This is a genomic window from Pseudomonas sp. Pme6b, from assembly GCF_058129925.1.
This window is the reverse complement of record NZ_CM176704.1, coordinates 1,660,539-1,717,300: the sequence shown is the minus strand read 5'-3', so window position 1 is coordinate 1,717,300 and position 56,762 is coordinate 1,660,539. Positions and strand designations below refer to the sequence as shown.

General features: G+C 58.4%; 54 protein-coding genes (2 of these 54 cut by a window edge). 32 read left to right on the top strand and 22 right to left on the bottom strand.

The features are described from left to right. Positions 1-946, top strand: the 3' portion of a protein-coding gene (locus AC4ANE_RS07800; protein ID WP_002554809.1) for an NAD(P)/FAD-dependent oxidoreductase. Its footprint begins 668 nt before the window's first position; only the last 946 of its 1,614 coding nucleotides appear in the window; its start codon lies off the left edge, out of view; the stop codon is at positions 944-946. Positions 947-1,131: 185 nt separating this feature from the next. On the opposite strand, the gene AC4ANE_RS07795 is transcribed toward AC4ANE_RS07800, so the two are convergent. From AC4ANE_RS07795 to dinG, 5 genes are all read right to left on the bottom strand, one after another. Beyond that, the gene (locus tag AC4ANE_RS07795; protein ID WP_002554810.1) at positions 1,132-1,596 is read right to left on the bottom strand and encodes an outer membrane lipoprotein; all 465 of its coding nucleotides are present in this window, start codon (positions 1,594-1,596) and stop codon (positions 1,132-1,134) included. Between the two features lie 147 nt (positions 1,597-1,743). Next, positions 1,744-2,391, bottom strand: coding sequence for a pyridoxamine 5'-phosphate oxidase (pdxH, locus tag AC4ANE_RS07790; protein ID WP_031595827.1), 648 nt, complete (start codon positions 2,389-2,391; stop codon positions 1,744-1,746). A gap of 296 nt (positions 2,392-2,687) precedes the next feature. After that, complete coding sequence (locus AC4ANE_RS07785; RefSeq protein WP_002554811.1) at positions 2,688-3,818, bottom strand: OmpA family protein; 1,131 nt, start codon at positions 3,816-3,818, stop codon at positions 2,688-2,690. Positions 3,819-3,971: 153 nt separating this feature from the next. Then, positions 3,972-5,120 carry a serine hydrolase domain-containing protein gene (locus tag AC4ANE_RS07780; protein WP_460408780.1) on the bottom strand — a complete coding sequence of 383 codons (1,149 nt, stop codon included), beginning with the start codon at positions 5,118-5,120 and terminating at the stop codon, positions 3,972-3,974. Between the two features lie 111 nt (positions 5,121-5,231). Continuing rightward, positions 5,232-7,376 (bottom strand): ATP-dependent DNA helicase DinG, encoded by a 2,145-nt coding sequence (dinG, locus tag AC4ANE_RS07775; RefSeq protein ID WP_002554813.1) that lies wholly within the window; start codon positions 7,374-7,376, stop codon positions 5,232-5,234. A gap of 107 nt (positions 7,377-7,483) precedes the next feature. Between dinG and AC4ANE_RS07770 the strand changes: the two genes are divergently transcribed. From AC4ANE_RS07770 to AC4ANE_RS07760, 3 genes are all read left to right on the top strand, one after another. Next, positions 7,484-7,948: a CopD family protein gene (locus AC4ANE_RS07770; protein ID WP_002554814.1), complete on the top strand. Its 465-nt coding sequence runs from the start codon at positions 7,484-7,486 to the stop codon at positions 7,946-7,948. 228 nt (positions 7,949-8,176) lie between these two features. Beyond that, on the top strand, positions 8,177-9,085 hold the full coding sequence (locus AC4ANE_RS07765; RefSeq protein WP_369812041.1) for a nucleoside-specific channel-forming protein Tsx: 909 nt from the start codon (positions 8,177-8,179) through the stop codon (positions 9,083-9,085). A 26-nt stretch (positions 9,086-9,111) separates the two neighbouring features. Continuing rightward, positions 9,112-10,143, top strand: a complete 1,032-nt coding sequence (locus AC4ANE_RS07760; RefSeq protein WP_005732255.1) for a purine-nucleoside phosphorylase — start codon at positions 9,112-9,114, stop codon at positions 10,141-10,143. An 82-nt stretch (positions 10,144-10,225) separates the two neighbouring features. On the opposite strand, the gene AC4ANE_RS07755 is transcribed toward AC4ANE_RS07760, so the two are convergent. Next, positions 10,226-10,984, bottom strand: coding sequence for a hypothetical protein (locus AC4ANE_RS07755; RefSeq protein ID WP_002554817.1), 759 nt, complete (start codon positions 10,982-10,984; stop codon positions 10,226-10,228). Beyond that, the gene (locus tag AC4ANE_RS07750; RefSeq protein WP_002554818.1) at positions 10,977-11,252 is read right to left on the bottom strand and encodes a DUF1145 domain-containing protein; all 276 of its coding nucleotides are present in this window, start codon (positions 11,250-11,252) and stop codon (positions 10,977-10,979) included. Before AC4ANE_RS07750 ends, AC4ANE_RS07755 begins: the two co-directional genes overlap by 8 nt. Before the next feature lie 217 nt (positions 11,253-11,469). Between AC4ANE_RS07750 and AC4ANE_RS07745 the strand changes: the two genes are divergently transcribed. Both AC4ANE_RS07745 and AC4ANE_RS07740 read left to right on the top strand, forming a co-directional pair. Further along, positions 11,470-11,967 (top strand): DUF6231 family protein, encoded by a 498-nt coding sequence (locus tag AC4ANE_RS07745; protein WP_460408779.1) that lies wholly within the window; start codon positions 11,470-11,472, stop codon positions 11,965-11,967. A 3-nt stretch (positions 11,968-11,970) separates the two neighbouring features. Continuing rightward, positions 11,971-12,444, top strand: a complete 474-nt coding sequence (locus tag AC4ANE_RS07740; protein ID WP_004664098.1) for a YchJ family protein — start codon at positions 11,971-11,973, stop codon at positions 12,442-12,444. 512 nt (positions 12,445-12,956) lie between these two features. Here AC4ANE_RS07740 and AC4ANE_RS07735 read toward each other — a convergent pair. Next, complete coding sequence (locus AC4ANE_RS07735; protein ID WP_460408777.1) at positions 12,957-15,392, bottom strand: TonB-dependent siderophore receptor; 2,436 nt, start codon at positions 15,390-15,392, stop codon at positions 12,957-12,959. A gap of 111 nt (positions 15,393-15,503) precedes the next feature. After that, positions 15,504-16,067, bottom strand: a complete 564-nt coding sequence (locus tag AC4ANE_RS07730) for a hypothetical protein (protein ID WP_002554821.1) — start codon at positions 16,065-16,067, stop codon at positions 15,504-15,506. Positions 16,068-16,181: 114 nt separating this feature from the next. Here AC4ANE_RS07730 and AC4ANE_RS07725 point away from each other — a divergent pair, with 114 nt between their 5' ends. Then, positions 16,182-16,673, top strand: a complete 492-nt coding sequence (locus AC4ANE_RS07725) for an LEA/WHy family protein (RefSeq protein ID WP_002554822.1) — start codon at positions 16,182-16,184, stop codon at positions 16,671-16,673. Positions 16,674-16,682: 9 nt separating this feature from the next. Here AC4ANE_RS07725 and AC4ANE_RS07720 read toward each other — a convergent pair whose 3' ends face one another. The 3 genes from AC4ANE_RS07720 to AC4ANE_RS07710 form a co-directional block, all read right to left on the bottom strand. Further along, a complete protein-coding gene (locus AC4ANE_RS07720; RefSeq protein ID WP_002554823.1) occupies positions 16,683-17,012 on the bottom strand; it encodes a hypothetical protein in 330 nt (109 codons plus the stop codon). 263 nt (positions 17,013-17,275) lie between these two features. Further along, on the bottom strand, positions 17,276-17,524 hold the full coding sequence (locus tag AC4ANE_RS07715) for a DUF1654 domain-containing protein (RefSeq protein WP_002554824.1): 249 nt from the start codon (positions 17,522-17,524) through the stop codon (positions 17,276-17,278). A 128-nt stretch (positions 17,525-17,652) separates the two neighbouring features. After that, positions 17,653-18,309 carry a LexA family protein gene (locus tag AC4ANE_RS07710; RefSeq protein ID WP_002554825.1) on the bottom strand — a complete coding sequence of 219 codons (657 nt, stop codon included), beginning with the start codon at positions 18,307-18,309 and terminating at the stop codon, positions 17,653-17,655. 160 nt (positions 18,310-18,469) lie between these two features. Between AC4ANE_RS07710 and AC4ANE_RS07705 the strand changes: the two genes are divergently transcribed. The 12 genes from AC4ANE_RS07705 (at position 18,470) to pdeM (ending at position 34,643) form a co-directional block, all read left to right on the top strand. Further along, positions 18,470-18,676, top strand: a complete 207-nt coding sequence (locus AC4ANE_RS07705) for an SEC-C metal-binding domain-containing protein (RefSeq protein WP_002554826.1) — start codon at positions 18,470-18,472, stop codon at positions 18,674-18,676. Between the two features lie 195 nt (positions 18,677-18,871). Further along, positions 18,872-21,346 carry a penicillin acylase family protein gene (locus AC4ANE_RS07700; RefSeq protein ID WP_031597564.1) on the top strand — a complete coding sequence of 825 codons (2,475 nt, stop codon included), beginning with the start codon at positions 18,872-18,874 and terminating at the stop codon, positions 21,344-21,346. A gap of 601 nt (positions 21,347-21,947) precedes the next feature. Continuing rightward, positions 21,948-22,994, top strand: coding sequence for a ligase-associated DNA damage response exonuclease (locus tag AC4ANE_RS07695; RefSeq protein ID WP_002554827.1), 1,047 nt, complete (start codon positions 21,948-21,950; stop codon positions 22,992-22,994). Continuing rightward, positions 22,991-24,694, top strand: a complete 1,704-nt coding sequence (locus AC4ANE_RS07690; protein WP_002554828.1) for an ATP-dependent DNA ligase — start codon at positions 22,991-22,993, stop codon at positions 24,692-24,694. The genes AC4ANE_RS07695 and AC4ANE_RS07690 overlap by 4 nt, the downstream gene beginning before the upstream one ends. Before the next feature lie 343 nt (positions 24,695-25,037). Further along, positions 25,038-25,820, top strand: a complete 783-nt coding sequence (locus AC4ANE_RS07685; RefSeq protein ID WP_002554829.1) for a transporter substrate-binding domain-containing protein — start codon at positions 25,038-25,040, stop codon at positions 25,818-25,820. Between the two features lie 80 nt (positions 25,821-25,900). Continuing rightward, positions 25,901-26,629, top strand: a complete 729-nt coding sequence (locus AC4ANE_RS07680) for an ABC transporter permease (RefSeq protein WP_002554830.1) — start codon at positions 25,901-25,903, stop codon at positions 26,627-26,629. Next, positions 26,626-27,336 carry an ABC transporter permease gene (locus tag AC4ANE_RS07675; protein WP_002554831.1) on the top strand — a complete coding sequence of 237 codons (711 nt, stop codon included), beginning with the start codon at positions 26,626-26,628 and terminating at the stop codon, positions 27,334-27,336. The genes AC4ANE_RS07680 and AC4ANE_RS07675 overlap by 4 nt, the downstream gene beginning before the upstream one ends. 12 nt (positions 27,337-27,348) lie before the next feature. After that, a complete protein-coding gene (locus tag AC4ANE_RS07670) occupies positions 27,349-28,467 on the top strand; it encodes a succinylglutamate desuccinylase/aspartoacylase family protein (protein WP_002554832.1) in 1,119 nt (372 codons plus the stop codon). 9 nt (positions 28,468-28,476) lie between these two features. Beyond that, on the top strand, positions 28,477-29,241 hold the full coding sequence (locus tag AC4ANE_RS07665; protein WP_002554833.1) for an ABC transporter ATP-binding protein: 765 nt from the start codon (positions 28,477-28,479) through the stop codon (positions 29,239-29,241). Positions 29,242-29,591: 350 nt separating this feature from the next. Continuing rightward, a protein-coding gene (locus tag AC4ANE_RS07660; protein WP_095077641.1) for an IS3 family transposase occupies positions 29,592-30,943 on the top strand; the annotation gives its coding sequence in 2 pieces (ribosomal slippage) (positions 29,592-30,051 and positions 30,051-30,943; 1,353 coding nt in all). Between the two features lie 554 nt (positions 30,944-31,497). After that, positions 31,498-33,990 carry a ligase-associated DNA damage response DEXH box helicase gene (locus AC4ANE_RS07655; protein ID WP_031596979.1) on the top strand — a complete coding sequence of 831 codons (2,493 nt, stop codon included), beginning with the start codon at positions 31,498-31,500 and terminating at the stop codon, positions 33,988-33,990. Next, on the top strand, positions 33,987-34,643 hold the full coding sequence (gene pdeM / locus AC4ANE_RS07650) for a ligase-associated DNA damage response endonuclease PdeM (protein WP_031596981.1): 657 nt from the start codon (positions 33,987-33,989) through the stop codon (positions 34,641-34,643). Before AC4ANE_RS07655 ends, pdeM begins: the two co-directional genes overlap by 4 nt. 60 nt (positions 34,644-34,703) lie before the next feature. Here pdeM and AC4ANE_RS07645 read toward each other — a convergent pair whose 3' ends face one another. Then, positions 34,704-34,925 (bottom strand): hypothetical protein, encoded by a 222-nt coding sequence (locus AC4ANE_RS07645; protein ID WP_002554835.1) that lies wholly within the window; start codon positions 34,923-34,925, stop codon positions 34,704-34,706. A 112-nt stretch (positions 34,926-35,037) separates the two neighbouring features. Then, positions 35,038-35,604, bottom strand: coding sequence for a dCTP deaminase (dcd, locus tag AC4ANE_RS07640; protein WP_002554836.1), 567 nt, complete (start codon positions 35,602-35,604; stop codon positions 35,038-35,040). A 319-nt stretch (positions 35,605-35,923) separates the two neighbouring features. Here dcd and AC4ANE_RS07635 point away from each other — a divergent pair, with 319 nt between their 5' ends. Beyond that, positions 35,924-36,133 carry a cold-shock protein gene (locus AC4ANE_RS07635; protein WP_002554837.1) on the top strand — a complete coding sequence of 70 codons (210 nt, stop codon included), beginning with the start codon at positions 35,924-35,926 and terminating at the stop codon, positions 36,131-36,133. A gap of 150 nt (positions 36,134-36,283) precedes the next feature. Here the strand turns inward: AC4ANE_RS07635 and apbC are convergent, their stop codons facing one another. Beyond that, positions 36,284-37,378, bottom strand: coding sequence for an iron-sulfur cluster carrier protein ApbC (apbC, locus tag AC4ANE_RS07630; RefSeq protein ID WP_002554838.1), 1,095 nt, complete (start codon positions 37,376-37,378; stop codon positions 36,284-36,286). 185 nt (positions 37,379-37,563) lie between these two features. On the opposite strand from apbC, the gene metG reads away from it, so the two are divergent. From metG to AC4ANE_RS07610, 4 genes are all read left to right on the top strand, one after another. Continuing rightward, positions 37,564-39,612, top strand: coding sequence for a methionine--tRNA ligase (gene metG, locus AC4ANE_RS07625; RefSeq protein WP_460408774.1), 2,049 nt, complete (start codon positions 37,564-37,566; stop codon positions 39,610-39,612). A gap of 129 nt (positions 39,613-39,741) precedes the next feature. Continuing rightward, positions 39,742-40,614 carry an electron transport complex subunit RsxB gene (gene rsxB, locus AC4ANE_RS07620; RefSeq protein ID WP_002554840.1) on the top strand — a complete coding sequence of 291 codons (873 nt, stop codon included), beginning with the start codon at positions 39,742-39,744 and terminating at the stop codon, positions 40,612-40,614. Then, entirely contained in the window at positions 40,611-41,249 is a 639-nt protein-coding gene (gene nth / locus AC4ANE_RS07615; RefSeq protein WP_002554841.1) for an endonuclease III, read from the top strand. Before rsxB ends, nth begins: the two co-directional genes overlap by 4 nt. A 106-nt stretch (positions 41,250-41,355) precedes the next feature. Continuing rightward, a complete protein-coding gene (locus AC4ANE_RS07610; RefSeq protein WP_002554842.1) occupies positions 41,356-41,538 on the top strand; it encodes a PA3496 family putative envelope integrity protein in 183 nt (60 codons plus the stop codon). Positions 41,539-41,697: 159 nt separating this feature from the next. Here AC4ANE_RS07610 and AC4ANE_RS07605 read toward each other — a convergent pair whose 3' ends face one another. Then, positions 41,698-42,324, bottom strand: coding sequence for a response regulator transcription factor (locus tag AC4ANE_RS07605; protein WP_002554843.1), 627 nt, complete (start codon positions 42,322-42,324; stop codon positions 41,698-41,700). 1,295 nt (positions 42,325-43,619) lie between these two features. Here AC4ANE_RS07605 and AC4ANE_RS07600 point away from each other — a divergent pair. Further along, entirely contained in the window at positions 43,620-44,147 is a 528-nt protein-coding gene (locus AC4ANE_RS07600; protein WP_002554845.1) for a hypothetical protein, read from the top strand. Between the two features lie 417 nt (positions 44,148-44,564). Here AC4ANE_RS07600 and AC4ANE_RS07595 read toward each other — a convergent pair whose 3' ends face one another. Next, entirely contained in the window at positions 44,565-45,782 is a 1,218-nt protein-coding gene (locus AC4ANE_RS07595; protein WP_002554846.1) for an argininosuccinate synthase, read from the bottom strand. 120 nt (positions 45,783-45,902) lie between these two features. Beyond that, positions 45,903-46,808, bottom strand: a complete 906-nt coding sequence (locus AC4ANE_RS07590) for a flagellar protein MotY (protein WP_002554847.1) — start codon at positions 46,806-46,808, stop codon at positions 45,903-45,905. A gap of 149 nt (positions 46,809-46,957) precedes the next feature. Here AC4ANE_RS07590 and pyrC point away from each other — a divergent pair, with 149 nt between their 5' ends. From pyrC to bfr, 4 genes are all read left to right on the top strand, one after another. Then, the gene (gene pyrC / locus AC4ANE_RS07585) at positions 46,958-48,001 is read left to right on the top strand and encodes a dihydroorotase (RefSeq protein WP_002554848.1); all 1,044 of its coding nucleotides are present in this window, start codon (positions 46,958-46,960) and stop codon (positions 47,999-48,001) included. Beyond that, positions 47,998-48,675, top strand: a complete 678-nt coding sequence (gene rnt, locus AC4ANE_RS07580) for a ribonuclease T (protein ID WP_002554849.1) — start codon at positions 47,998-48,000, stop codon at positions 48,673-48,675. The genes pyrC and rnt overlap by 4 nt, the downstream gene beginning before the upstream one ends. A gap of 198 nt (positions 48,676-48,873) precedes the next feature. Beyond that, positions 48,874-49,092, top strand: a complete 219-nt coding sequence (locus tag AC4ANE_RS07575) for a bacterioferritin-associated ferredoxin (RefSeq protein WP_002554850.1) — start codon at positions 48,874-48,876, stop codon at positions 49,090-49,092. A gap of 201 nt (positions 49,093-49,293) precedes the next feature. Then, a complete protein-coding gene (gene bfr / locus AC4ANE_RS07570) occupies positions 49,294-49,764 on the top strand; it encodes a bacterioferritin (RefSeq protein ID WP_002554851.1) in 471 nt (156 codons plus the stop codon). 129 nt (positions 49,765-49,893) lie between these two features. Here bfr and grxD read toward each other — a convergent pair whose 3' ends face one another. The 3 genes from grxD to AC4ANE_RS07555 form a co-directional block, all read right to left on the bottom strand. After that, positions 49,894-50,220 (bottom strand): Grx4 family monothiol glutaredoxin, encoded by a 327-nt coding sequence (gene grxD / locus AC4ANE_RS07565; protein ID WP_002554852.1) that lies wholly within the window; start codon positions 50,218-50,220, stop codon positions 49,894-49,896. A gap of 88 nt (positions 50,221-50,308) precedes the next feature. Continuing rightward, positions 50,309-52,417, bottom strand: a complete 2,109-nt coding sequence (locus AC4ANE_RS07560) for a molybdopterin oxidoreductase family protein (protein WP_002554853.1) — start codon at positions 52,415-52,417, stop codon at positions 50,309-50,311. A 132-nt stretch (positions 52,418-52,549) separates the two neighbouring features. Continuing rightward, positions 52,550-52,843: a hypothetical protein gene (locus AC4ANE_RS07555; protein ID WP_002554854.1), complete on the bottom strand. Its 294-nt coding sequence runs from the start codon at positions 52,841-52,843 to the stop codon at positions 52,550-52,552. A 450-nt stretch (positions 52,844-53,293) separates the two neighbouring features. Between AC4ANE_RS07555 and argF the strand changes: the two genes are divergently transcribed. Both argF and AC4ANE_RS07545 read left to right on the top strand, forming a co-directional pair. Then, the gene (gene argF / locus AC4ANE_RS07550) at positions 53,294-54,214 is read left to right on the top strand and encodes an ornithine carbamoyltransferase (protein WP_002554855.1); all 921 of its coding nucleotides are present in this window, start codon (positions 53,294-53,296) and stop codon (positions 54,212-54,214) included. After that, positions 54,211-55,284: an ABC transporter ATP-binding protein gene (locus AC4ANE_RS07545; protein WP_002554856.1), complete on the top strand. Its 1,074-nt coding sequence runs from the start codon at positions 54,211-54,213 to the stop codon at positions 55,282-55,284. The genes argF and AC4ANE_RS07545 overlap by 4 nt, the downstream gene beginning before the upstream one ends. Before the next feature lie 8 nt (positions 55,285-55,292). Here AC4ANE_RS07545 and ybaK read toward each other — a convergent pair whose 3' ends face one another. After that, positions 55,293-55,763 (bottom strand): Cys-tRNA(Pro) deacylase, encoded by a 471-nt coding sequence (gene ybaK / locus AC4ANE_RS07540; protein ID WP_002554857.1) that lies wholly within the window; start codon positions 55,761-55,763, stop codon positions 55,293-55,295. Positions 55,764-56,103: 340 nt separating this feature from the next. On the opposite strand from ybaK, the gene AC4ANE_RS07535 reads away from it, so the two are divergent. Next, a protein-coding gene (locus tag AC4ANE_RS07535) for an MIP/aquaporin family protein (RefSeq protein ID WP_002554858.1) crosses the window boundary here: on the top strand, positions 56,104-56,762 show its 5' portion. The gene runs 199 nt beyond the window's last position; only the first 659 of its 858 coding nucleotides appear in the window; the start codon lies at positions 56,104-56,106; the stop codon falls past the right edge of the window.

Genomic DNA, 56,762 nt, shown 5'->3' with positions numbered 1-56,762 from the left:
GGGCGGCGAAGTGCGCTTTCAGCAGCGCGTGACCGACCTGATGATCGAGGACGGCCAATTGCTGGGCGTCCAGCTCGACAGTGGCGAGCAGATCGAATCCCGGCACGTCATTCTGGCGCTGGGCCACAGTGCCCGCGACACCTTCCGCATGCTGCATGGCCGTGGCGTGTTCATGGAAGCCAAGCCGTTTTCGGTGGGTTTCCGTATCGAGCACCCGCAGTCGCTGATCGACCGCGCGCGGCTGGGCAAATACGCCGGGCACCCGAAGCTGGGCGCAGCTGACTACAAACTGGTGCACCACGCCAGCAACGGTCGCTCGGTCTACAGTTTCTGCATGTGCCCTGGTGGCACTGTCGTAGCCGCCACTTCAGAGCCGGGGCGCGTGGTCACCAATGGCATGAGCCAGTATTCGCGCAACGAGCGTAATGCCAACTCGGGCATTGTGGTCGGTATTTCTCCGGAACAGGATTTCCCCGGCAGCCCGCTGGCCGGTATCGAGTTGCAGGAACGCCTGGAGTCTCATGCGTATCTGCTCGGCGGCAGCAGTTATGAAGCGCCGGCGCAGTTGGTCGGCGACTTTATCGCTGGCAGGGCCTCGACAGCACTGGGCAGCGTTGAGCCCTCATACAAGCCGGGCGTGAAACTGGTGGACCTGGCCGACGCCCTGCCCGCCTTTGCCATTGAAGCCATTCGTGAAGCATTGCCTGCGTTCGACAAGCAGATCAAAGGCTTCTCGCTGCACGATGCGGTGCTGACCGGCATCGAAACCCGTACCTCGGCCCCGCTGCGCATTACCCGCGGACCGACCCTGCAAAGCCTGAACACCAAAGGCCTTTACCCGGCCGGTGAAGGCGCTGGCTATGCGGGCGGGATTCTCTCGGCTGGCGTAGACGGCATTCGGGTTGCCGAAGCATTGGTGCGGGACATGCTGGGGATTGAGGGCTGACCTCAGAATGACCATCGTTATACATAAGTCTTGTGGGAGCGAGCTTGCTCGCGAAGAGGCCGCGACCCCCCCAAGAAATAGGGCGTTCGATACATCGTCTTCGTGAGCATTGGCACGATATTCACGCCTGGCAATAAAAAACCCCGAGCATTGCGGCTCGGGGTTTTGCTGTGCGGTGCTGCAAATCAGTGAGTGACGCGGCTCGTGCCGTTGATACTCATGATGCGTACGCGCTCGCCGACACGGAAAATCTCGTTTTCCTGAACCTGCTGCACATAGGCACGCATGCTGCCGTCATCTTCACGCACGGTGATTTCAACACCCTGCGTACGGGTCAGGCCTTCTTCGGTCGCTGAACCCAGCAGACCACCGGCCACCGCGCCGATTACCGCAGCCACGATGCTGCCGCGACCGCCACCGATAGCGCTGCCACCTACGCCGCCGACGACCGCACCCGCAGCCCCGCCAATCGGAGTCTTGGTGCCTTCGATTTTAACCGGACGCAAGGATTCGATAGTGCCCATACGGACGGTCTGTACGGTCCTGGCCTCATCGCGGGAATAGGAATCACCGGTCAGGTTTGAGGCACAGCCGCCCAGCATCAATGCCATGGCAGTGAACGAAGCAACCAGAAGAGCGGACTTGCGCATAAGGGAATCTCCAGAGGAATCAGTGGCCATTAGACTACCTGACAAAGGTGCTGTCACGGCCCCGATCCTGCAATTTAAGTTCATTCAGGCGGCATACAGCGGCCCACCTGCATAACGCTCAGACGATGGCCCGGACGAATAATTCAATCAGGGCGCAAGGCGCTCGCGCGTCCACCTGCCGTCTACCGAACGATAGTTCAAACGGTCGTGAAGTCGACTGGAGCGACCCTGCCAAAACTCGATTCGCTCAGGCAAAAGGCGGTAGCCCCCCCAGTGCTCGGGGCAGTGTGGCTGGGTGTCTGCGAAGCGTTGTTCCGTCTGTCTGATCAGACCTTCCAGCTCTTCACGATCTGCGATCACGCGACTTTGGGGTGAGGCCCAAGCCCCCAAACGGCTGCCCAGAGGACGCACCTGGTAATAAGCATCGGACTCCTGCGCGCTGACTTTCTCGACCGGGCCTTCGATACGCACCTGACGCTCCAGCGTTGGCCAGAAGAACGTCATGGCCGCGAATGGACGTGCAGCCAGTTGCTGGCCCTTGGCGCTTTCGTAGTTAGTGAAGAACGTGAAACCCTGCGTGTCCAGCCCCTTGAGCAGCAAGACACGGCAATGCGGACGTCCTTGCTCATCAACCGTTGCCAGGGTCATGGCATTGGCCTCGACAGGTGGTTGTTCGGTCTTTACAGCGTCGGCAAACCAGGTATGGAAGAGCGCGAAGGGCTCGTCCGGTGATTGCGCTTCGGTCAACCCGTCGCGGGTGTAATCACGGCGCATGTCGGCCAGGGTCTGAGTCATGGTTTCATTCCTGCGCAGATATCATGAACGTTAGCTAACTCTCGTTACGAGGCTCGGCGCTCGCCGTTATCACACATTCGTTTTTGATTCTGGCCGAAGGCCGTGGGAGCGAACTTGTTCGCGAAGACGGTGATTCAGACGATACGTTTCGGAGACTGTACCGGCCTTTTCGCGAACAAGTTCGCTCCCACGCCCTCCGGGCAGAAGCCTGAAAGCCTTGTTTTTCAGGCTATTCAGGACTTGTGCACAACGCAAAGCGCGGAGCGTGGAGACGAAAGTCGTGAGGTAACCAGGCCTCAGTTACTGGCCTGGCTGTCATCTTTCTTGGCGGGCGCCTTGGCCGGGGCCTTGGTCGCTGCCGGTTTTTTAGCTGCTGCGGTGGTCTTGGCAGGCGCGGCCTTTTTGGCAGTGCTGGCCTTGGCCGTGTCTTTCTTCGCCACGGCGGCTTTCTTGGCAGGCGCGGCAGCAGGTGCTGGCGCTACTGGCTTGACGTCCTGGGTGGCAACCATGACTGGAGCAACCGGCGGCAACGCATAACGGGCCATCAGCGCGCGCATGGTGTCCTGCGGCGTCATGAGGATTTCAACACGACGGTTGAGTGCACGGCCTTGCAGGCTGTCGTTGGCGGCACGTGGCATCACGGCACCCATCCCACGCTGGCTCAGACGATTACGCTCCAGGCCACTGAGACGGAAAATCGCGGCAACAGACTGCGCGCGTTCCTGGCTGATCTTCTGGTTGGCTTCGGTAGGCCCCGATGTGTCGGCATGACCGAGAATCAGCACGGCAGTTTTCTGATCGCCTTCGACCACCTTGGCCAGTCGCGTGATCGGGCCCAGCGTGTTGGGCAGCAGCATCGCAGGACGGTCAGGGTTGAACGAGCTGTCGACCGGTGCAGTGATTGCCAGCAGGTCTTCGCGACGCTCCAGCTGGAACGGGCTGTCCTTGATTGCAGCGCGCAGACGCGGCTCGTACTCGTCCAGCCAGGCCTGGGTCACTTTCGGATCAGGCATCGGCAGCGCTTTAGGCTCGTCCTTCTTGCCCTCGCTACCGAACGGCCACCACCACTTGCTATCGGTTTCCGACTTGGCTACCAGCGCAGGCGCAGCTGGCTTGTCGGCAGGCTTGTCGGCCACGGCATCAGGTTTGGCCTGCGCGTTATCTTTCGAGCCGAACGGCCAGTACCAAGGCGCGCTGTTTTCAGCGCCAGCGGCAGGTGCTGCTGGTGCCGCAGCGGCCTTGGCGACCGGAGCAGGTGCCGGGCTCGGTGCCGGAGCCTTTGCAGCAGCGCCTGCATCAGCAGACTCGCTGCCTGAACCGAACTGCCACCAATGGCCTCCGGTTGCAGCAGAGTCGGATTGAGGGGTTTGAGCACAGCCGGTCACAGCGATGCACAGGGCGAGAACGAGGCTTTTATTAGACGACATGGATAACCCGCAACGGTTTTGATCAGACAGAAGGACGTGACTACGCCGGTATAACATGCATAAAGATGCAGTTGGAAAAAGAAACCGTCGTACGGTTCCTGTTACAGCCATTTAACTGACAGTCGGTATGAAACAAGCACTTATGGCCGATACTTACTGCAAACAATCACGCAGGATCCCGACCATTTTCTGCGCACGCGGGTCCATCAGAATGTACGGCCCCAGGGTGTTGGTAACGAAGCCAAAAGCGACCTCGTAATCAGGATCGGCGAACCCGACCGAACCGCCTGCCCCGGGATGGCCAAACGCCTTGGGGCCAAGACCATAGGTCGCGTTGGCAACGGTCGGTTGGTCAAGCATGCAGCCTAGGCCCAGACGGGTCGAGGTCAGCAGAGTCCTGTCCTGACCGAGGCTGTGCTCACGGGTCAGCTCGTTGAGCATGTCTGCTTCAAGCAGGCTGCCATCCAGCAAACCGTTATAGAAACCGGCAAGACTGCGCGCATTGCCGTGGCCGTTGGCCGCTGGCTGCTGCATGCGGCGCCATTCGGGTTTATTGGTGCTGGTCATGATCGACGGCGGGTTGGTGAACGCCTTGTCAGTGATGGAGGCGGGCTCACGCATCGTCGCCTGCAACACGCGCTGGGCAGCGTCGTCACCGGCATTGCCTTTGCCGCGCGCGATATGGGCGACACGATGAAACTGGTCATCCGCCAGGCCCACATGAAAATCCAGCCCCAGCGGGCGAGAAATACGCGCGGCAATGGATTCCCCCGGGCCTCGACTATCGGCACGACGCAGCACCTCGCCTACCAGCCAGCCATAGGTGATTGCCGCGTAACCGTGACCCTGCCCCGGCGTCCACCAAGGTTCTTCGGCCGCCAGCGCCGCCGTCATGGTGTCCCACTGGTAAAGCGCTTCGGCAGGCAATTGCTCGCGCAGCGCAGGCAAACCGGCCTGATGGCAGAGCAGCTGACGCAAAGTGATCGATGCCTTGCCCGCCGCGGCGAATTCGGGCCAGAGCCTGGCGACGGGTTCGTCCAGCTTCAACTTGCCTTCTTCAACCAGCTGCAATACCGCCACGCTGGTAAAGGTCTTGGTGCAGGAGAACAGGTTGAGAATGGTGTCGGTGTGCCACGCCTCGGCACCGTCCTTGTCGGCCGTGCCCGCCCACAGATCGATGACGGTCTGGCCGCCGACCTGAATGCACAAGGCAGCGCCGCGCTCCTGAGGGTCGTCAAAGAGCGCCGCAAAGGCTTCACGTACTGCTTCGAATTGAAGTTCGTAATGACCCTGGATCTGCAACGGCTGACTCCTGACTGACGGTACTGGGCCTGATGACAGGCCGAATGGGCGCATATTGTTCCAGCGATCGGGCGCTTTGGGAACAGACCCGAGTCAACCGACAGCTGTTATTCAGGAAATCTCGCGGCGAAACGGCGGCAATGCGTTGAGAATCGCCTTGCCGTAACGCTGGGTGACGACACGTCGGTCCAGCAACGTGATAGTGCCGCGGTCCTCTTCGGTACGCAGCAAGCGGCCACAGGCCTGTACCAGACGCAAAGAGGCATCCGGCACGGCGATCTCCATGAACGGGTTGCCACCACGCGCTTCGATCCACTCGGCCAGAGCGGCCTCGACCGGGTCATCCGGCACCGCGAACGGAATCTTGGCGATGACCACGTGCTCGCAGTACGCACCGGGCAAGTCCACACCCTCGGCGAAGCTGGCCAGTCCGAACAGTACGCTGGACTCGCCGCTGTCGACGCGGGCCTTGTGCTTGTTGAGGGTTTCCTGTTTGGACAGGTTGCCCTGGATGAACACCTGCTTGCGCCAGTCACGGTCCAGGCCGTCGAAAACGTCCTGCATCTGCTTGCGCGACGAATACAGCACCAGCGTGCCTCGCGAACCTTCCACCAGCCCGGGCAGGTCACGAATGATCGCTGCGGTATGGGCCACCGAGTCACGCGGGTCGGCCTTGAGGTCCGGCACGCGCAGCACACCGGCATCGGCGTGATGGAACGGGCTTGGCACCACGGCGGTCACCGCCCCTTTGGGCAGGCCGGCACGCATGCGGTAACGATCAAACTTGCCCAGCGCGGTCAGGGTCGCTGAAGTCACCAGCGCCCCGTAGGCAATGTTCCACAGGTTGCGACGCAGCATTTCCGCCGCCAGGATCGGGCTGGCATTGACCTCGATATCGAACATTGCACCGCTGTCGGCCAGGGTCAGCCAGCGCGCCATGGGCGGGCTGTCTTCCGGGTCTTCGGCGGTAAAGGCGGTCCACAGTTCCCAGTTACCGTGGGCGCGGGCCAGCAGGCTGCCGAACAGCGGGTACCACTCTTCAGCCTGATGGCTGGCGATACCGATGTTGACTTCGCCATCCATGCCTTCCTTGAGCAGCTCGGTCAGGCGCGTGAACAGGTCGTCCAGGCGCGCAAAGCCCTTCTTGAGCTCGATGCCCATCTCGCGGATGTGCTCGGGGATCACGCCGCCGACAAAGCGGTGACGGGGCCGCTCGCGACCCTGCATGTCTTCGCCGGCGCGGAAATCTGCCAGTTGCTCGCAGGCACCGAACATGAACTGCTGATGCCCCTTGATCTCGCGGGCCAGTTCCGGCACCTGCTCGATCAGCTTGCCCAGATCGCCGGGCAGTGGGTGTTGGGCCAGCAGCTTGGCGAGGTTCTTGGCTGTCTGTTCAAGCCAGTCAGCGGTGGATTTCAGTCGGGTGTAATGAGCGAAGTGGCCGATGGCCTTGTCGGGCAGGTGATGGCCTTCGTCGAACACGTACAGCGTGTCACGCGGGTCGGGCAGCACGGCGCCGCCGCCCAGCGCGAGGTCAGCCAGCACCATGTCATGGTTGGTGACAATCACGTCAACCTTACCCATGCCTTCGCGCGCCTTATAGAAAGCGCACTGCTGAAAGTTCGGGCAATGCCGGTTGGTGCACTGGCTGTGATCGGTGGTCAGCCGCGCCCAGTCCTGATCGGCGAGTTCCTGAGGCCAGCTGTCGCGATCACCGTCCCACTTATTGCCCGCCAGCTTCTGCAGCATGCTGGTGAACAGCTTCTGACTGGCTTCATCGACCTCGATCTTGAAGCCTTCTTCCTCGAAAAGCTGCGCAGTCGCGTTGGTCGCGTCGCTCTCCTGCAGCAACGCGTCGAGTTTCGACAGGCACATGTAACGGCCGCGGCCCTTGGCAAGCGCGAAGGTAAAATTCAGACCGCTGTTGCGCATCAGGTCCGGCAGGTCCTTGTAGACGATCTGCTCCTGCAAGGCGACGGTCGCGGTGGCGATTACCAGCCGCTTGCCTGCCGCCTTGGCGGTGGGGATCGACGCGATGGCATACGCCACGGTCTTGCCGGTGCCCGTCCCGGCCTCGACGGCCACTACCGCAGGATCGCCCGAACGACGGCCCTCTTCATCGGTGTCAATGTCCCCCAGCACCTTGGCAACTTCAGCGATCATCAATCGCTGGCCATAGCGTGGCTTGAGGCTCTTGGCTTCGAGGAAACGCGAGTAAGCGCCCTGGATCTGGGTTTTGAGTTCGGTACTGATCATTGGCTTCGGTTCGGGGGCACGGCTAAAAAGGCTGGATAAATTTTCAGTAGTTCTGAGTGGGCGCTATCATAGCGCGCTAAATCCATCCGCGCAGAACGGAGTGTCCGATGACCGCTTTTTCTACTGTTTATACGCTGCATCTGCTGGTTGCCCTAGTGTGGGTTGGCGGGATGTTTTTCGCCTGGATGGTCTTGCGTCCAGCAGTCATTGCAGCACTTGAAGGCCCTTCTCGCTTGAAAGTGTGGGTCCAGGTGTTTCCACGCTTCTTCGTCTGGGTCTGGGCAGCCGTGGTGCTGCTGCCGATTACCGGCATCGGCATGATCCAGCTGAACTTCACCGGCTTTGGAACTGCGCCGCGCTATGTGCAGATCATGATGGGCCTGTACGTGGTGATGGTTGCGCTGTTCCTGCGTATCCATTCATTGCAGTTGCCGGAGTTGCGTCGCGCCGTGGACGCCGAACAATGGGCCGAAGGCGCAGCAGCACTCGGTCACATTCGCCGGCTGGTCGGAATCAACCTGATTATCGGCCTGGCAGTGGTGATATTGGCAGCCGCCCGTCCGGGCCTTTGAGGCAAAACGGAACATCGCGGGGCACTGGCGGTGACACCGCGCACAGCTTGCGGGCAGTTTCCTGCCCGATCGGTCATCTTCTGTGCCCGATATCCAAGCCATTCAACATCTTGAAACACTTTGGCATGGGCTGTGCAAACGTTTGCGATCAGCAGTACGCGCCCACGAAAAGGAGCTTCAATGCCACAGCCGCCATTCACTCGATCCGCAACGCCCTCAAGATTCCTCATGCCTCTGTTGTTCGCCGCCGCTGCGGCGCTGCCATGCACCAGCGTCCTGGCACAGCCCGCCGCCGAAGACTCGGCTCAAGGCGAAGCACTCAGCCCGCCCGCCTCGCCCAAGGAAGGCAAAGGCGCGTACTTTTCAGACTGGTTCAACCAGGACCTGACGCTGATCGGCAGCAAGGACATCAGCTTCGGCCCCAAGCCCAACGATGACATTTATCTGGAGTATGAGTACTTCGGCCGCAAGGGGCCGTTTGAGCTCTATGGCTATGTCGACGTACCGAAGATTCTCGGCATCGGCAATGATAATGACAAAGGCGTCTGGGACCATGGCTCGCCATTGTTCATGGAGCATGAGCCACGTATCTCCATCGACTACCTCGCCGGGCGCAGTCTGGCCGTCGGGCCGTTCAAGGAATGGTACGTCGCCTTTGACTGGATCTACGACCACGGCAGCAACTCGGCCAACCGTGCCAACACCCTGTACAGCGGCCTGGGCACTGACATCGACACCCACTCGCGGGTCAATCTGTCGGCCAACTTCTATGGCCGCTACCAGTGGGAGAACTACGGTGCCAGCAACGAATATTCTTGGGATGGCTATCGCGCCCAGCTCAAATACATCGTACCGATCAGCAAATTCGACAACGGCGCTTCGCTGACGTACATCGGCTTCACCAACTTCGATTTCGGTTCGGACCTCAAGAACGATCCGGCACGCACTGGCAACTCCACAGTAGCCACCAACGTGCTGCTTTACGCCTTCACGCACCTGCGCTTCACCCTGGTGGGTCGTTACTTCCACAACGGCGGCAACTGGCAGGACGGCAGCGAGCTGAACTTCGGCGAAGGCAACTTCCGTGCGCGCTCCGACGGCTGGGGATATTACGCAGGCGTGGGTTACCAGTTCTGAAACTGATTATGACGACAGGAGTTTTCATGAAACACATCACCCGCAACACACTTGGCGCCACACTGGCCCTGCTTAGCCCTGCCCTCTGGGCAGCCACCGCGCCGGTTACGCCAGTCACGCCCAAGGTCATGCTGGTCGCCATGTTTGCGCCCGAAGCGCAGAACTGGATCGACCGGCTGCATCTGACCAAGGAGATCCAGGTGCCCGGCCTTGCCGCCGAGTATCCTGCCATCCGCTGCAACGCTCAGGACGTCTGCCTGATGGTCACCGGCATGGGTCAGACCAATGCCGCAGCATCGACTCTGGCCCTGGCCCTGTCGCCGCAATTCGATCTGCGCAAGACCTACTTCATCGTTGCTGGCATTGCCGGCATCAACCCGCACCACGGCACGCTCGGCACCACTGCGTGGGCGCATTATCTGGTGGAGTTCGGCACGCAGTGGGAAATCGATTCGCGCGACGTGCCCAAGGACTGGCCGACCGGTTACCTGGGTATCAACACCAAAGGTCCGAACGAAAAGCCGCCGCTGGACTACAAGACTGAAGTCTTCGAGCTGAACCCCAAACTTCAGGCCAAGGCCTTCGCCCTGTCGCAAAAAGTGACGCTCAGCGAGAGCAAGGAATCTGCCGCCTGGCGTGTCAAATACCCTTACGCCCCGGCCAATCAGCCGCCGCAGGTGACGCAGTGCGATACGCTGGCGGGCAACACGTGGTTTTCCGGAACGCGTCTGAGTGAGCGGGCGGAAGTCTGGACCAAGCTGCTGACCGACGGCAAAGGCGTGTATTGCACCACCCAGCAGGAGGACAACTCGACGTACGAAGCCCTGTTACGCGCCAGCAAGGCAGGCAAGGTAGACGTCAATCGACTGGCCGTGGTGCGCGCAGGTTCCGATTTCGACCGTCCGTATCCGGGTTACAGCGAGGTGGACAACCTGCTCAAGTACGCCGATCAGGGCGCCTTCGTACCAGCACTGGAAAACCTGTACCGTACTGGTAACCCGCTGGTGCAGGCCATTGTCGGTGACTGGAAGAACTGGGAAAAAGGCGTGCCGCAGTAAGCGCGCTGCCATAATGACTGCCCGGATCATGGCCTTGCGCCTGATCCCGGGCAGTCTCTAGAAGGACGACAGCTGGTGAAGGTTACAGGCGCTGCAGAATCAAACTGCCTGCTGGCCCTGCAACGCCTGGCAGGCCAGGTTCGCCCGGTCTGCCAGGCTTGCCGCCATCCGCGCGGTAGACGATGCAGCCCTTCGAAGCGCCGCCCTTGCCTGCCTTGCCGCCTTCACCGCCCTTGCCTGCCGCGCCACCCGCAACATTCACCTTGATACGCTCGGCCGGAAAGCTTTGTGGCAGCTCGAGACGAACCTGCGCACCTGCTGCGCCGTCGTGGCCGTTGCCGCCACTATCGCCGTTGTAACCACGCCCAGCCTGGCCCCAGGTACAGCCCGGCTCTTCGCCCGTGCCGCCATCGAGCCCGGCGTAGCCTGGGCTGCCCGCGCCGCCGCGTGCATCGATCGACAGTTGTTCGGCATTCAGGCTCTGTAGACGCAGGGTCAGGTTGCGCCCCGGCAGTGCCGGCTTCTCGAAGGTACCCGGAGCGCCTCGCGCAGTGATCTGGCTGCCGGTGCCGAATTCACCATGCACCACGACGAGGTTGAACGCCTGTACACCGGGGACGATGGCAATCCGCGCTTCGTGCCCTAGCACCAGTTCGCCGATCTTCACGTCATCGATACCGGCCGGTATCAGCAGGGTGCCGTAGTCGGCCACTTCAAGGCGCTCGACCTGCAGAACGCTGCTGTTGCCAGGCAGACGCATGAGCGAGTGTGGCGCAACGATAATCGCCTGAGCCATGGCCAGAGGGCTGAACAGTGCTGCCAACAGAACGAGCTTACGCATGAGAGTGCCCTGTAGTCGAACGGCCGATGGATTGAACGTGAAAGATGCCGAACAGAATGATTTTGCCCCGGTCGCGCCAGGGATGCCTGCGACCGCGCAGGCTGCCGTTGAACAGGATCAGTTCGAGCAAGTGAGTCAAAAACAGTACGGCACCCGCCATGTCGATCATCACGCCAAACGGGCTGGGCGCTTCAATGACCGCATTGGCCAGGACTACCAGCCAGAAGCCCAGCATCAAGATTTTTCCCAGCCCCCAAAACACCTTCATCGCCTGCCCCCTTGTCATGATCCGTTACGAAAGCGCAGTCTGCGCGCGCTTTTCGTCGCCGCACAGTAGACGTGCTGTACGCCGAATATGCCAGCAGTGTATTGAAAAAGATCAAGCATAGATCGTTGTCGTCAGTCTGTGGGCGTTCGCCTGATACTGACGGCTGTTCAGAGCGGGTCCGGCAGGCTAGTCTTGTCAGTCAACCAGAGGACTTTCGATGACCGTCGGCTACTCCACCCGCACGCCGCAGCAAGCGCTGGCTGCCCTGCTCGACCGTTACGCACCCCAGCGTCTGCTGTTGATCGGCGCTCAGGCGTTCCCTGCGTTGCAAGCCTTTCAGGAAGCACACCCGCAGACCGAGGTGGCGATGGCCGAACCCGGCCCCCTGCCCGCAAATCTGGCGGCGCAACGTTTCGACCTGGCGCTGGTGGTCGATTGCCTGGAGCACATCCCCAAGCGCACCGGTCTGGAGCTGCTGGGCGGTATCCGCAACCTTAACGCCAGCCGCATTGCGGTGCTGGCCGACTTGCAGGCCTGCGGCTGGCAGGAGACCGACTTTTTCTCGCTGGCCCTGCAATCCAGCGAACGCTTCACCCGCGACGAGCAGGTCCTCAACCTGTTCACCTACGACCTGCGCGAATACAAACAGGTGCCCGACTGGCTGAACGCGAAGTATTGGGCCAACCCGGAGAATTTTGGAAAGTATTGGTGGTGACCTATGAGTAGTGCTATTTGCCCGTGCGGCAGCGGCGATCTGTTGCTGGCCTGCTGCGGTCGCTATCACGCAGGTCAGCCTGCGCCTTGCGCGGAAAAGCTGATGCGCTCGCGGTACAGCGCCTACGTGCTGGGGCTGACTGATTATCTGGTCCAGACGACGCTGCCTGTTCAGCAAAGCGGGTTGAACCGTGAGGCCATTGCCCAGTGGAGCGCGCAGAGCACCTGGCTGGGGCTGGAGGTAGAAAGTTCGGAGGTATTTGGCGGCAAGCCCGAGCATGCTTTTGTGACCTTCACTGCCCGCTGGCACGACGGTAACGGTGAACACAGTCACAAGGAACGCTCGTCGTTCGTGCAGAATCAGGGCCGCTGGTACTTTATCGATTCCACCGTCCCGCTCAAGGCCGGCCGCAATGACGCCTGTCCGTGCGGCAGCGAACAGAAATTCAAGAAATGCTGCTCGCCTTACGTGGTTTGAGATAGTCGAGATGATCGTTCCGCACGCTCCAGCGTGGGAGTGTCGTGCGTGAGCCCTGCGCCGCACCATCAAGAGCGTTCAGAACGTCGCACGATGGTGAATATCGTTCCCACGCTCCGCGTGGTAATGCCTTTCGTGACGCTCTGCGTCACACAGTTCTGCGATTCAGTGAGATTCAGGCTCGACTTGAGTCACCTTTTCGCCCCTCGGCGACCTACTTTGATGGGGCCAAAGTAGGCAAATCCCCTCGCTCCTGTTTCCGGCCCGACTTCGTCGGGTTCCTTCGCCCTGACACTGATCCGGGGGTCGCCGCACCGGGCCATCCTTGGCCCGGTGCGGCTTGCTCGGCGTCCTGCCTCGCATCCCCCGGATCAGCGCCAGGACTCAGCCGTCACTAACGTCGCACTCTGCGTCGTCAGTACCATCGTGATCGAAAAGCACTTCCTGTGGCAGTGGCCAGCCCACGCTCTACATCACACAGCGGTCTGCCGTATCAGGTGGATCGGGTTGACTCAGAACTCCAGCTGCGCCGAGAACGCTACAGTGCGCGGGTCGCCCAGGTAGCTGCTGTTGAGCCAGTATTCCTTGTTGGTCAGGTTGCTGACATTGACCCGCAGGGTCAGGTCGTTTTCCGAGACGCGCATGCGGTAGCGGGCACCGGCGTCGAAGGTGGTAAAGGACGGCAGGTCGTTTTCGTTGCTTTGGTCGGTGTATTGCTTGCCGGTATAAAACGCTCCACCGGTTACTGCCAGCCCAGGCACAGGGTTGATGTCGTACTCGGCATAGACCTTGGCCAGTTGCTTGGCGACGTTGGTCGGTGCGTTGCCTTCATCCGCGGCGATGCCGGTTTTCTTGATCTTCGGGTCCAGCAAGGTAAAGCCGCCGACCAGTGTCAGCTCCGGAACGACTTTGCCGGTCACGCTGAACTCCAGGCCATTGTTTTCCTGACGTCCGTCCACCACGTAAATATTCGAGGCTGTGGTGTAGCCGTTGGGCTTCTCGATGTTGAACAGCGCCAGGGTAAACAGGGTTTCACCCAACGTCGCCTTGGCACCGATCTCGTATTGCTCGCTGACTTCCGGTGCGAATGCCTGGCCGGCATTGGCTGCGCCGCTCGGGGCGACACCTCCGGATTGCAGACCTTCTATATAGGTGGCGTAAGTGGTCAGCCACGGCAGTGGCTTGTAGACCAGCGAGATATTCGGCGAGGTCTTGCTTTCGTTGTATTTGGTCTCGGTCTCTGCGGAGCCGAAAGCCTTGGCGTAAACGAACTCGTTGGCGTAAGTCTTGATCTGCGTGTTGGTCACGCCAAGAATCGCCGACCATTGCTCGTTGAAGGTGATGATGTCGCCAATCAGGAAGTTGTTGCTCTCCGAGCTATTGGCTAGACGCTGGTTGCCGTGGCCAATCGAGTACGACGGTTTGCCGACCTGAGGTGTCTGGTCGAGCGGTATCGTGCCGACTGGCGAGGTGTATTGCGGACCAGGCTGACCAGGCGTGTATGGGATGTGGTCTTCGTACTGCTTATGGCGAGATGTATTGCCCTGGTACCCCATCGTGACTTTGTGGCCGAGAAAGCCGGTATCGAATGCTGCATCCAGAAACAGCGAGCCGGTCTTTTCTTCGGTTTCGATCGGTGCGAAGGCGTATAACGGCTGCGAATACAGACCCGCGCTGTAAACCGTCGGCCCGGTGTAGGTGTTTTCCGAAGTGTACTGCTGGGCTGCAAAGGCCGCGCGCAAGGTGAATGTATCGTTCAAGCGCCATTTGGCGCGTACGCCCGCCTTGTCGGATTCATAATCGGAAAACGACCACTTCTGGCTGTAGAGTTTGTCGTTGTCCAGCGAGGCTGCGCTTGGGCGTAACGACTGATCACCAAAGTACCAATAGCTGGTCAGGCCGCGAATTTCGGTCTTTTTGTGTGAAGCGTCGAACTGCACCAGCAGGTCGTCGGAGACGTTCCAGTCCAGCGCCAGGGAAATCATTTCGCGACGACGCTTGTTCATGTCGACAGCGGTTTCGCCATCCTGAGTCAACACGTTCAGGCGATAGGCAAACTTGCCCTCACTGTCGATCGGCCCGCCGAAATCGCCATGCAGGTAGTAGTTCTCGCCACCGGCATTGCCCAGCGTGACGCTGTTATAGCGTTCGTAAGTGGGGCGCTTGATGACGTAGTTGACCAGCCCGCCTGGCGAGGCCGGGCCATACAGGAAACCGGTCAGGCCGGTGATGACTTCCAGCTGTTCCATCTCTTCAATGTAGTTGCTGCCATCAGCACCATTGGTAAAGCGCAAGCCGTCATTGGCGATGTTCAGGCTGCCCGCGCTGCTGAAACCACGAATGTTGACGGCGCTGGCATAACCGGCGCTGGTCGGCGAGTACATCTGGGTGAATGGGTTGTGCTTGATGACATCGTCCAGCGAGGTGGCCTGAATGTTTTTCAGTAGAGCCTGAGGCGTCACGCTGATGGAATAAGGCGCGTCCTGCAGTTTCATGCCGCCCAGTGCACCGACGCTGCTGATGTTCTCACTGCGATAACCGGCTGCTTCCGAACCTTCGGCGGGCGCGCTGTTGGCATTGATGTTCACATCCGACAGGTTCAAGGCGTTTTGTTCCATGACCATCAGCGTGTAGGTCCCGGCGCTGCTCTGCACCAGTTGCAGGCCGCTGCCACGCAACGCCTCACGCAAGGCTGTCGCAGCGTCGAAATTCCCCTTTACCGCCGCGCTTGTTTTGCCAGCAACCAGCGCAGGATCGAGGCTCAATGCCAGACCACCCTGGCTGGAAATCTGGTTCAGCATGGTCGCCAGAGGGCCTGCAGGCAGGTCATAGGCAACCACGCTGGCCTGCTGCGCGGCCATCAGCAGCGGGCTGACCAGAGGCGTGCACAGTGCAATCGCCACGGCCAACAGACTGGGACGCAGAAGGGTGTCTAACGAACGGGACATCGGGCAACTCCTGATGGAATATTTCTCAATGCCTGTTAGCCGAGCGAAAGTTCGAAAGTAACAGAGCTGATTGAAAATAATTCCGTTTCAGGATTCAGTTGGCCTGCGGCATTACTCCGGAATGACCTTCAGGTGAGAAGTATCGGGAGCAGCTTGTGACTCGGGCCTTTCGACATGGCCCATGTCGCTGCCCACCGGTGCCAGGCTAAATCGGGAAAGATCCAGCAGCGGCGCAGCGGGCTGAGGTTTGGCAGGCAACAGGTCGACCCCCGCTTCGGCCACCGAATAATCCGGCGCATCGACACTTTCGAAAGCAGCCATATACGCGTCACGCGGTTTGATCTGCAGACGGCCCGTACCCGACTGCGGGGTGGCCTGGGATTTACGCAACCAGGTAGGAGCGTCGGGCGGCGGTGCCAGTTCGACCTCTTCCATGGGCAGCGGGGTATTCATTTCCAGCACATGGACCCGTGCGCCTGCACGCTCCAGCGTTGCGCGGTATTTTTCAGCGGTTGCCGCGTCGAGGTTGTTTTTCAGGACCAGTCGGCGCCCGGAGAACAGAAGCTCCAGACGCTCGGCATCGGCATTGAATAGCTTGCCAAGGTTGGCCCTGACCTTCTCGGGCTGGGCTCCGGCGACCAGTTCGGCACTGAAGACAATTTCGTAGACACTCATGGAGACACCGGTAAGCACGTCAATAAAAAGTATGGCGTAGCGTCAGACAGCGCAACAAGCGCGTTACCCTTGACCGTCGAGTTGGTAGACTCAGGCGTCAAACGGAGCACATCCATGTTTTTTCAGGCGCACATTACAAGAATCATAAGCCTCGCGCTGATCATGTTCGGTCTCAGCGGATGCTCGTTACTGAGCTTTGACAGCGTCCAGGATCCAGAAGTGCATTTGCTCAAAGTCCAGGTGGTCAAGGCAAGGCTGACACAACAGGATTTCAAGCTGTATTTCGAGGTCGATAATCCCAACGACTCGGACCTGTTCGTGCGCGGCCTGAACTACAAGATCTCGCTCAATGACGTTGTGCTCGCAGACGACCAATTCAGTGATTGGTTTTTCGTCGATGCGCATAGCCGGAAAACCTTTGTGGTGCCTGTTCGTACCAACCTTTGGCGGTACGCGAAATACATCGCTCAACTGCTGAAAAAACCTGATGAGCTGATCCATTACCGGCTTGAAGGCAAGCTCAAGACCGGCATGCTGTTCAGGCACAACGTACGGATCGGCAAAACCGGCGATGTTGCACCAGAGGAGCTGATTCAACGAAAATAAGCAGGCGGCCTAACCGCCCAGCTTGCCCTTGATCAGCTCCAGCAGAAACTTCCAGATATCCGCCGCCCACAATGCCCGATTGATTGCGCTGATCAGCGCTCCACCAAACGAGCCCAGCAGAAAGCCCACGCCTGTGGTGTTGCGAGGGTCGGCCACGCCCAGATAATCACTGGCAATGCCGGTGAGAAACACCGCACAGGCCACGCCAGTGATCAAGAAAACCAGCCAGGCACGCCAGTCGAGCAAGCCTGCCTTATGCCACCAGCCTGAGATGATTGCACCCACCAGACCGGCGACCAGCCATTCGCCCCTGTCTGCCAAACCATTCAAGATATCCATCGGACCTGACTCCGCTCAAGAGATACAGCCGTTCACGAACACAGAAATTCAGACGCTGAGAGCCTGCCATTCGAATGGCAGGGAACGGGTTGATGAGGGTCATCCTGGTTGACGTTCGGGCCCGCCCTGCCCTTGATCGCTTCCTTGCGCGTATTGCGGGTCGATGCGGCGGCGGTATGTAAAGCTGGAACCAAAAAATTAAGCATGCTTAAAAATAAAGTGAAACGCTTGCCATCAAACGTGGGGCAGCACCTTATAAACGCTCAGTTATCGATATAGCGCTGCCAGCCGATCCTTACCGAACCGTCTGGCTGAGGATCGACCTCGATACCTTCGGTTTCTTCGATTTCCCGAAGCACCACGTTCCAGCTGTCCTCAGGTTCATCGTCGCGTCGGGCTACGATGACCCACTGGGTCTTTTGAACATTCGGCGCAGATACCAGCCGTTGAATACGCTTGCCGATCTGTTCATAAGACGACGCGCCTGTCGGCCCATTACGAGTGCCAGTCATGACTGCCTCCCGGAGATAACTGTATATAAATACAGTATTCCAGCTGCAAGACCTGCGCAAGCACTTCGTAGGACGCGCTCCGCTTCACGTCGCGACGGATAACGTCCGCAAGCCTTGTACAACAAGGCTCATAGCCTGGCGGTCATTCTCACCGCTACGCCAATGATGCGACAGTCGGCACCGCACTCGATCATTTTGTACGCAGGATTCAAGGGCTTCAGGTAGCGTGTGCCGCCGTCCTCGACCAGCTTCTTGAAGGTTGCCTCGTTGCTGGCGGGCAGCTTGGCGATAACGAGCCTGCCGGGCTGCACATCGGCTTCTGTATCAACCAGAATCATCATCCCCTCTGGCACGCTGATGCCGGTGGGTGCAGTCATCGAGTCGCCCTTGACCTCCAGCCAGAACGCCGGCCCCTTGGAGTCGTAATCGGAGATTTCATAGCGATCGGAAAAACCGTCGGGGTAAGGCTCGACGGCCTCCTCCCAGGAACCTGCCGACACCCAGCTGATTACCGGATAACGAAAGGACATGTTCGGCTGATCGATCAGGGCAACGTTGGCATCAAAGGGGGCGTCCTTTTCAGGCCCTTCTCCAATCGCCAGCCATTCGGCACGAAAGCCCGTGGCCCGCGCCAGTGCATAGAGGTTTTCTGGCCGCAGGCTTTTGCTTTCGCCGCTAATCCATTGAGTGACGGCAGAATTGGCAACGCCGCACTGTGCGGCAATTTCTCCTTTCTTCATGCCGCTGGCGGCAATTGCCCTGGCAATACGCTCTTGTCGGGTCATAAGGTTGGCTCTGCGCATGAGAATACAAAGACGCTGAAAAACGCCCGAAAAAAATAAGCATACTTAAATTTGCAATCATATGTGAATCGAAATATGCCGATACTGCTTCGTCCCGATTTGCTGGATAATGCGCGCCAGATTTATTTGCGGAGTAAAACCGATGAACCAGCAAGCCCATGTTCATGGCCCCGATTGCAACCACGACCATGATCACGATCATCACGACCACCAGCATGGCCATGTGCACGGTCCGAACTGCGGGCATGCCCACCAGGAGCCGGTGCGCAACACCCTGAAAGATGTAGGTCGCAACGACCCTTGCCCGTGCGGCAGCGACAAGAAATTCAAGAAGTGCCACGGCGCGTAAAGCGTTGAGCGCTCTTCTGACGGCCTGCATAAGCAGGCCGTTTTCATTTGCGCGCGTCTTCACACGCAATGGAGCGAGAGGCGTGTGGCCAGCTTCTGCAAAATCCTGAAATAAACTCGCCCTCACCGCTTGCGCGCTGACGGCCTGCTCTCTAACGTAGCGACTTTTGTACGTTACCCCTCCAGGAGCTTGCCCATGGCCTCGCCAGCCCTTCGTCATTTTCTACCCCGATTCGGCGCTGCCGCCGCTGCGGCGAGTTTCCTGAGCCTTGCCGGCTGCCAGTTGGGCGGCGGTGATCCCGAAACCGTACTGCCTGCTTCCGGGACGTTCCCGCTCAAAGGGCTGGCGCAAAACGTTTCCGTGCGCCGCAACAACATGGGCATGCCGCTGATTGAAAGCAGCACGTATCACGATGCGCTGTTCACCCTCGGATACATCCATGCCGGTGACCGCATCGGTCAGATGCTCGGCATGCGCCTGCTGGCCCAGGGCCGTTTGTCGGAAATGGCCGGGGCGGACGCGCTGGAAGTCGACCGTTTGATGCGCTCGGTCAACCTCAAGCAAAACGCCAGCGACCTGTATAACGCCGCCTCGCCTCGCTTGAAGCGCTTCTTCGACGTCTATGCGCGCGGCGTTAACGCTTACCTGTTCCGCTACCGCGACAAGCTGCCGGCCGATGTCGCCAATTCGGGCTACAAGCCGGAGTATTGGAAACCGGAAGACTCGGCGCTGATCTTCAGCCTGCTCAATTTCAGCCTGTCGGTGAACCTGCAGGAAGAGCTTTCGGCGCTGGTGCTGGCGCAGAAAGTCGGGGCAGACAAACTTGCCTGGCTGCTGCCGACCTACCCTGACGAAGAACTGCCATTTGCCGAAGCCGACAAGCTCAAGGGCCTGAACCTGAATAATCAGGTCAACGGCCTGAGCGACCTGAACAAGATCGCCTTGCAGCTCTCGGACCTGAACATGCTTGGCGTTGCAGCCTCCAGCAATTGGGCCATCGCGCCGCAACGCAGCCGAAGCGGCAAGAGCCTGCTGGCCAGCGACATGCAACTGCCTGCCGGGCTCAACTCTGCCTGGAGCTTCGTGCAGATCCGAGCGCCGAAATATCAGGTGTCCGGTGTTTCCATCGCAGGCTTGCCGTTGGTCCTGAGCGGTTTCAACGGCAAGCTGGCGTGGAGCATGAGCAACGTCAAGGGCGACAACCAGGACCTGTTTCTAGAGAAGATCAAGCGCGAAGGCAACCGCGTGTCTTATATGGCTGACGGCAAATGGCTGCCCGCCACTGCCCATCAGGAGACCTTTCTCGTCAAGGGTGGTAGCCCGCTTCGCGAAACCGTATACGAAACCCGCCACGGCGCGCTGCTCAACGCATCTGCAACGCCACCGGACAATGGCTTGAGCCTGGCGCTGCAAGTACCGAACTTCAAGGACGACAAGAGCCTGGACGCATTCTTTGATCTGTCCCGCGCACCTAACGTCGAGAAGGCCTTCGACACCAGCCGCGAGATTCGTGCGATTACCCTGAACATGATTTTCGCCGATGCCTCGAACATTGGCTGGCAGGTCACCGGCCGCTTCCCGAACCGCCGTGAAGGCCAGGGCCTGCTGCCTTCGCCGGGCTGGGATGGCAAATACGACTGGGACGGTTTCGCCGACTCGATGCTCCATCCTTACGACCAGGACCCGCGTCAGGGCTGGCTCGCGGCGGCTAACCAGCGCACGATTCCGAAAGGCTATGGCATGCAGCTTTCCAACTCGTGGGGCTACCCGGAGCGTGCCGAGCGTATCGCCGAGCTGGCCAACAGCGGCAAGCAGGACCTGCACAGCACCATCGCCATGCAGTACGACCAGACCACGACATTCGCGGCCAAACTCAAGACCATGTTTCAGGCACCGGGCATGAGCAAGCCGCTCAAACAGGCCATCGACGCCCTGCCGGAAGCGGATCGTAACAAGGCCCGTGAAGCGTTCACGCGCCTGATGGCATTCGATGGCAAGCTCAGCGCAACGTCGGCTGACGCTGCGCTGTACGAGCTGTTTCTGCAGGAAAGCGCCAAACAGATTTTCCTTGATGAGCTAGGCCCGGAAACCAGTCCTGCCTGGCAGGCGCTGGTGGCCAACGCCAGCTCGTCGTATTCGCCGCAAGCCGACCATTTGCTGGGCCGTGATGACAGCCCGTACTGGGATGACATCAAAACCCCGCAGAAAGAAGACAAGCCAGCCATCCTGGCGCGCAGTCTGGTGGCTGCAGTCAACAGTGGCGACAGCCTGTTGGGCAGCGATCACAAGGCTTGGCAATGGGGCAAACTGCACCGCGACAACTGGACCTCGACCAGCCCGCTCGCCAAACAGTTGGGTGGCGGCGAGTTCAATCGCGGTGCCTCACCGGCAGGTGGTGACCACAGCACGCTGAACGTGTCCGGTTTCGAGTGGGGTAAAGGTTTCGATACACACGTGGCCCCCGGCCTGCGCATGATCGTCGACTTCAGCCTTGTCGAGCCTATGACCGGCCTGATCAGCACCGGCCAGTCCGGCAATCCGGCCAGCCCGTATTACGCCAATAGCATCGAGCCGTGGCAGAAGGGGCAATACATGTCGATCCCGCTGCAACAGCAGAACTATGAGAAGGGCTACGGCAAGCAACGCCTGACGCTGACGCCGGGCAAGTAAGCGCCGAAAGCCGGACGCGGAGCGTCCAGAACGGCGTACCCACGCGGAGCATGGGCACGATAGTGTTCTCCCGAACGCCTATCCTTCCGAATGCTCCAGCGGGAATAGCCACGAGGAGCAGGCTCCCGAACGCCTATCGTTCCCACGCTCCGCGTGGTAATGCATTTCGTGACGCTCTGCGTCACACCGTTCTGCGATTCAGTGAGATTCAGGCTCGACTTGAATCACCTTTTCGCCCCTCGGCGACCTACTTTGATGGGGCCAAAGTAGGCAAATCCACTCGCTCCTGTTTCCGGCCCGACTTCGTCGGGTTCCTTCGCCCTGACACTGATCCGGGGATCGCCGCAACGGGCCATCCATGGCCCGGTGCGGCTAGCCTGGCGTCCTGCCAGGCTACCCCCGGATCAGCGCCAGGACTCAGCCGTCACTAACGTCGCACTCTGCGTCGTCAGTGCCATCGTGATAAAAAAGCGCTTTTATGCACGATAGTGTTCTTTTGGACATTTATCGCACCTCACGCTAAGCAGCCCTCACGCAAACTCCCCGAACTTCCCGCCCTGCCCCGGCTCATAGCTAACAAGCCCATCCATACGGTTGCCTCATGGATCTTGTCGTTGCTCGTCCCGAAGGTTTGTACTGCCCACCCGGTGATTTCTATATCGACCCGTGGCGCCCGGTCGAACGGGCCGTCATCACCCATGCGCATGGCGACCACGCCCGTACCGGCAATCAGCATTATCTGTCGGCGGCAAGCGGCGAGGGCATTCTGCGTTCGCGCCTTGGCCAGGACATCAACCTGCAGACCCTGGAATACGGCGAAACCATCACCCACCATGGGGTAAAACTCAGCCTGCACCCGGCCGGGCATGTGTTGGGGTCGGCGCAGGTGCGGCTGGAGTACCAAGGCGAAGTCTGGGTGGCTTCCGGGGATTACAAAGTCGAACCCGACGGCACCTGCGCGGCGTTCGAACCGGTGCGCTGTCACACCTTTATCACCGAATCGACCTTCGGCCTGCCGATCTATCGCTGGGCACCGCAGTCGCAGATTTTCGAAGGCATCAACCAGTGGTGGCGTGGCAATGCGGCCCAAGGCAAGGCCAGCGTGCTGTTCGCCTACTCGTTCGGTAAGGCGCAACGCATTCTGCATGGCATTGATTCGCAGATCGGGCCGATTCTGGTGCATGGCGCTGTCGAGCCGTTGAACCGGGTCTATCGCGAAGGCGGCATTCGTATTCCGGAAACCCAATACGCTGGCGATTTCAAAAAGACTGATCCGGCCCTGCGTCAGGCATTGATTCTCGCCCCGCCCTCGGCCGGTGGCAGCAGTTGGATGAAGCGCTTCGGCGAATACAGCGATGCGTTTGCCAGCGGCTGGATGATGCTGCGCGGCACGCGACGTCGGCGTGGCGTGGATCGCGGCTTTGTGCTATCCGATCACGCTGACTGGCCAGGCTTGCTGTGGGCCATCGAACAGACTGGTGCCGAGCGGGTCATGGTCACCCACGGTTCGGTCGGCATATTAGTGCGCTATCTGCGCGAACTGGGGCTGGATGCGCAAGGCTTCAGCACCGAATACGGCGATGAAGAAGACAGCAATCCAACGACGGCAGAGCCTGAGGCGGTAACTGCGGGGGAGGCTCAGTCATGAAAGCCTTCGCGGAACTCTACGCAAAACTGGACGCAACCACATCGAGCAACGCCAAACTCGCCGCGATGCGTGATTATTTCGAGAAAGCGGCTGCAGAGGATGCTGCCTGGGCTGTGTACTTCCTGTCCGGTGGACGCCCCAGGCAACTGGTGCCGACCCGCGTGTTGCGCGAGCAGGCAATGACTCTGGCGAATCTGCCGGAGTGGCTGTTCGAAGAAAGCTATCAGGCGGTCGGCGATCTGGCGGAGACCTTGTCGCTGTTGCTGCCCCAGGCCGATCACAGCAATGACGAGGGCCTGGCCACCTGGATGGAAGACAAGCTGCTGCCGTTGCGCGGCCTGCCGCCCGAAGAGCTGGCAGAACGCCTGCCGATGTTCTGGTTGCAACTGGACCGCAGCAGCCTGATGGTCTGTATAAAACTGATTACCGGCAGTTTCCGGGTTGGCGTATCGAAACTGCTGGTAACGCGCGCACTGGCTGCGCTGGCGGACATCGACAGCAAGCGCGTCGCCCAAAGGCTGGTGGGCTATACCGACCTGTCGCATCGGCCCAGCGCACAGCGCTACCTGAAACTGATCGCGCCCGAATCCGAAGATGAGCACGCACAACGTGGCGGTCAGCCCTATCCGTTTTTTCTTGCCCATTCTCTGCAACAGCCCGCCGACCAGTTCGAGGAGTTGCTCGGGGCGGCCGAGAACTGGCAGGTGGAGTGGAAGTGGGACGGTATTCGCGCACAACTGGTCAAACGTGACGGACGCTTATGGATCTGGTCGCGTGGCGAAGAGCTGGTCACCGACCGTTTTCCCGAGCTGCACAGCCTGGCGCAGTGCCTGCCTGACGGCACGGTGATAGACGGCGAAATCGTCGTCTGGAAAGCTCCCGACCCAAGCCCCGATGGCAGCGCTGAATTTGCGTTGAACGGTGATGCCACCACAGCATCACCTTCGGTTCAGCCCTTCGCCCTGTTGCAACAGAGGATTGGCCGCAAGACACTCGGCAAGAAGATCCTCGCCGACGTTCCCGTGGTAGTGCTGGCCTATGACCTGCTTGAATGGCAAGGCGATGACTGGCGCAGCCGGCCGCAACATGAACGTCGCACGCAACTGGAAACCTTGATCGAAAGCGTCCAGAGCGAGGTGCTGATGCCCTCCCCGGTACTCACTGGCAAGGATTGGCTTGATCTGGCGACGCAACGTGAAGCCTCTCGCAGTCTGGGCGTCGAGGGCATGATGCTCAAGGCCCGCGACTCGCTGTACGGCGTCGGTCGCACCAAGGACATGGGCGTGTGGTGGAAATGGAAAATCGACCCGTTCAGCGTCGATGCCGTGCTGATCTACGCGCAACGCGGCCACGGCCGACGTGCCAGTCTGTACAGCGACTACACCTTTGCGGTGTGGGACGGCCCGCCCGACGCCAGTGAGCGCACGCTGGTGCCATTCGCCAAAGCCTACTCAGGGCTGACCGACGAGGAAATGCGTAAGGTCGACGCCATCGTTCGTAAAACCACCGTGGAAAAATTTGGGCCGGTGAGCAGCGTCACGCCGACGCTGGTATTCGAACTGGGCTTTGAAGGCATTGCCTTGTCAAAGCGCCACAAGAGCGGCATTGCGGTGCGCTTCCCGCGCATGTTGCGCTGGCGGCAGGACAAGCCGGTGGCCGAAGCCGACAGCCTGGCGTCATTACAGGACCTGCTGAACTGACGCACCGAAAAAGTGCGCGTAAATTGACGCGCACCTTTTTGAAACACTGCCTGCCACCAGGGTTTGCCTGCCCGCAACAACCGTTCTCTTTCGTTACCATTCTGCCGCTCGCCGCGAGCCTAATGGGGGTGTGGTTTAAGTCACAGAGAACAACATCCCGCCCATAAACATGCCAAGGCGGCAGATTGCCAGCCATTTATACGAAATAGCGACAACGCCTTACATTTCAAACGCACGTTCATCGCTCTGGTTCGGAAATTGCTACCTTCTGCCAGTCTGGCACTTGCCGGTAGCAAGCTTCGCGTGTTCCCAACGCCCCATTTAAGGTTTTAAGGACTGAACAATGAAAAAAGCATGGCTGACTCTTTCTGCACTGGCTCTGTGCCTCGCCGCCGGTAATACGATGGCCAAGGAATACAAGGAACTGCGCTTCGGCGTTGATCCGTCCTATGCGCCGTTTGAATCCAAAGCCGCCGACGGCAGCCTGGTCGGCTTCGATATCGATCTGGGCAACGCGATCTGCAAAGAGCTGAAGGTCACCTGCAAATGGGTTGAAAGCGATTTCGACGGCATGATTCCCGGCCTCAAGGCACGCAAGTTCGACGGCGTGATCTCCTCGATGACCGTGACCCCTGCTCGCGAAAAAGTCATCGACTTCTCCAACGAACTGTTCTCCGGCCCTACTTCGCTGGTGTTCAAGAAAGGTGCAGGCTTTACCGCCGACCCGGCCAGCCTGAAAGGCAAGACCGTTGGCTATGAGCAAGGCACTATCCAGGAAGCCTACGCCAAGGCCGTACTGGACAAGGCCGGTGTATCCACCAAGGCCTACGCCAACCAGGATCAGGTTTACGCCGACCTGACTTCCGGTCGTCTGGACGCTTCGATCCAGGACATGCTGCAAGCCGAACTGGGTTTCCTGAAATCGCCAGCCGGTGCTGATTACGAAGTCAGCAAGCCTATCGACAGCGAATTGCTGCCAGCCAAAACCGCCATCGGCATCGCCAAGGGCAACAAAGAGCTGAAAGCGCTGCTGGATAAAGGCATCAAAGCGATGCACGACGACGGCACCTACGCCGAAATCCAGAAAAAGCATTTTGGCGACCTGAACCTGTACAGCGGCAAATAACACCCCGACGCCCATCGATTTCGGCGATGATTCGCCGCCCAATCGATGGGCGTCTCTGTTTTTGAAAGCAAGGCCTATCCATGCTCGATGCACTCATGCAAAACCTGGGACTCTCGGCGTTCAGCCTGAAGGGCTTTGGCCCGCTGTTGCTGGAAGGCACCTGGATGACCATCAAACTGGCTGTGCTGTCCCTCGCACTGAGCATCCTGCTCGGGCTGATCGGGGCAAGTGCCAAACTGTCGAGCTCGGCGCTGCTGCGCGTGCCGGCACAAATTTATACAACACTGATCCGCGGTATCCCGGATCTGGTGTTGATGCTGTTGATTTTCTACAGCCTGCAAACATGGCTGACCATGCTCACCGACGCGATGGAATGGGAATACATCGAGATCAACCCGTTTGGCGCGGGTGTCATCACTTTGGGCTTCATTTATGGGGCATATTTCACCGAGACGTTTCGCGGCGCGATTCTGTCCGTGCCTCGCGGTCAGGTGGAAGCAGCGACGGCCTATGGACTGAAACGCGGCCAGCGATTTCGCTACGTTGTGTTCCCGCAAATGATGCGTTACGCACTGCCGGGGATCGGCAATAACTGGCAGGTACTGCTCAAGGCTACGGCGCTGGTATCGATCATCGGCCTGGCTGATCTGGTCAAGGCCTCGCAGGACGCCGGCAAAAGTACCTATCAGTTGTTCTACTTTCTGGTGTTGGCGGCATTGATCTACCTGCTGATCACCAGCGCCTCGAACTTCGCCCTGCGTTGGGCTGAACGGCACTATGCCGCAGGCAGCCGGGAGGCACAGCGATGATCGAATTGTTACAGGAATACTGGAAACCCTTCCTTTATACAGACGGCGTAAATATCACTGGGCTGGCCATGACCATGTGGCTGCTCAGCGCCTCTATCGCCATCGGCTTCTGCGTGTCGATCCCGCTGTCGATTGCACGGGTGTCGAAAAACCGCTGGGTACGCTGGCCAGTGCAGTTCTACACCTACCTGTTTCGCGGCACGCCTCTCTATATACAGTTGCTGATTTGCTACACCGGCATTTACAGCATTGCTGCGGTGCGTGAACAGCCGATGCTGGATGCGTTTTTTCGCGATGCGATGAACTGCACAATCCTGGCCTTCACCCTGAACACCTGTGCGTACACCACAGAGATCTTTGCCGGTGCGATCCGCAGCATGGCCCACGGCGAAGTCGAAGCGGCCAAAGCCTACGGTCTGACCGGCTGGAAGCTTTACGCCTACGTGATCATGCCGTCGGTGCTGCGCCGGTCGCTGCCGTACTACAGCAATGAAGTGATCCTGATGCTGCACTCGACCACGGTGGCCTTTACCGCCACGGTGCCGGACATATTGAAAGTGGCGCGGGATGCCAACTCTGCCACTTTCATGACCTTCCAGTCCTTCGGTATCGCCGCCGTCATGTACCTGACCGTGACGTTCATTCTGGTCGGGCTGTTCCGCCTTGCCGAACGCCGCTGGCTGGCCTTTCTCGGCCCGGCCCATTAATCAGGACTGAACATGCACCATCACACCCATGACTTGCTGTCGCCAGTGCCAGGCACTGCCCGGCAGGTCCACAGCTTTCACTACGGCCCGCAAAACGGTTCCGGCAAGGTTTATATCCAGGCTTCGCTGCATGCGGACGAACTGCCGGGCATGCTGGTTGCCTGGTACCTGAAGCAGCGTCTGGCAGAACTGGAAAGTGCTGGTCGCCTGCTGGGTGAAGTCGTCGTGGTGCCGGTCGCCAACCCGATTGGTCTGGAACAGGTCCTGATGGACACACCTTTGGGCCGCTACGAGCTGGAAAGCGGCCAGAATTTCAATCGCTGGTTCAGCGACCTTGGCGCGCAGGTCGGCGATGATATCGAAGCCCGGCTGACTGCTGATGCAGAGCACAACGTCGCACTGGTGCGGGACAGCCTGAGAGCGGCGCTGGATGCCGTACCCGCAACCAGCCAATTGCAATCGCTGCGCCTGACCCTGCAGCGCCTGGCTTGCGATGCCGACATGGTGCTGGACCTGCACTGTGATTTCGAATCGGTCGAGCATCTGTACACTACGCCCGAAGCCTGGCCGAAAGTCGAGCCGCTGTCGCGCTACCTGGGCGCGCAAGCCAGCCTGCTGGCGACCGACTCGGGTGGTCAGTCGTTCGACGAATGCTTCACGCTGGTCTGGTGGCAATTGCAGCAACGCTTCGGTGAGCGCTTTCCGATTCCCATGGGCAGTTTCTCAGTGACGCTCGAGCTACGCGGGCAAGGCGATGTGAACCATGCCCTCGCCAGCCGTGACTGTCAGGCCATCATTCATTACCTGATCGACGCGGGCATCATCGACGGCGAACGCCAGCCTCTGCCCGAACTGCTCTACCCCGCTACGCCATTGGCAGCGGTCGAACCGGTGACCACGCCGGTCGGCGGCCTGCTGGTGTTCTGCGCGATGCCCGGCGAACACGTCGAGGCCGGCCAACTGATTGCCGAGGTCATCGACCCGATCAGCGACACCGTGGCCTGCATCCATGCCTTGAATGCGGGGCTGCTGTACGCGCGCTCGCTGCGCCGCATGGCGACTGCCGGCATGGTCATTGCGCACATCGCCGGCACCCAGGCCTATCGCAGCGGCTATCTACTTTCTCCTTGAGGACCTGTCATGTACAAACTGACCATCGATGGCCTGCACAAAAGCTATGGCGACAACAAAGTGCTCAAAGGCGTATCGCTCAAGGCCAGCAGCGGTGACGTGATCTGCCTGATCGGCGCCAGTGGCTCCGGCAAGAGCACCTTTCTGCGCTGCATCAACTTTCTCGAACAGCCCAATGACGGGGCAATGAGCCTGGATGGCAAGCAAGTGCGCATGGTCAGCGACAAGGACGGCATGCGCGTTGCCGACGCGGATGAACTGCAGCGCATCCGCACGCGGCTGGCGATGGTGTTTCAGCACTTCAACCTGTGGGCGCACATGACCGTGCTGGAAAACATCACCATGGCCCCGCGCCGCGTACTGGGCGTGCCCAAGGCCGAAGCCGAGGCCCGCGCGCGCAAATACCTGGAAAAGGTCGGTCTGCCGGAGCGTGTTGCCGATCAGTACCCGGCGTTCCTGTCGGGCGGCCAGCAACAGCGCGTGGCCATTGCCCGTGCGCTGGCAATGGAGCCGGAAATCATGCTGTTCGACGAACCTACCTCGGCACTGGACCCGGAACTGGTCGGTGAAGTGCTGAAGGTCATTCAGGGCCTGGCCGAGGAAGGCCGAACCATGATTCTGGTGACACACGAGATGGGCTTTGCGCGCAAGGTTGCGAGCCAGGTGGTGTTCCTGCACCAAGGCCAGATCGAAGAATCCGGCCACCCGGACGAGGTGCTTAACAATCCGAAAAGCGAGCGCTTGCAGCAGTTTTTGAGTGGAAATCTGAAGTAGCGCTTTTTGTGTATGAAGCCGGAAACGCCTGGTAACCGGAACTGAAATATCCACGACTATAGCCCCCACTCCAGCGTGGGGATGCAGTGCTAGAGGCTCTGCGTCGCCAAGAGGACGCGGAGCGTCCGGAAAGGCATGCGACGCGGTGCGGCGCACGATATTGAGATCATCGTTCCTACGCTCCAGCGTGGGAATGCAGGTCTCGACGCTCTGCGTCGCCATGAGGACGCAGAGCGTCCGGAAACGCATGCGACGCGCAGCGCCGCACGATATGGAGATCATCGTTCCTACGCTCCAGTGAACTGCCCCCAAGAAGTTGGACACCAATCCGACCTCACGGGGGTGTTCAAATGGGTAAGTATTCAGAGCAGTTCAAGCTCACTGTCGTCAAAGCGTATCTTGAAGACAACATGGGCTTTCGTATGGTAGCCCGCCAGTTCTCGATCGATTTCAGCCTGCTTCGACGCTGGGTCGCTAACTACAAGAGTCATGGTCACACCGGCCATCGCAAGCCTGGTCTTCGATACAGCGAAGCTTTCAAGCGCTCAGTGCTTGAGCACAGGCGTGAACACAAGCTATCGCTCCGTCAGGCCGCTGCGCATTTTGGTATCGGGGATCCCGGCCAAATAGTCATTTGGGAAAAGCGGCATTACAGTAGCGGTACAGCCCCGTATGTTCCTGCCAGAAGAAAGCCTGTCGCCATGCCAAAGAAGCCTTATCCCGCCAAACCAGTAACCGCCGACGATACGCAGAAGACGCGCGACCAGTTGATGAGCGAGCTTGAATATCTGCGCATGGAGAACGCTTACCTAAAAAAGTTGGAAGAGCTGAAGGAGCAGAAACGACGGCAACCGAAAAAGCCCTGAGCATCAAGCAACTGAGGGGCCGGTTCCCGCTTTGCGCTCTGCTGAGGCTGGCGGGCTTGGCACGCAGCACGTTTTACTATCAGGTTCAGGTGCAATCCAGACCCGATCCCTATGCTGCTTTGAAACAGTTAGTCGAAAGCATTTACCACGAGGAGAAAGGCCTTTATGGCGCTCGGCGTATCACGGCGGTCATTCGCACTGCAGGTATTTTGGTCAACAAGAAGGTTGTAGAACGACTGATGGCAGAACTGGGCCTGCGATCAGTGGTGCGCCCCAAAAAATACCGCTCCTATAAGGGCGTAATCGGAACCATTGCGCCGAATTTGCTGGAGCGCAATTTCAGCGCGCAACGCCCGAACCAGAAGTGGGTGACCGATGTGACTGAGTTCAAGGTAGGCAATCGAAAGCTGTATCTCTCACCCGTGATGGACTTGTACAACGGTGAAATCGTGGCGTATGAAGTGTCGACAAGGCCGAGCTTTGAGCTGGTCACCAGCATGCTGGACAAGGCGCTTCAGCAGTTGCAGGACGAGCCGAAGCTTGTGATGCACTCGGACCAGGGCTGGCAGTATCAACACGCGCAGTATCGCCATAAGCTATCGGTACGAGGCGTCAAACAAAGCATGTCCCGTAAGGGCAACTGCCTGGACAATGCGGCAATGGAAAGCTTTTTCGGTACACTGAAATCCGAGTTTTTCTACCTGAAACAGTTTGAAAGCATCGATGAGTTGAAAGCAGGTCTGGATGAGTACATCCACTACTACAACCATGACCGCATCAAGCTGAAGCTCAACGGCCAAAGCCCCGTAAAATACAGGGCTCAGGCGGCAAGCTAAAACCGTCCAACTTTTGGGGGGCAGTTCACCAGCGTGGGAATGCAGGTTTCGACGCTCTGCGTCGCCAGGAGGACGCGGAGTGTCCGGAAAGGCATGCGACGCGCAGCGCCGCACGATATTAAGATCATCGTTCCGCACGCTCCAGCGTGGGAATGCAGGTCTCGACGCTCTGCGTCGCCATGAGGACGCAGAGCGTCCGGAAAGGCATGCGACGCGCAGCGCCGCACGATATTAAGATCATCGTTCCGCACGCTCCAGCGTGGGAATGCAGGTCTCGACGCTCTGCGTCGCCATGAGGACGCAGAGCGTCCGGAAACGCATGCGACGCGCAGCGCCGCACGATATTAAGATCATCGTTCCGCACGCTCCAGCGTGGGAATGCAGGTCTCGACGCTCTGCGTCGCCATGAGGACGCAGAGCGTCCGGAAACGCATGCGACGCGCAGCGCCGCACGATCGTTGAGATTCCGCATGCTCCAGCCATATAACCATTTAAAACTATTACCCTTTCTTCGCTGTCTCTGACTTAACGCCACTCAGAGCACACGCAAACGGATGAGCAGACCCACCGATTTCGCTCGACGATGGTTTCTCGCCCGCGGCTGGAAGCCGTTCGCTTTTCAGAAGGAGGTTTGGGCGGCGGTGAAGAAAGGTGAGTCCGGCCTGCTGCATGCCAGTACCGGCTCGGGCAAGACCTACGCCGTATGGTTCGCCGCGCTCAACCGCTTCGCCAAAGCCAATACGCTCACCGCTGACAACAAACCTCGTAAACGTAAACCGCTCGCTGAACCGCTGAGTGTCCTGTGGATCACGCCCATGCGCGCCTTGGCCGCCGATACCGCCAGAGCCCTTGAAGCACCATTGGCCGAATTGGATATCCCGTGGTCGGTGGGCTTGCGCACCGGCGATACCAGCGGCAGCGAACGCGCCCGCCAGAGCCGGCGGCTGCCCTCAGCGCTGATCACCACCCCAGAGAGCCTGACACTGCTGCTGACCCGTGCCGACGCTCAGGTCGCCTTGTCGACACTGAAGATGGTGGTGGTGGACGAATGGCACGAGCTGATCGGCAACAAGCGCGGCGTGCAGTTGCAACTGGCCCTGGCGCGCCTGAGGCGCTGGAATCCGCAACTGATCGTATGGGGCATTTCCGCGACGCTGGGTAATCAGCAACATGCGCAGCAGGTGCTGATCGGCGACGGCGGCGTGACCGTGCAAGGCAAGATCGTCAAGGACTTACAGGTCGATACGCTGCTGCCGCCGTCCATCGAACGCTTCCCGTGGGCCGGGCATATGGGCTTGCGCATGTTGCCGCAGGTCGTCACCGAGGTGGAAAGCAGCGCGAGCTGTCTGGTGTTCACCAACACTCGGGCACAATCGGAAATCTGGTATCAGGCGCTACTGGAAGCCCGCCCCGACTGGGCAGGATTGATTGCCCTGCATCACGGGTCGCTGGCGCGAGAGGTCCGAGACTGGGTCGAGCGCGCGTTAAAAGAAGGCGCACTCAAGGCTGTGGTGTGCACCTCCAGTCTGGACCTGGGCGTGGACTTTCTACCGGTGGAGCGCGTTTTGCAAATCGGCTCACCCAAAGGTGTCGCGCGCCTGATGCAGCGCGCCGGACGCTCAGGCCATGCGCCGGGCCGCCCTTCGCGTGTCACGCGGGTGCCGACCCACAGCCTGGAACTGGTCGAAGCAGCCGCCGCCCACGACGCCGTCGCCGCGCGGATGATCGAGCCACGCGAATCGCCGCAGCAGCCGCTGGACGTTCTGGTCCAGCATCTGGTCAGCATCGCACTGGGCGGTGGCTTCCTGCCCGATGAACTGCTGACCGAAGTGCGCAGCGCCTGGGCCTATCGAGACCTCAGCGACGAGCAATGGCAATGGGCGCTGGCCTTTGTGCGCAACGGCGGTCACTCACTGACGGCCTACCCCGATTACCGCCGCGCCGAACCGGATGAACAGGGTGTCTGGCGTGTACCCGATGCGCGTCTTGCCAGGCGACACCGCATGAGCGTCGGCACCATCGTCAGCGAAGCTACCGTTAACCTGAAGTACTGGAAAAAAGGCGGCGGTGGCGGCTCGTTGGGCAGTGTTGAAGAAGGTTTCATCGCCCGGCTCAAGCCTGGTGACGGCTTTCTGTTCGGCGGGCGCTTGCTGGAGCTGGTCCGAGTGGAAAACATGACCGCCTACGTCAAGCGGGCTGCTGGCAAGAAAGCCGCAGTGCCACGCTGGAACGGTGGGCGAATGCCCCTGTCCAGCGAACTGGCAGACGCCGTGGTGGAGAAGTTCGATGCGGCGGCGCGGGGTGAATTCACCAGCCCTGAAATGCAAGCCATCAAACCCTTGCTGGAAGTGCAGCAACAATGGTCCGGGCTACCGCAACGTGACACGCTGCTGGCTGAAACCCTTAAATCCCGTGAAGGCTGGCACCTGTTCCTCTACCCGTTCGCCGGCCGTCATGTGCATTTGGGGCTGGGCAGCCTTCTGGCCTGGCGCCTGAGCCAACATCGGCCGCTGACCTTTTCCATCGCCGTCAACGACTATGGGCTGGAACTGCTCAGCGCCAGCGAGATTGACTGGGCTCAGGCGTTGCGGGCTGACCTGTTCAGCGAGACGGATCTTTTGGCCGACATTATTGCCAGCCTGAATGCGGGCGAACTGGCACTGCGGCGCTTTCGCGAAATCGCTCGCATCTCGGGGCTGGTGTTTTCCGGCTACCCGGGAGCGGCGAAAAGCAATCGACAGCTTCAGGCATCGAGCGGGCTTTTTTTTGAGGTATTCAAGCAATACGATGCTGACAACATGCTGCTGACCCAGGCCGAACAGGAAGTGCTACGCCAGGAGCTGGATCTGCAGCGTCTGGAGCTGACATTACGCCAGATCAACAGTCGCAGGCTGGACCTGCATGCGATAAAACGCGCAACCCCGCTGGCGTTTCCACTGCTGGTCGAGCGCTTTCGCGAAAGTCTCAGTTCGGAAAAACTCGCTGACCGCATTGCGCGCATGGTCCGCGACCTGGAGAAAGCCGCAGGTCCGGAGCATGAGCAATGAAGCCGTACGTCGCGATAACACTGGCGGGAGAAGAGCTGTGGCTGTTGGCCGACAAGGCCGTCTACTACCCCGCAGAACGATCCTTGCTGATTGCCGATGCGCATTTTGGCAAGGCAGCGGCCTACCGCAAGCTGGGTCAACCAGTGCCACATGGCACCACCCAAGCCAATCTGCGGCGACTGGACAGCCTGCTCGATGCGTATGCCTGCGATCATCTGATTTTTTTGGGCGACTTTCTGCACGCGCCGGAATCACACGCAGCGGGCACGCTCGCGGCACTGGAACAATGGCGGGGCGAACACCCGGCGTTGCGCATCACCCTGATCCGCGGTAACCATGACAAACGGGCGGGCGACCCACCCGCCTATCTGGGCATAGATGTAGTCCCCGAACCCCTGACGCTGGGGCCCTTTGCCTTGCAACACGAGCCTGACCCACACCCTCAATTGCACGTACTGGCCGGGCACGTTCACCCTGTTTACCGGCTGCACGGGCGTGGCAGGCAAAGCTTGCGACTGGCGTGCTTCTACCTGGGCCAACGCGTCAGCCTGCTGCCAGCGTTCGGTGAGTTTACGGGCGGGTTTCAGATTCGTCCGGCGCAGGACTGCTCAGTCTATGTGACAGGCGGTGATGCCGTGTGGCGAGTGGTATAGCGTCGCTGGCCGCCGCATACGAGGCCCTGCCCCTCAAAAGGAGAAGCAGGGAGCTGGTAATCAGGCAACCGGCGCAGGTGGCGGCTCGTCAGGAACGGTAGGTCCACCTGGCTCAGTGGGCTCCGGATAGGGAGTATCTGGCCCTGGATCACCCGGAATGCCACCACCGACCACATTAAGCTCGGGAAGCAGATCCGAATGAGCCATCAATGACCAGGCAAGCAACCCGATCTCGTTAAGCGGAGATTGAACCTGTTCAGAGATTTTGAAAGTAGTCTTCATAGGGCACTCCAGATCAAAGGCCGTCGCACATATCGATTATGCGAAAGCATGTGAGCAGATAGAGTGCGAAATAGAGTATTAATTCAATTCCACTAATCACCTGACCGGCAAATCAGGTACGTGGCAGGGTGACGCCACGCTGGCCCTGGTATTTGCCGCCTCGATCCTTGTAGGACACTTCACATTCCTCATCGGACTCGAGGAACAGCATCTGTGCCACGCCTTCGTTGGCGTAGATCTTGGCCGGCAATGTCGTGGTGTTGGAGAACTCCAGCGTCACATGGCCTTCCCACTCTGGTTCAAGCGGCGTGACGTTGACGATAATGCCGCAGCGCGCATAGGTGCTTTTGCCCAGGCAGATGGTCAGAACGTTACGCGGAATGCGGAAATATTCGACGGTGCGTGCCAGCGCGAACGAGTTGGGGGGGATGATGCATACGTCGCTCTTGATATCGACGAAGCTTTTTTCATCAAAGTTTTTCGGATCGACAGTGGCCGAATTGATGTTGGTAAACACCTTGAATTCGTCTGCGCAACGCACGTCGTAGCCGTAGCTGGACACGCCGAAGGAGATCACCCTGTCAGCTCCTTCGCCACGTACCTGGCGCTCCACAAAGGGCTCGATCATCCCGTGTTCCTGCGCCATGCGGCGAATCCACTTGTCCGATTTGATGCTCATGGCGGTGTCCTGAATAGCGAGGTAAAAAAGATATCCGGCATCTTACCGGGCCGGGGCCGACGGTTCAAAGGCAACAGATAGCGAGTTTGTGTGACGAGCCGGGCTCTTTCGCTGCGAATGGAAATAATCATCAACAGACCATTGGCACGTTCGGAAAAAAGGGTTAAGGTGGCGTCACTGTGTTGCTTGTGTCACTGAGAATCTCTACACGATGTTGAATTTCGATCCAACCATCTCCATGAATTTTCCAGCTCTTTGCACTCAGTCTCGGCCAGGGCTCTTCCTACGCCGCAGTTAACTTTGTCCAAGGAGATATACTATGTCTAATCGCCAAACTGGTACCGTTAAGTGGTTCAACGATGAAAAAGGCTTCGGCTTCATCACTCCACAATCCGGTGACGACCTGTTCGTGCACTTCAAAGCTATCCAATCCGACGGCTTCAAAAGCCTGAAAGAAGGCCAACAGGTTTCTTTCATCGCTACCCGCGGTCAGAAAGGCATGCAAGCTGAAGAAGTTCAAGTTATCTAACTTGTCCTGATTCGCTTAAAAACCCCGCCCTTAAAAGCGGGGTTTTTTATTGCCTGTCGTTTGAGCATTTGCGTACCCATCAAGCCATGCATAAGCCTGACCGAGAGACGTCAATTGGCTGCGCCTCCCCGCCAGAGCACCGCTACAGAATCAATCGTCGCTGACAGAAATGGTCGGCATCGCCGGGCTTGCAGCTTCCTGCAAGACGATTCGTGCGCCCACGTGACGTGCCAGCTCTTGATACACCATCGCAATCTGACTTTCCGGCTCGGCAATAGCGGTAGGCTTGCCGCCATCTGCCTGCTCGCGAATCAGTATCGACAACGGCAGTGATGCCAGCAGCTCGACATTGTACTGCGACGCCAGCTTCTCACCGCCGCCCTCACCAAACAGATGCTCCGCATGGCCGCAATTGGAGCAGATGTGTACCGCCATGTTTTCCACAACGCCCAGCACCGGGATGTTGACCTTGCGGAACATCTCGACACCCTTCTTCGCATCCAGCAAGGCCAGATCCTGAGGCGTGGTGACAATCACAGCACCGGCAACCGGGACCTTCTGCGCCAGCGTCAACTGGATATCGCCCGTGCCGGGCGGCATGTCGATAACCAGATAGTCCAGATCATTCCAGGCAGTCTGCGTGACCAGTTGCAGCAACGCCCCTGACACCATAGGCCCGCGCCAGACCATAGGCGTGTTGTCATCGGTCAGAAACGCCATCGACATCACGTCAATGCCATGAGCCTGGACCGGCACGAACCACTTCTGGTCCTTGATCTTCGGCCGCGTGCCTTCAGCAATACCGAACATCACACCCTGACTCGGCCCATAGATATCAGCATCGAGAATACCGACCCGTGCGCCCTCGCGAGACAGTGCCAATGCCAGATTGGCCGCCGTGGTGGACTTGCCGACACCGCCCTTGCCCGACGCAACGGCCACGATGTTTTTCACATTGGCCAGACCGGGGATCTGGCTCTGTGCCTTGTGCGCGCTGATCACGCTTTTAATGGCAACCGTGGCCGAGCTGACGCCGTCCAGGTTCTCGATGGCGGTTTTCAGCACTTGCGCCCAGCCGTTCCTGAACAGGTCGGCGGCATAGCCCAGTTCGAGTTGCACGCTGACCTGTGCACCCTGGATATCGATGGACCGCACGCAACCGGCACTGACCGGGTCCTGATTCAGATAAGGGTCGGTGTACTGGCGAAGAATCGTCTCCACCGCTGCGCGATTGACTGCGCTCATGGGCTTACTCCGTAAAAGACTGAGTGAAACAGCCGACTATCGTACCTGTTCTGTCCGTAGCCGACATGATTTCACTGAACCCTGCCCAACCACTCAGGAGTATTCCCACAACCGAGCGGGGTGAAAAAAATCGCTCAGACCTTTATAGTGGCCGGTCTCCGTTTCACTTCAAGTAGCCGAGCCCCATGTCCGAGCCACGCAAGATTCTCGTTACCAGCGCCCTGCCCTATGCCAATGGTCCCGTTCACCTTGGCCACATGCTCGAGTACATCCAGACCGACATGTGGGTGCGTTTTCAGAAGCACCGCGGCAACCAATGCATTTATGTCTGCGCGGACGACGCTCACGGTTCGGCAATCATGCTGCGCGCTGAAAAAGAAGGCATTACGCCAGAACAGCTCATCGACAACGTCAAGGCCGAACACAGCGCCGACTTCGCCGACTTCCTGGTGGATTTCGATAATTTCCACTCGACGCACTCGGACGAAAACCGCGAGCTGTCGAGCATGATCTACACGCGCCTGCGCGACGCAGGTCATATAGCAACCCGTTCGGTGACCCAGTATTTCGACCCGGAAAAGAAAATGTTCCTGGCCGACCGCTTCATCAAAGGCACCTGCCCGAAATGTGCGGCTGAAGATCAGTACGGCGACAACTGTGAAAAGTGCGGCGCAACCTATGCCCCGACCGACCTGAAAAACCCCAAGTCGGCAATTTCCGGGACCACACCGGTACTCAAGGACTCGAAGCACTTCTTCTTCGACCTGCCTGCATTCGACGCGATGCTGAAAAGCTGGACGCGCAGCGGAACCCTGCAGGACGCTGTCGCAAACAAGATCGCCGAATGGCTGGACAGCGGCCTGCAACAGTGGGACATCTCCCGCGATGCGCCGTATTTCGGCTTTGAAATCCCCGATGAGCCAGGCAAATACTTTTACGTATGGCTGGATGCGCCGATCGGCTACATGGCCAGCTTCAAGAACCTGTGTGCACGTCGTCCGGACCTGGACTTCGACGCGTACTGGGGCAAGGGTGCGACCACCGAGCTCTATCACTTCATCGGCAAGGACATCGTCAATTTCCACGCCCTGTTCTGGCCAGCCATGCTGGAAGGTGCAGGGTTGCGCACACCGACCGGCATCAACGTTCACGGCTACCTGACCGTAAACGGACAGAAAATGTCGAAGTCACGTGGCACCTTTATCAAGGCACGCACCTACCTCCACCATCTGCCACCCGAGTACCTGCGCTATTACTACGCGTCGAAACTGGGTCGTGGCGTCGACGACCTGGATTTGAACCTCGAAGACTTCGTGCAAAAGGTCAACTCTGACCTGATCGGCAAGGTCGTGAACATCGCCAGCCGTTGTGCCGGGTTTATTCACAAAGGCAACGCCGGTGTGATGGGCGAGGCCAATACAGCGCCCGAATTGACCGATGCATTCCTGGCGGCCGCGCCGAGCATTGCCGACGCCTACGAAGCCCGAGACTTCGCCCGTGCCATGCGTGAAACCATGGCTCTGGCGGATCGCGCCAACGCCTATATCGCGGAAAAAGCGCCGTGGGCGCTGGCCAAACAGGAAGGCAAACAGGATGAAGTCCAGGCAGTCTGCTCGCTGGGTATCAATCTGTTCCGCCAACTGGTCATTTTCCTCAAACCGGTATTGCCGAATCTGGCCGCCGACGCAGAGAAGTTTCTCAACGTCGAACCATTGACCTGGGAAGACCACAAGACCTTGCTGGCCAATCATCAGCTCAACCCGTTCTCGGCACTGATGACCCGCATAGATCCACTCAAGGTAGAAGCCATGGCTGCTGCCTCCAAGGAAGACCTGACCGCTACCGACACTACCGCGAGCAGTGCGCCCGCCGGTAATGGCGAACTCGCCAAAGACCCGCTGTCGGCGGAAATCGACTTTGACGCTTTTGCCGCTGTAGACCTGCGCGTTGCCCTGATTCTCAAGGCCGAACATGTGGAGGGTGCCGACAAGTTGCTGCGCCTGACTCTGGACATCGGCGACGAGCAACGTAATGTCTTTTCCGGCATCAAAAGCGCCTATCCGACCCCGTCCGAGCTCGAAGGCCGTCTGACCATGATGATCGCCAACCTCAAGCCAAGGAAAATGCGTTTCGGCATTTCCGAAGGCATGGTGATGGCGGCAGGCCCTGGCGGCGAGGAGATCTATCTGCTCAGCCCGGACAGTGGTGCAAAACCCGGCCAGCGCATCAAGTAAACCCGGACAAGGCCCGGTATCCAGCCATCAGGCGGATACCGGGCCTTTGCGCATTCGCAAACCTCCCGATCTGTCCGATAATGCTGCACCCTCGATAGACAGAACACCTGTTGGTCACCTGGCAAGATCATGACTGAATTGATTCGCCTGCTTCCCGACGTGGACCTTATCCGCAGCATCGACGCCCTTCTGCCGCAGACTCAGTGCGGCAAGTGCGGCCACCCCGGCTGCAAGCCCTACGCAGAGGGCATTGCCGGCGGCGAAGCCATCAACAAATGCCCACCGGGCGGGGACGAAACAATAGCCCAGCTGGCAGAGCTGCTTGCGGTTCCGGTTCTGAGGCTGGATATGGAACGCGGTGCAGCCCCTGCGCAGGTTGCGTTCATTCGCGAAGCAGAGTGCATTGGCTGCACCAAATGCATTCAGGCCTGCCCCGTGGACGCCATTGTCGGCGCTGCAAAGTTGATGCACACCGTGATTGTCGATGAGTGCACTGGCTGCGATCTGTGCGTTGCGCCATGCCCGGTAGACTGCATTGAAATGCATCCGCTGCCGATGGCGAGTGTCACGCCCATCATAGGCGGCCTGGCACCCACCCCTGATCTGCAAAAAGCTCGTCTGCGCAAGCGTACCCACGCCCGGCTGCGTTTCGAAGCACGCAATGCACGCTTGTACCGCGAGCAACAAACCCGGCTGGCCGAGCGTATCGCCCGGTCACAGCGCGCTGAACCAAGTCGTGACGCTTTACAGTCCGCCGCCAGACACGCCCAGAACGACAAGCCTGCCACGCCGGACGAGGCCCTGAAAAAAGCCCGGATTGCCGTGGCCATGAGTCGTGCGCAGCTCAACAAGTCGCTCAAGGCTTTCGGCCATCCGCCGATTGCCGAGCAGGCCGCCAGGCTCGTGGAGTTGCAACGCGAATATGAAGCAGCCGAACAGGCACTTGCAGCGCTTCTGCAAGCACCCGTACAGACTCATCCTGAGGAAAATCTCCGCCCATGAATGCTGCAAAACGTCAGGAAATCTTTCGCAGGCTGCATGAGGACAATCCGGACCCGAAAACCGAACTGGCCTACACCACGCCTTTTGAGTTGTTGATAGCCGTTATCCTTTCTGCCCAGGCCACTGACGTGAGCGTCAACAAGGCCACGGCGAAGCTGTACCCGGTCGCCAACACGCCACAAGCCATATATGACCTAGGCGTTGAAGGGCTGTCCGAGTACATCAAGACAATTGGCCTCTACAACAGCAAAGCCAAAAACGTAATTGAAACCTGCCGGATGCTGGTGGAGTTGCATAACAGCGAAGTACCGCAGACCCGAGAAGCGCTCGAGGCCTTACCGGGCGTAGGACGCAAGACTGCCAATGTCGTGCTCAACACCGCTTTCCGTCAGGTCGCAATGGCTGTAGACACTCACATCTTTCGCGTCAGCAACCGTACGGGCATCGCACCAGGGAAAAATGTGGTGGAGGTCGAGAAGCAATTGATGAAATTTGTGCCCAAGAACTATCTGCTCGATGCGCACCACTGGCTGATCCTGCACGGACGCTACGTTTGCCAGGCACGCAAGCCCAGATGCGGCAGTTGCCGTATAGAAGACCTGTGCGATTACAAGGAGAAAACGTCCGACGATTGAGCCAGCCCGGTAATTGCTGCTCTGTCGATTGAAAAAATCTTTTTTACCCGCTTGTGGATTGTCGATATAAGAAGCGCCAGAGAGCCCAAGCCCTGGAGTCGACTTCATGAGCACTGACAACGAGCAACTGGACGTGGACGATGACCTTGTTGCCGTCGATACGGACGAAACCGAAACTGCGACCGTAGAGCCGGCAAAGACCAATCTGAGCAAACGACGCACCATCGACAACCTGCTTGAAGAGCGGCGCTTGCAGAAACAACTGGCCGATTACGATTTCGACTTCTAGACAAGCGCAAAACCTCGCACCGGCTTCCTGGAACCTAACGTTCTACTCTGGCATTTGAAGCCTCTCGCAGAAGAGGCTTCAATACGTGAGATGGCTGCTCGTCACTCGCTCCATACACGTGGACATCAGGCACACGCCCTTCTCAAACAGGCCGGCTACTCAGACCAGCCCGTTACGCTGGGCGAGCTCGATCAGGTCGACCAGTGAATGCGCGTTGAGCTTGAGCAGCAAACGCGTTTTGTAGGTACTGACGGTTTTATTGCTCAGAAACATACCGTCTGCAATTTCCTTGTTGGTCTTGCCTCTGGCCAGTTGTTGCAGAACCATCATCTCCCTGCCGGAAAGTCGGTCAACCATGTCCGACTCGCTCGCGTTGCCCATACTGGAGCGAACAGTATGCAATGCCTGATTGGGAAAGTAGCTGTACCCCGAGAGTACCGCCTTGATAGCGCTGAGCAGCTCGGTCAGGTCCTGTTGCTTGCAGACATATCCGGCGGCCCCTGCCTGCATGCAGCGCATGGAAAAGTGGCCGGGTGCCTGAGACGTCAGAATCAGGACCTTGAACGGCAATGTCATGGCTGACAGGCGGGCAATGACTTCCAGCCCGTCGAGCTTGGGGATACCAATATCAAGAATGACGATATCAGGAAGGTGCTCACGAGCCAGTTGCAGCGCATCCACACCGTTGTCAGTCTCCGCGATGACCTCATAGCCATGACGCTCCATCAGCATGCGTACAGCAAGGCGAATGACGGGATGATCATCCACGATCAGCACTTTATTCATGGGCAGTACATTTTTCGCTATTCGAATTTTCAGAGCCAGCACAATAACTTAGTCGTTTACTGCTTTGCATGGCGCTCACCCTTGTGGACTGACAGCCAAAGACCATTCCTACAATTACAGCAGAAACTTCCTACAAAACTCGGCAGGAACGTACATTTTTTATTAATTTTCACAGAGCCTTCCTTTTCGGAATCTGGTGATTTTTTATTGCTGGCGGCTACGGCATAAGCATCGCAGCGCCAGTCAGTAAATGCATGCAGCAAAACCCGGCCAAACTTTTACGTTCAAAAATGACCTTGCTGCATCTGTTAAAAGTATCGCCACACTATTTTTGCATCACCGTCAGAACACGCCTGACACATGGCTTATCGCCAGCAAAAACAGCTGAAAACCCTTGAGCTGAATCATTTGAAGGCAGGCCACTACCTGTACGCCAGGAAAATGCAGGACTGCCATCAGTTTTCATCGATCTTTGTCTCGCCGCTCGCACATCGATATAGGGCGCTGGCAGGCATTACAGCCTTTATCCAGATAGCCAGCCAACTATAGAGGCCTTGCATCCGGATGCCTTACCCGAAACCCCATGATGGAAAATCAGTGAATACACACCACGCATTACATACGTAAACGGGGATTAAAAATTACACATCTATTACGGAATTTCGTACAAATATTTATTTAAGGACACACCCTACAGGCCTGAAAGAAAAGTCCTACAACAGAAGCGCACAACATAAACGCGGCCTGCCATATTGGGCCACTGTCGACAAACGCTAAATAATGGTAATCCACCAACCTTTGCACTGTCGCAAAATCTTACACACACCATAGCATAACCCTACATCATTCAAGACCATAAGTAGCTCTTTCGGCAAGTAGCAAATACCATTTTTTATTTCAGGTCCAGACACAGGGAATCGAATAGGAAACGTACTACAAAATTCACGGACGCAACATTACAACACGTAAGACTTTATAAAGAACGACACATCAATTCTGGAGACACGCCATTTTTCACTTGCAAATTTTATTACCAGTCGTTACTTTTTTAACAGAAACTTTATTATTTACTGCCATTAACTATGTGCAGCCCTATGAAACCCTATCATTAGGTAATACAGCTTTGCAGTTCATGAGCGGCGCGTTTACACGAACTCGGTGTATCACGCGAACCGGCTGAATTCAGGTGTTACGTACACGGCTCATCAGGCGAGCTGCTGCGTGACAAACACTGAGTGCCTGGCAACTCTTTTGAATGGGCTCTGTGTATAACCATGTTCAAAAAGGGACACACCATGAATACTAGATATGCGCGCACGCGCTCATCAATACCCACCGCCTCTGAGTTAATCACCGCTGTGGAAAACTTTGTTGCCAAAGGCGGTATTATTGCAGTCATACCCGATGGAGAGGTGGCAGGCGCATCAAACCCTTCCTCAACTGATACAGCGCCAACCCTGCCAGACGGGCCTGAACACGCTGGCAAGCTTGAACAACTCAAATACCTGGCCGCCAAGGGCGCAGGCTTCACAGCGCTGCAATATTCATTACGCATGAATAAAAAAGACGTTCGCCAACTGGCCACCGAAAACGGTGTGACGATCGCTGTCAGTCAGCCCATGCTCACCACCCGCAGGGACGCCCGTCATGACACGACGGATATCGACGACGTGGTGGCCGGCCACGCCATGCATTACTCGGCGCTGGGCTATACCGCAGCCGAGATTGCCCAGGTACTGGACCTGAGCCTTCGCCAGGTATGGAATATCGGCAAAGCCTATCGATTCGAGTTCAGGCAGCAACGCGATAGCGACACGCCCTGAGGCCAGACTCTAAAACAGGTACCGAGTGCATAAGTTTCGACTGCCACGCAGAAAGCACCAGGCCCCCTGCTTTTAACTTCGACAGCTACTGTAGGAAAAAACCAAAAGCACACCTGCGCTTTTCGCCATGAACGGTAAGAACGGATTTAATGAGTACATAGGCGGTGGTATATGATCGCCTGCACCCGGCTAAAGACTTCTTACATGACTTGCCGAAGGAAATACGCTGTCAATATCAAACGCGCACTGCAACACCGAAAACACATTGAGTGTCCGGCAGGACGGTTTCGAAACACTTATGAACAATGAGTAACTTGTCAGGGAGACTGAATTTGAGAAATGGCTACAGGCGTGACGGGGAACCCGGGTTTAAAGTGCAGCCCCGCGAGGGCTGCACTCATCGAACAACCAGCAGTATCAGAACAGCTTGCGGCCTTTATTCGCAGCAATACGCATACGCAAGGCATTGAGCTTTATGAAGCCTGCCGCATCAGCCTGATCATAGGCGCCTGCGTCATCTTCAAAGGTAGCAATATTGGCATCGAACAACGAATCGTCCGACTTGCGACCGGTGACGATCACATTGCCCTTATAAAGCTTCAGACGTACAACACCGTTCACATGGGCCTGAGACGCGTCGATCATCTGCTGCAGCATAAGACGCTCCGGGCTCCACCAGTAACCGGTGTAGATCAGGCTGGCGTACTTGGCCATCAGTTCGTCCTTGAGGTGGGCGACTTCACGGTCCAGGGTGATCGATTCAATGGCGCGGTGAGCGCGCAGCATGATGGTGCCGCCAGGTGTCTCGTAGCAGCCACGGGACTTCATGCCCACGTAGCGGTTTTCAACGATATCCAGACGTCCGATGCCGTTTTCGCCACCGATGCGGTTCAGGGTCGCCAACACAGTGGCAGGCGTCATCTCAACGCCGTCCAGCGCAACGATGTCGCCATTGCGGTAGGTCAGCTCCAGATAAGTTGCAACGTTCGGCGCGTCCTCAGGGGACTTGGTCCAGCGCCACATGTCTTCTTCGTGCTCGGTCCAGGTGTCTTCCAGCACGCCGCCCTCATAGGAGATGTGCAGCAGGTTGGCATCCATCGAGTACGGGGATTTCTTCTTGCCGTGGCGCTCGATCGGAATGTTGTGCTTCTCGGCGTAGTCCATCAGCTTTTCACGAGAGAGCAGGTCCCATTCACGCCACGGAGCAATCACTTTGACCCCTGGCTTGAGCGCATAGGCGCCCAGCTCGAAACGCACCTGATCGTTGCCTTTGCCGGTGGCACCATGGGAAATGGCATCAGCGCCGGTTTCGTTGGCGATCTCGATCAGGCGCTTGGCGATCAGCGGGCGAGCGATGGAAGTGCCCAGCAGGTACTCGCCTTCATAGACGGTGTTGGCACGGAACATCGGGAACACGAAATAACGCACGAACTCTTCGCGCAGGTCATCGATGTAGATTTCTTTCACGCCCATGGCCTGAGCCTTGGCGCGCGCCGGCTCGACTTCTTCACCCTGACCCAGGTCAGCGGTAAAGGTCACCACTTCGCAGTTGTACGTATCTTGCAGCCACTTGAGGATTACCGAAGTATCCAGGCCACCGGAATACGCGAGAACTACCTTGTTTACGTCCGCCATGCCATCACTCCACCGGGTTGTACGGAAAACCGCTGATTCTACCGTTCAAACCAGCAAATTTACAGGGGCGCGACAGCTTGTGACGACAAGGCGACGTTTGGCAGGAGCGTTATGCAGCCCTCAGGACGTGTGCGCTGCACTGACCGCAGAGGCTACAGGTACCGGACGCTCATCGGGCGCAACACGCTCCAGATGCACGTTCACGCGGCGGTTGCGCGCACGATTGGCCTCATTGGTGTTGGGCACCAGCGGGTAGCGTTCGCCGTGAAAACGCAGGGTGATTTGCTGCTCGGGGATACCCTGAGCCTTGAAGTAGTCCATGACCGCCAGCGCACGGCGGCGGGAAAGGTCACGGTTGGTGAGTCGATTGCCACTGTTATCCGAATGGCCGTCAAGCTCGATACGGTTAACCGTCGGGTCGGCCTTCAGATAGGCCACCATGTTGTCCAGACGCGCCTTGGCACGGGCATCCAGCTCAATACCGCCACCGGGAAATCCTACTTCAGCCTGTTTGACCTGATCGAAGTTCATCGGCAGAAGTTTGGCTGTGCACGCCTGGTAATCGCTGAACGCCTTGCTGAACTTGACCGGCAGCAGGCGCACTTCCATCTGGCCACCGTCACGGGTGTAGTGACGGATAAGCGGGCTGCGACCGTCCATCAGACCACTGATCAGGCGCCCGGCCTGTACTTGGGAAGTATTGAAGGGTATGTCGCCATTGCTGACGCGCACCGAACCCAGATTGATATCACCGCGCCCCGGCTGCCACGGTGCTGCGGCGGCCAGCAGCGTTGCGGAACCGTTGCCCAGCATGTTGTATGAAGCCTTGAGGCGAAACGTCGCCTGCTCACCGGCACGGCGCACGAACTCACCGGCACCGAAGTCGGTGATCGGCTGAGTCAGGCGGCATTCGAACTGATCGCCTTCGACCTTCCACTCGATGCTCTCCAGACGTGTCTGGAAACTGATAGCCATCGCCGGGAGGCTGGCAAACATGCTGAGCAGGGCTAAATATCGCTGGCGCACGGGAGGCTCCACTGAAAATAAACGCGAAACAAAAAATGACTGACTGACAAGGGGGCTATCGGTAACTTCGTGCAAAACTTGATAGCGGATGCCTGAGAGAGTCTTTTCCGGTAGCATTCCCAGCGAGTTTGACCCGCCTGGAATCCCCAATGTCTGACCGCCTGACCCTCCTGCGTCCCGACGACTGGCACATTCACCTCCGTGACGGAGCTGTCTTGCCTCATACCGTTGCTGACGTAGCGCGAACTTTTGGCCGCGCAATCATCATGCCCAACCTCGTGCCTCCGGTGCGCAACGCGCAGCAAGCCGATGCCTATCGTCAGCGCATTCTGGCTGCACGCCCGGCCGGTAGCCGCTTCGAGCCGTTGATGGTGCTGTACCTCACCGACCAGACCACGCCTGAAGACATCCGTACCGCGAAAGCCAGTGGCTTCGTGCACGCCGCCAAGCTGTATCCGGCCGGTGCAACCACCAACTCCGATTCCGGTGTCACCAGCATCGACAAGATCTTCCCTGCCCTCGAAGCCATGGCTGAAGTCGGCATGCTCCTGCTGGTACACGGGGAAGTGACGCGCGGCGAGATCGACGTATTCGATCGCGAAAAGGTCTTCATCGATGAGCACCTGCGTCGTGTAGTCGAACGCTTCCCGACGCTAAAAGTGGTGTTTGAACACATCACCACCGGTGAAGCGGTGCAGTTCGTCAATGAAGCATCAGCCAATGTCGCGGCCACCATCACCGCGCATCACCTGCTGTACAACCGTAATCACATGCTGGTTGGCGGCATTCGCCCGCACTTCTATTGCCTGCCCATTCTCAAGCGCAATACGCATCAGGCCTCCCTGCTCGACGCCGCCACCAGTGGCAGCGGCAAGTTCTTCCTGGGTACCGACTCGGCACCGCACGCCCAACACGCCAAGGAAAACGCTTGCGGTTGCGCCGGTTGCTACACCGCCTACGCGGCCATCGAATTGTATGCAGAAGCTTTCGAGCAGCGTAACGCTCTGGACAAACTGGAAGGCTTCGCCAGCCTTCACGGTCCGGCGTTCTATGGCCTGCCCGCCAATCAGGACACCATCACGCTGGTGCGTGACGAGTGGACCGCCCCTGCCAGCCTGCCGTTTGGCGAGTTGACCGTTATCCCGCTGCGCGCTGGTGAAAAACTGCGCTGGCGTCTGGAGGAACACGCGTGAGTGAAGATCATTTTGACGACGAACACGAAGGCCACGGCGGTGGCGGCGGTTCTCGTCACCCGATGGCAGCACGCTTTCGCGGCTACCTGCCCGTGGTCGTCGACGTAGAAACCGGCGGTTTCAACTCAGCCACCGACGCACTGCTGGAAATTGCTGCCGTGACCATCGGCATGGATGAAAGAGGCTTCGTGTTCCCGGAACACACCTATTTCTTCCGCGTAGAGCCGTTCGAAGGTGCCAACATCGAAGCCGCTGCGCTGGAGTTTACCGGTATCAAGCTGGATCACCCGTTGCGCATGGCGGTCAGCGAAGAAACCGCAATGAACGACATCTTCCGCGGCGTGCGCAAGGCTCTCAAGGCCAATGGCTGCAAACGCGCCGTGCTGGTCGGCCACAACGCCAGCTTCGACCTCGGCTTCGTCAATGCCGCTGTCGCGCGAATGGACATGAAGCGCAACCCGTTTCACCCGTTCTCAAGCTTCGACACCGCTACCCTCGCAGGCCTGGCCTACGGTCAGACCGTGCTGGCCAAGGCCTGCCAGGCTGCCGGAATCGACTTCGACGGCCGCGAGGCCCACTCGGCTCGCTACGACACCGAGAAGACTGCAGAGCTGTTCTGCGGCATCGTCAACCGCTGGAAGGAAATGGGCGGCTGGGAAGACTTCGACGACTAAGGTCGGCACGCCAGTGAACGGACCGGCTTCGCGCCGGTTTTTTCATGCCTGTCTGGAACGGGATATCTGGATACGCTGACTCTGAAAACAACCACTCATCGTTGTACCTGAATCGAACCCAAAACAGTTTTGACAAGCATTCTCATTAACATTAAGCTCCTCGGCACCAAGCAATAAACCAGCGACGGTCAATAGCTTATGTATGTTTGTCTTTGCCAAGGTGTCACAGACGGTCAAATCCGGGATGCAATTCTGGAAGGCTGCTGCAGTTATCGTGAAGTCCGTGAAACGCTGGGTGTTGCGAGTAAATGCGGAAAATGCGCCTGCCTTGCGAAGGAAGTGGTGCGTGACACGCTGACAGAACTGCAAACCACTCAGGCATCGCTGGCCTATCCAGCAGAATTTTCAGCCGCCTGAATACCCCTCTTTTAAAGAACCGGGCACCCTGCCCGGTTTTTTTATGCCTGTAATTCAAGCGCTTAGCGTCAAGATGCGGAACTCAAACATTCTTATTCCTATTTAAATTCACTTATTATTCAACAACTTAGGTTTGACAGGCGTTTAAGCGCGGCTCACACTCGGCGCTTATATACACAAGCCACCGGCAGGACCTCGAACATGAAAGGCGACATTACAGTCATCCAGCATCTCAACAAGATCCTCGGAAACGAGCTGGTCGCCATCAATCAGTATTTCCTGCATGCGCGCATGTATGAAGACTGGGGTCTGAAAAAGCTCGGCGGCCATGAGTACAAAGAATCCATCCATGCGATGAAGTATGCCGACAAGCTGATCAAGCGCACGCTGTTCCTTGAAGGGCTGCCAAACCTGCAGGATCTGGGCAAGATCCTGATTGGCGAGCACACCAAGGAAATGCTGGAGTGCGACCTGAAGATCGAGCAAAAAGGTCTGGCCGATCTGAAAGCCGCGATCGCTCACTTTGAGACAGTTGGTGACTTCGGCAGCCGTGAGCTGCTGGAAGACATCCTCGAGCCCAAGGAAGAGCAAATCGACTGGCTCGAGACCCAGCTGGGTCTGATCGTCAAGGTCGGTATCGAGAACTACCTGCAGTCGCAGATGGGCGACTGATTTACCGGTTGCGTTGCAATGAAAAAGCCCGCCTCAATCGAGAGCGGGCTTTTTCTTGTGCGTAAAACCAATGCTTGAGCGCAGGGCACGATAATCTCGACGATCGTGCCCACGCTGCAGCGCAACGCTTTACTCGGCTTTGGCGGCCGATGCTTCCTTGACCAGAGTTTGCAGCGAACCATCAGCCATCATTTCGGTGATGATGTCGCTACCGCCGACCAGTTCGCCAGCCACCCACAATTGCGGGAAAGTCGGCCAGTTGGCGTACTTTGGCAGGTTGGCGCGAATTTCAGGGTTTTGCAGAATGTCGACGTAGGCAAATTTTTCGCCACACGCCATCAATGCCTGGGAAGCCTTGGCCGAAAAGCCGCATTGAGGGGCATTCGGAGCGCCTTTCATGTAAAGCAGAATGGTGTTGTTGGCAATCTGCTCTTTGATCGTTTCGATGATATCCATGGAGCACCTCGGCTGAAATATCCGACTCAGTTGTCGGCACGGTGGCGCATTGTAACGAAATCCCGAGCATGACGCTCTGTCTTGAGCCTTAACAGGCAGCCACCTGTACCGGCACACCGTTCAACGCCGCATTGCCGGAGAGTACGTCGAGTTGCCGTTCGTCGGTCAGGTCATTGGCGCTCACCCCTGGCTGACTCCGGGCAATATCCATTTTCACCCCCGCACGCGAATGCCCCCAGCCATGCGGCAGGCTGACCACTCCGGGCATCATGTCCAGACTGCCCAACACCTGCACCTCGATCGTCCCGACCCGGGAGCTGACCCGAACCTGCTGGCCATCGCTCAAACCACGACAGGCAAGATCGTCAGGGTGCATCAGCAATTGATGCCGGGGCTTGCCTTTTACCAGCCTGTGATAGTTGTGCATCCACGAATTATTGCTGCGCACGTGCCGACGACCAATCAGCAACAATGCTCCGGAATCGGGAGCGGGATCGGCAGCGAAGCGCGTCAGGTCGGCCATGATGACCTCTGGGGCCGCCTGAATCCGCCCATTGGCGGTTTTCAGGCGCTCGGTGAGGTTAGGCTTCAACGCGCCCAGATCAAGCCCATGCAGGTGACTGGCCAGCGTTTCCAGTGACAGTTTGTGCGGCGATGCATCGCCATAGAAGCCTGCGCGCAACCCGCGATCAATCATCTGCGCGGGTGGCAGGGTCGGTTTGAGTTCACGCTGCGCCTGGGCTGCAAATGATCTGGCCAGACCGACAAAGATCTCCCAGTCATGCAGCGCATCTTCGGGCTTGTCGAAAATGGCCTGATTGAAGCGAGTGACGTTGCGCACTGCGAGGGTATTGAAGGTGGTGTCGTAGTGATCGTTTTCCAACGCTGAGGTGGACGGCAGGATCAAGTCGGCGTGGCGGGTAGTTTCGTTGATGTACAGATCAATGCTGAGCATGAACTCCAGACCTTCGAGCGCCTGTTCCAACTGACGGCCATTGGGGGTGGACAGAACCGGGTTACCCGCGACAGTCACCAGCGCGCGAACCTGCCCTTCCCCGTCCACGAGCATTTCCTCGGCGAGCGCTGAAACCGGCAACTCGCCGCCGTACTCAGGCAGGCCGGACACCCGGCTTTGCCATAGATTGAAATGGCCGCCCGAAGTCGAACTGACGAGGTCAACTGCGGGCTCCGTACACAGCGTTCCGCCCACGCGATCCAGGTTGCCGGTCACCAGATTGATCAGTTGCGCCAACCAGTGACACAGCGTGCCGAAGGCCTGGGTCGACACCCCCATTCGGCCATAACAGACCGCCTTGTCGGCTGCAGCAAAATCCCGCGCCAGTTGCCGGATCTGCTCGGCAGCAATGCCGCAGCGTGGGCTCATGGCCTGCGCAGTGAAACCTGCAATGGCGTATCGCACCTGATCCAGGCCATCGATAGGCAAGTGACTCTCGCGAGTCAGGCCTTCTTCAAACAGAGTATTGAGCAGCCCGAACAGCAGCGCTGCATCACCGCCCGGACGCACGAACAGGTGCTGGTCGGCGATGGCCGCCGTCTCACTGCGGCGCGGGTCGATGACCACGAGTTTACCGCCGCGCTGCTGGATGGCTTTCAGACGCTTCTCAACATCCGGCACGGTCATGATGCTGCCGTTGGACGCCAATGGGTTGCCACCCAGGATCAGCATGAAGTCGGTGTGATCGATATCCGGAATCGGCAACAGCATGCCGTGGCCATACATCAGAAAACTGGTGAGGTGATGCGGCAACTGGTCAACCGAGGTCGCCGAGAAGCGATTACGAGTCTTGAGCAGCCCGAGAAAGTAATTGCTGTGGGTCATCAGCCCATAGTTGTGCACACTGGGGTTACCCTGATAAACCGCTACCGTGTTCTGCCCATGGCGCTGTTGAATGGCGTAAAGCCGCTCTGCCACCATATCGAACGCGGCCTGCCAGGCAATCGGCCGCCATTGATCACCACTGCGCAGCATCGGCTGACGCAAGCGGTCGGGGTCGTTCTGGATGTCTTGCAGGGCAACAGCCTTGGGGCAGATGTGGCCACGGCTGAAAGTGTCCAGCGGGTCACCCTTGATCGAGGTGATGCGCGGGGCAGAATCCGGCTCGGTAACGGTCTCGATGGCAAGACCGCAAATGGCCTCGCACAGGTGGCAGGCGCGGTAGTGTTCAGTCCGGGTCATCACAGCCTCAGATCTTGTCGTGGCAATCCGGTTGATTGCCTGACAAGCACTATGGCCGCTACCAATACCCCGCGCCACTGACGTTTGTCATGTGAATCGGGGAGCATCAGGCGCGCCGATGAGTAGACCGTATCAGCCGCCGATAGGCGTGACGACCTTGCGCTGCAGCTGGATTTCAGTGACGGTTTCGACCTGCTCCTGAGCCAGGTGAACACCGGTCAGGTCACCGATCAGGCGCCAATGCTCGTCGAGCCCTGAGCTGATGGTCGCCATGCGATCAATCATGCGCCGCCCCGCATTACGCGTGACTTCGTCCTCGCTGCGCAGCAACTCAAAGGACATCGAGGTCATTGAGGCGGTCAGATGGGTAAGCGTGCGGGCGGTCAGCCCGAGTAACTCCGTTAGTTGACGCTCTTTTGAGTCCATTCCCCACCCCTCGATCAGTAATGTATCGGCAACGATTTATAACCTACGCCCGGCATTAAAGAAACGGTCCTTGTTTCCAGCCCGTGAAGCGGGTCGCATTCAGCGCACCCGCGCAAACCCGGACTGTTGCAGGATTGGTACTAATTGCCAAGCGCTATTTGAGCAGTGTACAAATGCTGCCTTCGGAAAAAGCAGAGATGGCTATTGGCCTCATCAGCTTAGCCAGTTTTTAACTCGTCAACAAAGAATAACAGTGCCCCCTGAAAGGGAGCGCCAGTGACATAGGTGTTTCAGAAAACAGCATGCTATTGGTAAGACGCGACATTTTTTTATACTATCGCGCCTTTCTTATTCGTCGCCTCGTGCGGCTTCCGCCGCAGGTCTCGCCCGTTTTCCCGATAAAAACCGGCTTTGATAACCTGCGGTCTGTTGCAAAAAAGGTAGTTAATCATGAACGCCAGGCACTTTCTCTCGATGATGGATTACACCCCAGATGAACTCCTGGGCTTGATCCGTCGTGGCGTAGAGCTCAAAGACCTGCGAAATCGCGGTGAGCTTTTTGAGCCGCTGAAGAACCGGGTATTGGGGATGATTTTCGAGAAATCCTCGACACGTACCCGTCTTTCTTTTGAAGCAGGGATGATTCAGTTGGGTGGCCAGGCCATCTTTTTGTCCCATCGCGACACCCAATTGGGCCGTGGCGAGCCAATTGCCGACAGCGCAAAAGTGATGTCACGCATGCTCGATGCGGTAATGATCCGTACCTACGCGCACAGTAATCTGACCGAATTCGCCGCCAATTCCCGCGTTCCGGTTATCAATGGTCTGTCGGATGACCTGCACCCATGCCAGTTGCTGGCCGACATGCAAACCTTTCTGGAGCATCGCGGCTCGATCAAAGGCAAGACCGTCGCCTGGATCGGCGATGGCAACAACATGTGCAATAGCTATATAGAAGCGGCCATTCAGTTCGACTTCCAGTTGCGCGTGGCCTGCCCTGCCGGTTACGAGCCGAACCCCGAGTTCCTGGCGCTGGCAGGTGAGCGAGTGACCATTGTTCGCGACCCGAAAGCAGCAGTCGCCGGTGCACACCTGGTCAGCACCGACGTGTGGACCTCCATGGGTCAGGAAGAGGAAACCGCTCGGCGCATGGCGTTGTTCGCACCGTTTCAGGTAACGCGCGCCTTGCTCGACCTGGCCGACAAGGACGTACTGTTCATGCACTGTCTGCCTGCCCACCGTGGCGAAGAAATCAGTGTAGATCTGCTGGATGATTCGCGTTCGGTCGCATGGGATCAGGCAGAGAATCGCCTGCACGCACAGAAAGCGTTGCTGGAGTTTCTCGTCGCGCCGTCTCACCAGCGCGCATGAGCCATTTGCTGCTGAACCTGCGCAATCTGGCGTGCGGCTATCAGAATCAGCGCGTGGTGCAGGAGTTGAATCTGCACCTTAACGCGGGCGATATCGGCTGCCTGCTGGGATCATCGGGCTGCGGCAAGACCACCACACTGCGTGCGATTGCCGGTTTCGAGCCGATACATGCAGGGGAGATAACCCTGGCGGGCGAAGTCATTTCCCGTCCGGGCTGGACTCTGGCACCGGAGAAGCGTCGCATCGGCATGGTGTTTCAGGATTACGCGCTGTTCCCGCACCTGAGCGTCGCCGAGAACATCGCATTCGGCATTCGCAACCACCCGCGGCTGGATCAGGTAGTCGCCGAGTTGCTTGAACTGGTCAACCTCGGCGCCCTGGGCAAACGCTACCCTCACGAGTTGTCCGGTGGGCAGCAGCAACGAGTGGCCCTGGCCAGGGCGCTGGCACCGGAGCCACAACTGTTGTTGCTCGATGAACCCTTCTCCAACCTGGATGGCGAGTTGCGTAGACGTCTGAGCCATGAGGTGCGCGATATTCTCAAGGCGCGTGGCACCAGTGCCATTCTGGTGACCCATGATCAGGAAGAGGCTTTTGCGGTCAGCGATCATGTCGGCGTATTCAAGGAGGGTCGCCTGGAGCAGTGGGATACGCCTTACAACCTGTATCACGAACCTCGCACACCCTTTGTTGCCAGCTTCATTGGACAGGGGTATTTCATTCGCGGGCAGATGATAGACCCCGAATCGGTGCGCACCGAACTGGGTGTTCTGCGTGGCAACCGGGCATATCCGGGCGTCAGCGGCAGCGCCGTGGATGTCTTGCTGCGACCTGACGATATCGTCTACGCGCCGCAAAGCGACCTGAAAGCGCGGGTAATCGGTCGAACATTTCAGGGCGCATCGACGCTGTATCGCCTGCAGCTGTCTACCGGCAGCCAACTTGAAGCCATTTTCCCCAGTCATGCCGATCACAGCCAGGGCGAGGAAGTCGGTATTCGGGTGGCAGCTGACCATCTGGTGCTGTTTGCAGCGCCAGGCAGCGTCGCGGCGCATACGGTCAATCACTGAGCCCCAGCTTATTCCCTGCCAATCGGTGCGAACCGAGCCTGCGTATGCTCGGCCAGCACGGCTGCCGAAAGCTCAACCTCCAGCCCCCTCCTCCCGGCGCTGACGTAAATACTCTCAAAACCCTGCGCTGTGCCGTCAATGAACGTACGCAGGCGCTTCTTCTGGCCCAGTGGGCTGATGCCACCCAACAGGTAGCCCGTTGAGCGCTGCGCCGCCGCGGGGTCAGCCATTTCGGTTTTTTTCGCCCCGGCGGCCTGTGCCAGAGCCTTCAGATCAAGCGTTCCGACGACCGGCACTACGGCGACCAGTAACTCGCCCTTTTCGGTACTGGCCAACAATGTCTTGAAAACCCGCGCGGGCTCCAGCCCCAGCTTTTCCGCTGCTTCCAGCCCATATGACGCTGCTTTGGGATCGTGTTCGTAACTGTGGATACGATGTTCGGCGCGAAGTTTTTTCAGTAAATCCAGTGCAGGGGTCATGCAACGCTCCTTAGGCTTCCGACTGCCTGCCACTTTAAGCCAAGTAAAGTGAACATGCCTTGATTCACGCCACCTGCAACACTGATGGCTTTTTGGTAACAGCCATAAAATCCCGGTATAAAGCGGCTGTGCGGGCTCGTATCCACTCCATGACCGTTCGGTTCCGACCTTTGACAGCGTTGTTTCTTGTCTATATTTTTTCGTTTACGAATATTATCGAAAGCGGTTTTTCGGTATAACTCGCACCAGCGATCAGAAATGGGGTTTTTCTGATACGCACGAATAACGAGCACCCACGCCTGTCTCAGGGTGCCGAGACAAAAACAAAAATGAGGTATCCATGACCATCGCACTAAAACAACCGACACTCACCGGGCAATGTGTAGCTGAATTTCTTGGCACAGCCCTGATGATTTTTTTCGGCACAGGATGCGTTGCTGCGCTCAAGGTCGCGGGAGCCACTTTCGGCTTGTGGGAAATCTGCATCATCTGGGGCATGGCCGTCAGCATGGGGATCTACCTCAGCGCCGGTATTTCAGGTGCCCACCTCAACCCGGCCGTCAGCATCGCGCTGAGTCTGTTTGCCGGTTTCGAAAAACGCAAATTGCCTTTTTATATCTCGGCGCAAATCGCAGGCGCGTTCTGCGGAGCTGGCTTGGTATACCTGTTGTACATCAGTCTTTTTTTCGACTTCGAACATGCGCACCACATCATTCGCGGCAGCGAACAGAGCCTTGAACTGGCGTCGGTGTTCTCGACCTATCCAAACCCTGCCATTTCCGTGGGGCAGGCATTTCTGGTCGAAGTGGTCATCACCACTATTCTGATGGGCGTCATCATGGCTCTGGGTGATGACAGCAACGGTTTGCCGCGCGGCCCGCTGGCACCCTTGCTGATAGGCCTGCTGGTGGCCGTGATCGGCAGCTCGATGGGCCCGCTGACCGGTTTTGCCATGAACCCGGCGCGCGACTTCGGTCCAAAGCTGATGACGTTCTTCGC

Excerpts from the sequence above, each read along its gene's own strand:
- pyrC (WP_002554848.1), top strand. The coding sequence starts at position 46,958 with ATGTCTGACCGCCTGACCCTCCTGCGTCCCGACGACTGGCACATTCAC.
- AC4ANE_RS07600 (WP_002554845.1), top strand. The coding sequence starts at position 43,620 with ATGAATACTAGATATGCGCGCACGCGCTCATCAATACCCACCGCCTCT.
- AC4ANE_RS07720 (WP_002554823.1), bottom strand. The coding sequence starts at position 17,012 with ATGGATATCTTGAATGGTTTGGCAGACAGGGGCGAATGGCTGGTCGCC.
- nth (WP_002554841.1), top strand. The coding sequence starts at position 40,611 with ATGAATGCTGCAAAACGTCAGGAAATCTTTCGCAGGCTGCATGAGGAC.
- AC4ANE_RS07795 (WP_002554810.1), bottom strand. The coding sequence starts at position 1,596 with ATGCGCAAGTCCGCTCTTCTGGTTGCTTCGTTCACTGCCATGGCATTG.
- AC4ANE_RS07680 (WP_002554830.1), top strand. The coding sequence starts at position 25,901 with ATGCTCGATGCACTCATGCAAAACCTGGGACTCTCGGCGTTCAGCCTG.
- AC4ANE_RS07560 (WP_002554853.1), bottom strand. The coding sequence starts at position 52,417 with ATGACCCGGACTGAACACTACCGCGCCTGCCACCTGTGCGAGGCCATT.
- AC4ANE_RS07745 (WP_460408779.1), top strand. The coding sequence starts at position 11,470 with ATGACCGTCGGCTACTCCACCCGCACGCCGCAGCAAGCGCTGGCTGCC.
- AC4ANE_RS07770 (WP_002554814.1), top strand. The coding sequence starts at position 7,484 with ATGACCGCTTTTTCTACTGTTTATACGCTGCATCTGCTGGTTGCCCTA.
- AC4ANE_RS07730 (WP_002554821.1), bottom strand. The coding sequence starts at position 16,067 with ATGAGTGTCTACGAAATTGTCTTCAGTGCCGAACTGGTCGCCGGAGCC.
- AC4ANE_RS07595 (WP_002554846.1), bottom strand. The coding sequence starts at position 45,782 with ATGGCGGACGTAAACAAGGTAGTTCTCGCGTATTCCGGTGGCCTGGAT.
- apbC (WP_002554838.1), bottom strand. The coding sequence starts at position 37,378 with ATGAGCGCAGTCAATCGCGCAGCGGTGGAGACGATTCTTCGCCAGTAC.
- AC4ANE_RS07705 (WP_002554826.1), top strand. The coding sequence starts at position 18,470 with ATGAACCAGCAAGCCCATGTTCATGGCCCCGATTGCAACCACGACCAT.
- AC4ANE_RS07725 (WP_002554822.1), top strand. The coding sequence starts at position 16,182 with ATGTTTTTTCAGGCGCACATTACAAGAATCATAAGCCTCGCGCTGATC.
- AC4ANE_RS07760 (WP_005732255.1), top strand. The coding sequence starts at position 9,112 with ATGAAACACATCACCCGCAACACACTTGGCGCCACACTGGCCCTGCTT.
- AC4ANE_RS07555 (WP_002554854.1), bottom strand. The coding sequence starts at position 52,843 with ATGGACTCAAAAGAGCGTCAACTAACGGAGTTACTCGGGCTGACCGCC.
- AC4ANE_RS07755 (WP_002554817.1), bottom strand. The coding sequence starts at position 10,984 with ATGCGTAAGCTCGTTCTGTTGGCAGCACTGTTCAGCCCTCTGGCCATG.
- AC4ANE_RS07690 (WP_002554828.1), top strand. The coding sequence starts at position 22,991 with ATGAAAGCCTTCGCGGAACTCTACGCAAAACTGGACGCAACCACATCG.
- AC4ANE_RS07605 (WP_002554843.1), bottom strand. The coding sequence starts at position 42,324 with ATGAATAAAGTGCTGATCGTGGATGATCATCCCGTCATTCGCCTTGCT.
- AC4ANE_RS07765 (WP_369812041.1), top strand. The coding sequence starts at position 8,177 with ATGCCTCTGTTGTTCGCCGCCGCTGCGGCGCTGCCATGCACCAGCGTC.
- AC4ANE_RS07685 (WP_002554829.1), top strand. The coding sequence starts at position 25,038 with ATGAAAAAAGCATGGCTGACTCTTTCTGCACTGGCTCTGTGCCTCGCC.
- AC4ANE_RS07735 (WP_460408777.1), bottom strand. The coding sequence starts at position 15,392 with ATGTCCCGTTCGTTAGACACCCTTCTGCGTCCCAGTCTGTTGGCCGTG.
- AC4ANE_RS07695 (WP_002554827.1), top strand. The coding sequence starts at position 21,948 with ATGGATCTTGTCGTTGCTCGTCCCGAAGGTTTGTACTGCCCACCCGGT.
- AC4ANE_RS07740 (WP_004664098.1), top strand. The coding sequence starts at position 11,971 with ATGAGTAGTGCTATTTGCCCGTGCGGCAGCGGCGATCTGTTGCTGGCC.
- AC4ANE_RS07655 (WP_031596979.1), top strand. The coding sequence starts at position 31,498 with ATGAGCAGACCCACCGATTTCGCTCGACGATGGTTTCTCGCCCGCGGC.
- grxD (WP_002554852.1), bottom strand. The coding sequence starts at position 50,220 with ATGGATATCATCGAAACGATCAAAGAGCAGATTGCCAACAACACCATT.
- AC4ANE_RS07785 (WP_002554811.1), bottom strand. The coding sequence starts at position 3,818 with ATGTCGTCTAATAAAAGCCTCGTTCTCGCCCTGTGCATCGCTGTGACC.
- bfr (WP_002554851.1), top strand. The coding sequence starts at position 49,294 with ATGAAAGGCGACATTACAGTCATCCAGCATCTCAACAAGATCCTCGGA.
- pdeM (WP_031596981.1), top strand. The coding sequence starts at position 33,987 with ATGAAGCCGTACGTCGCGATAACACTGGCGGGAGAAGAGCTGTGGCTG.
- dinG (WP_002554813.1), bottom strand. The coding sequence starts at position 7,376 with ATGATCAGTACCGAACTCAAAACCCAGATCCAGGGCGCTTACTCGCGT.
- AC4ANE_RS07645 (WP_002554835.1), bottom strand. The coding sequence starts at position 34,925 with ATGAAGACTACTTTCAAAATCTCTGAACAGGTTCAATCTCCGCTTAAC.
- AC4ANE_RS07700 (WP_031597564.1), top strand. The coding sequence starts at position 18,872 with ATGGCCTCGCCAGCCCTTCGTCATTTTCTACCCCGATTCGGCGCTGCC.
- argF (WP_002554855.1), top strand. The coding sequence starts at position 53,294 with ATGAACGCCAGGCACTTTCTCTCGATGATGGATTACACCCCAGATGAA.
- AC4ANE_RS07710 (WP_002554825.1), bottom strand. The coding sequence starts at position 18,309 with ATGACCCGACAAGAGCGTATTGCCAGGGCAATTGCCGCCAGCGGCATG.
- AC4ANE_RS07750 (WP_002554818.1), bottom strand. The coding sequence starts at position 11,252 with ATGAAGGTGTTTTGGGGGCTGGGAAAAATCTTGATGCTGGGCTTCTGG.
- AC4ANE_RS07610 (WP_002554842.1), top strand. The coding sequence starts at position 41,356 with ATGAGCACTGACAACGAGCAACTGGACGTGGACGATGACCTTGTTGCC.
- AC4ANE_RS07545 (WP_002554856.1), top strand. The coding sequence starts at position 54,211 with ATGAGCCATTTGCTGCTGAACCTGCGCAATCTGGCGTGCGGCTATCAG.
- AC4ANE_RS07575 (WP_002554850.1), top strand. The coding sequence starts at position 48,874 with ATGTATGTTTGTCTTTGCCAAGGTGTCACAGACGGTCAAATCCGGGAT.
- metG (WP_460408774.1), top strand. The coding sequence starts at position 37,564 with ATGTCCGAGCCACGCAAGATTCTCGTTACCAGCGCCCTGCCCTATGCC.
- AC4ANE_RS07635 (WP_002554837.1), top strand. The coding sequence starts at position 35,924 with ATGTCTAATCGCCAAACTGGTACCGTTAAGTGGTTCAACGATGAAAAA.
- pdxH (WP_031595827.1), bottom strand. The coding sequence starts at position 2,391 with ATGACTCAGACCCTGGCCGACATGCGCCGTGATTACACCCGCGACGGG.
- dcd (WP_002554836.1), bottom strand. The coding sequence starts at position 35,604 with ATGAGCATCAAATCGGACAAGTGGATTCGCCGCATGGCGCAGGAACAC.
- AC4ANE_RS07665 (WP_002554833.1), top strand. The coding sequence starts at position 28,477 with ATGTACAAACTGACCATCGATGGCCTGCACAAAAGCTATGGCGACAAC.
- AC4ANE_RS07670 (WP_002554832.1), top strand. The coding sequence starts at position 27,349 with ATGCACCATCACACCCATGACTTGCTGTCGCCAGTGCCAGGCACTGCC.
- AC4ANE_RS07715 (WP_002554824.1), bottom strand. The coding sequence starts at position 17,524 with ATGACTGGCACTCGTAATGGGCCGACAGGCGCGTCGTCTTATGAACAG.
- rsxB (WP_002554840.1), top strand. The coding sequence starts at position 39,742 with ATGACTGAATTGATTCGCCTGCTTCCCGACGTGGACCTTATCCGCAGC.
- AC4ANE_RS07675 (WP_002554831.1), top strand. The coding sequence starts at position 26,626 with ATGATCGAATTGTTACAGGAATACTGGAAACCCTTCCTTTATACAGAC.
- ybaK (WP_002554857.1), bottom strand. The coding sequence starts at position 55,763 with ATGACCCCTGCACTGGATTTACTGAAAAAACTTCGCGCCGAACATCGT.